General features: G+C 71.2%; 48 protein-coding genes and 1 pseudogene. 18 read left to right on the forward strand and 31 right to left on the reverse strand.

What is annotated here, in order from left to right; all coding sequences use genetic code 11:
* Positions 1 to 95 precede the first annotated feature (95 nt).
* Genes ABTY98_RS38360 through ABTY98_RS38375 form a run of 4 tightly spaced genes read right to left on the reverse strand, consistent with a single transcriptional unit; the run spans position 96 to position 4,136 of the window.
* On the reverse strand, positions 96 to 1,109 hold the full coding sequence (locus ABTY98_RS38360) for a sugar phosphate isomerase/epimerase family protein (protein WP_352225775.1): 1,014 nt from the start codon (positions 1,107 to 1,109) through the stop codon (positions 96 to 98).
* On the reverse strand, positions 1,106 to 2,209 hold the full coding sequence (locus ABTY98_RS38365; RefSeq protein WP_352225776.1) for a Gfo/Idh/MocA family protein: 1,104 nt from the start codon (positions 2,207 to 2,209) through the stop codon (positions 1,106 to 1,108). The genes ABTY98_RS38360 and ABTY98_RS38365 overlap by 4 nt, the downstream gene beginning before the upstream one ends.
* Entirely contained in the window at positions 2,206 to 3,324 is a 1,119-nt protein-coding gene (locus tag ABTY98_RS38370) for a Gfo/Idh/MocA family protein (RefSeq protein ID WP_352225777.1), read from the reverse strand. Before ABTY98_RS38370 ends, ABTY98_RS38365 begins: the two co-directional genes overlap by 4 nt.
* Entirely contained in the window at positions 3,324 to 4,136 is an 813-nt protein-coding gene (locus ABTY98_RS38375; RefSeq protein ID WP_352225778.1) for a sugar phosphate isomerase/epimerase family protein, read from the reverse strand. Before ABTY98_RS38375 ends, ABTY98_RS38370 begins: the two co-directional genes overlap by 1 nt.
* Positions 4,137 to 4,219: 83 nt before the next feature.
* On the opposite strand from ABTY98_RS38375, the gene ABTY98_RS38380 reads away from it, so the two are divergent.
* Both ABTY98_RS38380 and ABTY98_RS38385 read left to right on the forward strand, forming a co-directional pair.
* A complete protein-coding gene (locus ABTY98_RS38380) occupies positions 4,220 to 4,849 on the forward strand; it encodes a TetR/AcrR family transcriptional regulator (RefSeq protein ID WP_352225779.1) in 630 nt (209 codons plus the stop codon).
* Between the two features lie 65 nt (positions 4,850 to 4,914).
* Positions 4,915 to 5,205, forward strand: coding sequence for a hypothetical protein (locus ABTY98_RS38385; protein ID WP_352225821.1), 291 nt, complete (start codon positions 4,915 to 4,917; stop codon positions 5,203 to 5,205).
* Here the strand turns inward: ABTY98_RS38385 and ABTY98_RS38390 are convergent.
* The 3 genes and pseudogenes from ABTY98_RS38390 to ABTY98_RS38400 form a co-directional block, all read right to left on the reverse strand.
* Positions 5,170 to 5,286 (reverse strand): annotated as a pseudogene (locus ABTY98_RS38390) (alpha/beta fold hydrolase); the annotation flags it as partial. The gene ABTY98_RS38385 and the pseudogene ABTY98_RS38390 sit on opposite strands and share 36 nt — an antisense overlap.
* A gap of 37 nt (positions 5,287 to 5,323) precedes the next feature.
* Positions 5,324 to 6,250, reverse strand: coding sequence for an amidohydrolase family protein (locus tag ABTY98_RS38395; RefSeq protein WP_352225780.1), 927 nt, complete (start codon positions 6,248 to 6,250; stop codon positions 5,324 to 5,326).
* A gap of 183 nt (positions 6,251 to 6,433) precedes the next feature.
* Positions 6,434 to 6,697: a DUF2630 family protein gene (locus ABTY98_RS38400; protein ID WP_352225781.1), complete on the reverse strand. Its 264-nt coding sequence runs from the start codon at positions 6,695 to 6,697 to the stop codon at positions 6,434 to 6,436.
* 205 nt (positions 6,698 to 6,902) lie between these two features.
* Between ABTY98_RS38400 and ABTY98_RS38405 the strand changes: the two genes are divergently transcribed.
* Positions 6,903 to 8,675: an ABC transporter ATP-binding protein gene (locus ABTY98_RS38405; RefSeq protein WP_352225782.1), complete on the forward strand. Its 1,773-nt coding sequence runs from the start codon at positions 6,903 to 6,905 to the stop codon at positions 8,673 to 8,675.
* 145 nt (positions 8,676 to 8,820) lie between these two features.
* A complete protein-coding gene (locus ABTY98_RS38410) occupies positions 8,821 to 9,678 on the forward strand; it encodes a DMT family transporter (protein ID WP_352225783.1) in 858 nt (285 codons plus the stop codon).
* Positions 9,679 to 9,688: 10 nt separating this feature from the next.
* Here the strand turns inward: ABTY98_RS38410 and ABTY98_RS38415 are convergent, their stop codons facing one another.
* On the reverse strand, positions 9,689 to 10,270 hold the full coding sequence (locus ABTY98_RS38415; protein ID WP_352225784.1) for a TetR/AcrR family transcriptional regulator: 582 nt from the start codon (positions 10,268 to 10,270) through the stop codon (positions 9,689 to 9,691).
* Between the two features lie 115 nt (positions 10,271 to 10,385).
* Here ABTY98_RS38415 and ABTY98_RS38420 point away from each other — a divergent pair, with 115 nt between their 5' ends.
* Positions 10,386 to 11,585: an MFS transporter gene (locus tag ABTY98_RS38420; RefSeq protein ID WP_352225785.1), complete on the forward strand. Its 1,200-nt coding sequence runs from the start codon at positions 10,386 to 10,388 to the stop codon at positions 11,583 to 11,585.
* 401 nt (positions 11,586 to 11,986) lie between these two features.
* On the opposite strand, the gene ABTY98_RS38425 is transcribed toward ABTY98_RS38420, so the two are convergent.
* On the reverse strand, positions 11,987 to 13,075 hold the full coding sequence (locus ABTY98_RS38425) for a dipeptidase (RefSeq protein ID WP_352225786.1): 1,089 nt from the start codon (positions 13,073 to 13,075) through the stop codon (positions 11,987 to 11,989).
* A complete protein-coding gene (locus tag ABTY98_RS38430; protein ID WP_352225787.1) occupies positions 13,072 to 14,385 on the reverse strand; it encodes an amidohydrolase family protein in 1,314 nt (437 codons plus the stop codon). The genes ABTY98_RS38425 and ABTY98_RS38430 overlap by 4 nt, the downstream gene beginning before the upstream one ends.
* A 213-nt stretch (positions 14,386 to 14,598) precedes the next feature.
* Here ABTY98_RS38430 and ABTY98_RS38435 point away from each other — a divergent pair, with 213 nt between their 5' ends.
* From ABTY98_RS38435 to ABTY98_RS38450, 4 genes are all read left to right on the forward strand, one after another.
* Complete coding sequence (locus ABTY98_RS38435) at positions 14,599 to 15,360, forward strand: IclR family transcriptional regulator (protein WP_352225788.1); 762 nt, start codon at positions 14,599 to 14,601, stop codon at positions 15,358 to 15,360.
* Positions 15,357 to 16,313, forward strand: a complete 957-nt coding sequence (locus tag ABTY98_RS38440) for an ornithine cyclodeaminase family protein (protein ID WP_352225789.1) — start codon at positions 15,357 to 15,359, stop codon at positions 16,311 to 16,313. Before ABTY98_RS38435 ends, ABTY98_RS38440 begins: the two co-directional genes overlap by 4 nt.
* Positions 16,314 to 16,484: 171 nt before the next feature.
* Positions 16,485 to 16,889, forward strand: a complete 405-nt coding sequence (locus ABTY98_RS38445) for a MarR family winged helix-turn-helix transcriptional regulator (protein WP_352225817.1) — start codon at positions 16,485 to 16,487, stop codon at positions 16,887 to 16,889.
* Between the two features lie 57 nt (positions 16,890 to 16,946).
* Complete coding sequence (locus ABTY98_RS38450) at positions 16,947 to 18,668, forward strand: MFS transporter (RefSeq protein WP_352225790.1); 1,722 nt, start codon at positions 16,947 to 16,949, stop codon at positions 18,666 to 18,668.
* Positions 18,669 to 19,015: 347 nt separating this feature from the next.
* Here the strand turns inward: ABTY98_RS38450 and ABTY98_RS38455 are convergent, their stop codons facing one another.
* The 4 genes from ABTY98_RS38455 to ABTY98_RS38470 all read right to left on the reverse strand — a co-directional run bounded on the left by ABTY98_RS38455 (position 19,016) and on the right by ABTY98_RS38470 (position 22,897).
* Positions 19,016 to 20,290 carry an MFS transporter gene (locus tag ABTY98_RS38455; RefSeq protein ID WP_352225791.1) on the reverse strand — a complete coding sequence of 425 codons (1,275 nt, stop codon included), beginning with the start codon at positions 20,288 to 20,290 and terminating at the stop codon, positions 19,016 to 19,018.
* Positions 20,291 to 20,512: 222 nt separating this feature from the next.
* Complete coding sequence (locus tag ABTY98_RS38460) at positions 20,513 to 20,746, reverse strand: non-oxidative hydroxyarylic acid decarboxylases subunit D (protein WP_352225792.1); 234 nt, start codon at positions 20,744 to 20,746, stop codon at positions 20,513 to 20,515.
* Between the two features lie 78 nt (positions 20,747 to 20,824).
* Positions 20,825 to 22,255: a non-oxidative hydroxyarylic acid decarboxylases subunit C gene (locus tag ABTY98_RS38465; RefSeq protein ID WP_352225793.1), complete on the reverse strand. Its 1,431-nt coding sequence runs from the start codon at positions 22,253 to 22,255 to the stop codon at positions 20,825 to 20,827.
* A 51-nt stretch (positions 22,256 to 22,306) separates the two neighbouring features.
* On the reverse strand, positions 22,307 to 22,897 hold the full coding sequence (locus ABTY98_RS38470) for a non-oxidative hydroxyarylic acid decarboxylases subunit B (RefSeq protein WP_352225794.1): 591 nt from the start codon (positions 22,895 to 22,897) through the stop codon (positions 22,307 to 22,309).
* A 187-nt stretch (positions 22,898 to 23,084) separates the two neighbouring features.
* Here ABTY98_RS38470 and ABTY98_RS38475 point away from each other — a divergent pair, with 187 nt between their 5' ends.
* Positions 23,085 to 23,972 carry a helix-turn-helix transcriptional regulator gene (locus tag ABTY98_RS38475; protein ID WP_352225795.1) on the forward strand — a complete coding sequence of 296 codons (888 nt, stop codon included), beginning with the start codon at positions 23,085 to 23,087 and terminating at the stop codon, positions 23,970 to 23,972.
* A 21-nt stretch (positions 23,973 to 23,993) separates the two neighbouring features.
* Here ABTY98_RS38475 and ABTY98_RS38480 read toward each other — a convergent pair whose 3' ends face one another.
* The 3 genes from ABTY98_RS38480 to ABTY98_RS38490 all read right to left on the reverse strand — a co-directional run bounded on the left by ABTY98_RS38480 (position 23,994) and on the right by ABTY98_RS38490 (position 28,172).
* Positions 23,994 to 24,176, reverse strand: coding sequence for a hypothetical protein (locus ABTY98_RS38480; protein ID WP_352225796.1), 183 nt, complete (start codon positions 24,174 to 24,176; stop codon positions 23,994 to 23,996).
* A gap of 193 nt (positions 24,177 to 24,369) precedes the next feature.
* On the reverse strand, positions 24,370 to 26,277 hold the full coding sequence (locus ABTY98_RS38485; protein ID WP_352225797.1) for an FHA domain-containing protein: 1,908 nt from the start codon (positions 26,275 to 26,277) through the stop codon (positions 24,370 to 24,372).
* Positions 26,278 to 26,558: 281 nt separating this feature from the next.
* Positions 26,559 to 28,172, reverse strand: coding sequence for a purple acid phosphatase family protein (locus ABTY98_RS38490; RefSeq protein WP_352225798.1), 1,614 nt, complete (start codon positions 28,170 to 28,172; stop codon positions 26,559 to 26,561).
* Between the two features lie 287 nt (positions 28,173 to 28,459).
* On the opposite strand from ABTY98_RS38490, the gene ABTY98_RS38495 reads away from it, so the two are divergent.
* Positions 28,460 to 28,933 carry a carboxymuconolactone decarboxylase family protein gene (locus ABTY98_RS38495; RefSeq protein WP_352225799.1) on the forward strand — a complete coding sequence of 158 codons (474 nt, stop codon included), beginning with the start codon at positions 28,460 to 28,462 and terminating at the stop codon, positions 28,931 to 28,933.
* A gap of 70 nt (positions 28,934 to 29,003) precedes the next feature.
* On the opposite strand, the gene ABTY98_RS38500 is transcribed toward ABTY98_RS38495, so the two are convergent.
* A complete protein-coding gene (locus ABTY98_RS38500; RefSeq protein ID WP_502994457.1) occupies positions 29,004 to 29,450 on the reverse strand; it encodes a cupin domain-containing protein in 447 nt (148 codons plus the stop codon).
* A gap of 158 nt (positions 29,451 to 29,608) precedes the next feature.
* Here ABTY98_RS38500 and ABTY98_RS38505 point away from each other — a divergent pair, with 158 nt between their 5' ends.
* Positions 29,609 to 30,511, forward strand: a complete 903-nt coding sequence (locus ABTY98_RS38505; protein ID WP_352225800.1) for an RNA polymerase sigma-70 factor — start codon at positions 29,609 to 29,611, stop codon at positions 30,509 to 30,511.
* 139 nt (positions 30,512 to 30,650) lie between these two features.
* A complete protein-coding gene (locus ABTY98_RS38510; RefSeq protein ID WP_352225801.1) occupies positions 30,651 to 31,397 on the forward strand; it encodes an SDR family oxidoreductase in 747 nt (248 codons plus the stop codon).
* A gap of 74 nt (positions 31,398 to 31,471) precedes the next feature.
* On the opposite strand, the gene qcrB is transcribed toward ABTY98_RS38510, so the two are convergent.
* The 12 genes from qcrB to paaN form a co-directional block, all read right to left on the reverse strand.
* The gene (gene qcrB / locus ABTY98_RS38515; RefSeq protein ID WP_352225802.1) at positions 31,472 to 32,959 is read right to left on the reverse strand and encodes a cytochrome bc1 complex cytochrome b subunit; all 1,488 of its coding nucleotides are present in this window, start codon (positions 32,957 to 32,959) and stop codon (positions 31,472 to 31,474) included.
* Positions 32,960 to 33,092: 133 nt separating this feature from the next.
* The gene (locus ABTY98_RS38520; protein WP_352225803.1) at positions 33,093 to 33,434 is read right to left on the reverse strand and encodes a hypothetical protein; all 342 of its coding nucleotides are present in this window, start codon (positions 33,432 to 33,434) and stop codon (positions 33,093 to 33,095) included.
* A gap of 857 nt (positions 33,435 to 34,291) precedes the next feature.
* On the reverse strand, positions 34,292 to 34,996 hold the full coding sequence (locus ABTY98_RS38530) for a DinB family protein (protein WP_352225804.1): 705 nt from the start codon (positions 34,994 to 34,996) through the stop codon (positions 34,292 to 34,294).
* A gap of 110 nt (positions 34,997 to 35,106) precedes the next feature.
* On the reverse strand, positions 35,107 to 36,207 hold the full coding sequence (gene paaE / locus ABTY98_RS38535) for a 1,2-phenylacetyl-CoA epoxidase subunit PaaE (protein ID WP_352225819.1): 1,101 nt from the start codon (positions 36,205 to 36,207) through the stop codon (positions 35,107 to 35,109).
* An 11-nt stretch (positions 36,208 to 36,218) separates the two neighbouring features.
* Positions 36,219 to 36,734 (reverse strand): 1,2-phenylacetyl-CoA epoxidase subunit PaaD, encoded by a 516-nt coding sequence (gene paaD / locus ABTY98_RS38540; protein WP_352225805.1) that lies wholly within the window; start codon positions 36,732 to 36,734, stop codon positions 36,219 to 36,221.
* Positions 36,728 to 37,558, reverse strand: coding sequence for a 1,2-phenylacetyl-CoA epoxidase subunit PaaC (gene paaC / locus ABTY98_RS38545; RefSeq protein ID WP_352225806.1), 831 nt, complete (start codon positions 37,556 to 37,558; stop codon positions 36,728 to 36,730). The genes paaD and paaC overlap by 7 nt, the downstream gene beginning before the upstream one ends.
* A 264-nt stretch (positions 37,559 to 37,822) precedes the next feature.
* Entirely contained in the window at positions 37,823 to 38,113 is a 291-nt protein-coding gene (gene paaB / locus ABTY98_RS38550) for a 1,2-phenylacetyl-CoA epoxidase subunit PaaB (protein ID WP_351734775.1), read from the reverse strand.
* Entirely contained in the window at positions 38,110 to 39,081 is a 972-nt protein-coding gene (gene paaA / locus ABTY98_RS38555; RefSeq protein WP_352225807.1) for a 1,2-phenylacetyl-CoA epoxidase subunit PaaA, read from the reverse strand. Before paaA ends, paaB begins: the two co-directional genes overlap by 4 nt.
* A 139-nt stretch (positions 39,082 to 39,220) precedes the next feature.
* Positions 39,221 to 40,072 carry a 3-hydroxyacyl-CoA dehydrogenase family protein gene (locus ABTY98_RS38560; protein ID WP_352225808.1) on the reverse strand — a complete coding sequence of 284 codons (852 nt, stop codon included), beginning with the start codon at positions 40,070 to 40,072 and terminating at the stop codon, positions 39,221 to 39,223.
* Positions 40,069 to 40,821, reverse strand: a complete 753-nt coding sequence (locus tag ABTY98_RS38565) for an enoyl-CoA hydratase/isomerase family protein (RefSeq protein ID WP_352225809.1) — start codon at positions 40,819 to 40,821, stop codon at positions 40,069 to 40,071. The genes ABTY98_RS38560 and ABTY98_RS38565 overlap by 4 nt, the downstream gene beginning before the upstream one ends.
* Positions 40,818 to 42,038, reverse strand: a complete 1,221-nt coding sequence (locus ABTY98_RS38570) for a thiolase family protein (RefSeq protein WP_352225810.1) — start codon at positions 42,036 to 42,038, stop codon at positions 40,818 to 40,820. Before ABTY98_RS38570 ends, ABTY98_RS38565 begins: the two co-directional genes overlap by 4 nt.
* Entirely contained in the window at positions 42,038 to 43,750 is a 1,713-nt protein-coding gene (paaN, locus tag ABTY98_RS38575) for a phenylacetic acid degradation protein PaaN (protein WP_352225811.1), read from the reverse strand. Before paaN ends, ABTY98_RS38570 begins: the two co-directional genes overlap by 1 nt.
* Before the next feature lie 93 nt (positions 43,751 to 43,843).
* Here paaN and paaI point away from each other — a divergent pair, with 93 nt between their 5' ends.
* The 4 genes from paaI to ABTY98_RS38595 all read left to right on the forward strand — a co-directional run bounded on the left by paaI (position 43,844) and on the right by ABTY98_RS38595 (position 46,890).
* A complete protein-coding gene (paaI, locus tag ABTY98_RS38580) occupies positions 43,844 to 44,272 on the forward strand; it encodes a hydroxyphenylacetyl-CoA thioesterase PaaI (protein WP_352225812.1) in 429 nt (142 codons plus the stop codon).
* Entirely contained in the window at positions 44,272 to 45,618 is a 1,347-nt protein-coding gene (paaK, locus tag ABTY98_RS38585; protein ID WP_352225813.1) for a phenylacetate--CoA ligase PaaK, read from the forward strand. The genes paaI and paaK overlap by 1 nt, the downstream gene beginning before the upstream one ends.
* A gap of 41 nt (positions 45,619 to 45,659) precedes the next feature.
* The gene (locus ABTY98_RS38590) at positions 45,660 to 46,139 is read left to right on the forward strand and encodes a GNAT family N-acetyltransferase (protein ID WP_352225814.1); all 480 of its coding nucleotides are present in this window, start codon (positions 45,660 to 45,662) and stop codon (positions 46,137 to 46,139) included.
* Positions 46,140 to 46,212: 73 nt separating this feature from the next.
* Complete coding sequence (locus ABTY98_RS38595) at positions 46,213 to 46,890, forward strand: DUF5701 family protein (RefSeq protein ID WP_352225815.1); 678 nt, start codon at positions 46,213 to 46,215, stop codon at positions 46,888 to 46,890.
* Positions 46,891 to 46,944: 54 nt separating this feature from the next.
* On the opposite strand, the gene ABTY98_RS38600 is transcribed toward ABTY98_RS38595, so the two are convergent.
* Positions 46,945 to 48,003, reverse strand: a complete 1,059-nt coding sequence (locus ABTY98_RS38600) for a glycoside hydrolase family 5 protein (protein ID WP_352225816.1) — start codon at positions 48,001 to 48,003, stop codon at positions 46,945 to 46,947.
* Between the two features lie 256 nt (positions 48,004 to 48,259).
* Between ABTY98_RS38600 and ABTY98_RS38605 the strand changes: the two genes are divergently transcribed.
* Entirely contained in the window at positions 48,260 to 49,366 is a 1,107-nt protein-coding gene (locus tag ABTY98_RS38605) for a LacI family DNA-binding transcriptional regulator (RefSeq protein WP_502994458.1), read from the forward strand.
* The last annotated feature ends 204 nt before the right edge of the window (positions 49,367 to 49,570 follow it).

Raw genomic sequence — 49,570 nt, forward strand, 5'->3', positions numbered from 1 at the left:
CACCGAAGCGCAACTCGCGCTCTGGTGACACCGTCACGGACCTTCTGGGCGGAAACGTCCAGGATGCTGACATCTGACTAGACGATCAGCAACGGCTACTGGTTGCTGAACGCGGCGTCGAAAGAGGCTTTCGGCACCGGCCACAGCAGCGAGCGTACGAAGGTCACCGCCTCCGCGGCGCCGTGCAGGCGGTCCATGCCGGCGTCCTCCCATTCGATGGAGATGGGACCGTCGTAGCCGATGGACTCCAGGGCGCGGAAGGCGTCCTCCCAGGGGACGTCGCCGTGGCCGGTGGAGACGAAGTCCCAGCCCCGGCGCGGGTCGCCCCACGGTTGGTGCGAGCCGAGGACGCCGGCCCGGCCGTTGCGCGGGCGCAGCCGGGTGTCCTTGCAGTCGACGTGGTAGATGCGGTCCTTGAAGTCGGTGATGAACCCGACCGGGTCGATGTTCTGCCACATCATGTGACTGGGGTCCCAGTTGAAACCGAAGGCCTCGCGGTGGCCGATCGCCTGCAGTGCGCGGACGCTGGTCCAGTAGTCGTAGGCGATCTCGCCGGGGTGCACCTCGTGGGCGAAGCGCACTCCCTCCGCGTCGAACACGTCGAGGATCGGGTTCCAGCGGGTGGCGAAGTCCTCGTAGCCGGCGTCGATGACGGTGGCCGGCACCGGCGGGAACATGGCGACGTAGGGCCAGATGGACGAGCCCGTGAAGCCGACGACGGTGTTCACGCCCAGTTTGCGGGCCACCCGCGCGGCGCGCTTCATGTCCTCGGCGGCGCGCTGCCGTACTCCTTCCGCGTCGCCGTCGCCCCAGACGTACGGGCGCAGGATCGCCTGGTGGCGGAAATCGATGGGCGCGTCGCAGACGGCCTGGCCCGCGAGGTGGTTGGAGATGGCGTACACCTTGAGGCCGTGCCGGTCCAGGATCTCCAGGCGTGATGCCGCGTAGGTGTCGTCCTCGTCGGCGCGCTCCAGGTCGAGGTGGTCTCCCGAAGCGGCGATCTCCAGGCCGTCGTAGCCCCACTGCGCGGCGAGGCGGGCGACGTCCTCGAAGGGGAGGTCGGCCCACTGTCCGGTGAACAGGGTGACGGGGTGGGTGGATGCGGTCATGTGCGGTCCTCCGTCGCGGGTGCGGTCTCGATCCAGGCGCCCCGCTCGGCGGCGGAGGCCAGGACGGCCTCGGTGAGCCGTGCGGCACGCAGTCCGTCGGCGAACGTCGGCATCCCCTCAGGGTGCCCGCCCTGTACGGCGCTGTAGACATCGGTGACGAACGCCGTGAAGGCGTCCTGGTATCCGAGGGCGTGACCGGGAGGCAGCACTGACAGGCGGGCGGAGTCCGGGGCGGCGGTGCCGGGATCGCGCAGGAGCAGGTGCGACCCGTCACGCCTGCCGATCCACAGTTCCTCGGGGCGTTCCTGTTCGAAGCGCACGCTCTGCCGGGTGCCGTGGAGTTCCAGGGTGAGGCTGTTCTTGCGGCCGGGGGCGAGCTGGCTGACGAGCAGGGTGCCCAGCGCCCCGTTGCCGAGTTCGACGAGGAGAGCGGCCGTGTCCTCGTTGGTGACCTCGGTGTCGCCACGCTGGGCGAAGACGGTTCGGGTGCGGGCGGCGAGGCGGTGGATGCGCTGGCCGGAGACGAACTCGACGAGGTCGCACAGGTGGGAGCCGATGTCGGCGAAGGCTCGGGAGGCGCCGCCCGCCTCCGGGTCGGCGCGCCAGTTGGTGTCGTCGGGGTCGAGGAGCCAGTCCTGGAGGTAGCCGGCGTCCAGCGTGAGGACGGTGCCGAGCTGTCCGTCCGCCACGAGGGAGCGGGCCTGCCGTGCCATCGGGTGGTAGCGGTAGACGAAGGGGACCGCAGCCACCCGGCCGGCCTCCCGCGCGGCCCGGACCAGTTGTTCGGCGTCCGCCGCCGTGGTGGCCAGGGGCTTCTCGCAGATGACGTGTGCGCCCGCGGCCAGCGCCGCCAGGGTGTGTTCGGTGTGGAGTCGGTTGGGGCTGCACACGTGGATGACGTCGAGGTCGCCGGCCGCGGCGAGGCGGTGGGCGTCCGGTTCGTAGCGTTCGACGCCGAGGGTCTCGGCGGCCTGTTCACCGCGTTCGGGGGTCGAGCTCGCGAGGGCGGTCGGGTGTGCGCGTGCGGCCCGGCTCGCGCGGGTGTGCACGGCCGCCATGAAGCCGCCGCCGATGAATCCGGCGCGCAGGGGGCGGTTCACAGGGTGGCCCCGAAGGGGTCTCGGTCCTCTGGGACGAGCGGTATCTCGCCGGCGGTGCTGGCGATTTGGACCATCTCGCCGGAGGTGACGGACTCGTCGATGGAGATCATGGCGTCCAGGACGTGGTAGCCGAGGTCTCCGGAAGCGATGTGGGGGCGTCCGCCGCGGATGGCGCGAGCCATGTCCAGGACGCCCAGTCCGCGGCCGGCCTCGATGCCGACGGGCGTGACCGTCTCCCATGCGGGATCCTGGCCCGGTTGCTGGACCCGGGTGATCCGCACGTCTCCCGCGAAGGTGTTGGGGTCGGGCAGGACCAGGGTGCCCTCGGTGCCGGTGATCTCGACGAAGCCGGTGCGGGTGAGCGGGGAGTCGAAGCTGAACACGCTCTGGCCGACCCCGCCGTGCTCGAACTGCGTGAGCGCGGAGACATGGGTGGGTACGGCCACGGTGAACTCGGTGCCCGCCCGGTGGCCGTTCCTGACCGTGCGCACCGCCCGGGCGGTGGAGCCGACCGCGGCGACCCGGCTGACCGAGCCGAACAGGCAGACCAGGGCGGTGATGTAGTAGGGCCCCATGTCGAAGAGGGGGCCGGCGCCCTTGGCGAACAGGAACTCGGGGTCGGGGTGCCACAGGTCGGGCCCCGCGTTCTGCATGACGGTCTGCGCGGACAGCGGGGTGCCGATGTCCCCGCGGGCGATGGCCCGCAGGGCGGTCTGCAGTCCGGGGCCGAGCACCGTGTCGGGGGCGACTCCGACGCGCAGCCCGGCCGCGGCCGCCCGGTCGAGCAGGGCACGTGCGTCGGCCCGGTCGACGGCGATGGGCTTCTCGGACCAGACGTGCTTGCCCGCGGCGACGATCGCCGAGCTGACCTCGGCGTGGACGGCGGGGACGGTCAGGTTGACGACTATGTCGACGCCCGGGTGGGCGAGGACGTCCGCGGCGGTTCCCCACTCCTCGACGCCGTACTTGCGGGCCTGGGTCTCGGCGCGCCCGGTGTCGAGGTCGCCTACGACGGCCACGTGCAGGTCGGGGAACCGGGTGAGGTTGCTCAGGTACTGGTCGCTGATGTTGCCGGCGCCGACGAGGCCGATGCCGACCGGGTTGTGTGCCGCCATCAGGCGATGCCCTTCCCGTTGAGGTAGGCGACGCCGGCCGCGATGCCTTCGAAGATGTCACCGTCGTAGTGGTCGAACTCGATGACGGCGTACTCGGCGTCCGATGCCGCGGCCAGCGAGGCGTCGAGCGGTATCTCTCCCCGGCCCGCCGGAACCTGGCGGGTGTCGGCGGGGTCGAAGGGGGCGCCGGAGGTGAACGGGTCGTCGATGACGGGGCCGTCCTTCACATGCAGGGCGCGCACCCGTGAGCCCAGGCGGTCCAGCAGCGAGACGACGTCGTTGCCACCGGCCGAGGCCCAGAACAGGTCTATTTCCAGGGCGACTTCCGGGTCCAGCAGGTCGGCGAAGCGGTCGAAGGCGTTGATGCCGGCGACGGTGTGGACGAACTCCTGCGAATGGTTGTGGTATCCGACGCGCAGCCCGTGGTCGGCCGCACGTTCCGCGGCCTCGTTCAGGAGCGCGGCGGTGCGGGCGATCTCCTGCTCGTCGGCCCAGCGGGCGGCGGGAACGAACGGATCGAAGAGGATCTCCACACCCAGTCGCCGGGCGGCCTGGAACGTCTCGTCCAGGGTGGGTGCGGGTGCCTCCTCGGTCGTGTCGCGTTCCGGGGAGAGGAAGCCCGCGTGTCCGGTCGGCGCGGACAGGCCGTGCCGGGCGAGCGCTTCGGCCAGTTCGTCGGCGCGATGCACGAATCCGAAGGCCTCGACGTTGCTCAGTCCCAGGGCGGCGAGGCGGCCGAGGGCCGCGTCTTCGTCGGCCTCAAGGGCCTGGCGGACGGAGTAGAGCTGAACCGACATCCGTGGTGTCGACATGAAGGACTCCCTCTTGGGGCGGACGGCCGGGAACAGAATACCGACAGGGGTGATGGTTTCTAGAGGGCGTCTAGCATCTCCGTATGGCAAAGGCGACGGCGCGGCAGGGGACGGCCCCACGGAACTACCCCAAGGGGGAGCGCCGGCGTGCCCAGATCATCGAGGCCGCGTTCACCGCGTTCGGGCAGGTCGGCTACCGCAACGCGAGCACGGTCCAGCTCGCCGCGGCCTGCGGTGTCTCGCGTGCGGGACTGCTGCATCACTTCCCGACGAAGGAGTCGCTGCTCGAAGCGGTTCTGGAGGAACGGGAACGCCAGGACGACGCGCACTTCTTCGGGTCGGGTGCGGTCAACCACGACGGCCTGGAGTACTTCGCCAGCATGATCCGGCTCGTCGCGCACAACCAGGCCAACCCGCTGATCGTGAGCCTGTTCGCCGTACTGTCGAGCGAAGCGACCGCGGCGGACCACCCGGCGCGCCCCTACTTCGTCGCACGCTACGAACGCACGCGCCGACAGATGCAGTTGGCCGTCGACGACCTGGTACGACGCGATCTGCTCCGCCCGCACGTGGACGCACCGGGCCTGGCGGCCGACCTGATCGCGTTCATCGACGGCCTGCAGATCCAGTGGCTGCTCAGCCCCGACGACATCGACATGCCGGACCACCTGCGCAAGCTGCTGCGCGGCCTCATCAGCGTCGAACTGCCGTGAAGAGGGTTCTGTCCCGGTGAGGTTGTTTGGTCAGGGCGCCGTTTTCGAGGCGGGCGCCGTGGTCGATGGCCTGGGTGCGGTGGTCGGCGCCGGCCCACGCCCTGGCCGCCGCCCTCGCCCAAAGGCATTCGGCACCGCCGGCACCATCACCGAACAGCCGCTCCTTCGCCACCGTTCACCGCACGGCACAGGACTCCGCCCGGGCCCATCTGCACGAAGAGGCCGCGAGCGGAGGCATCGACGGCTCCGCCCTGGCCCACCTCGGCATGAAGGGGGACCGTCTGCCCGCGCCACCCGCCGGCCTCGCCCCGCGCAGCGCGGAACCGGAGTACGTCGGCCCGCATGAGTTCGAGTGAATAGTCCCCTGGCCAGTCGCTTCGGCCGTGACCGCGAAGGTCGAGGGCATACACCCTGCGATTCTGGGCGAGGACGGGCAACGACCGCTCCCACCGTCAACCCGGCGAACTTATGCGGTCACAGCCGGAACAGCCGGGCCGCGTTGTCGTGGCACACCGCCCGCAGCCACTCCTGTCCGAGGCCCAGACTTTCCAGGGCGTGGAGCTGGTGCACGTAGGGGTAAGGGATGTTGGGGAAGTCGGTTCCGAGCAGGATGCGGTCGCCGAGGGCGGCGACCCGAGGCAGGGCGCTGCGGGGGAACGGCATGAACTGCTCGGTGAAGTCGGTGAACGCCATCGTCGTGTCCAGCCGCACCTCCGCGAACCGCTCGGCGAGGCCGAGGAAGTCCTCGTACTCGGGCATCCCCATGTGAGCGATGATCAGGCGCAGTCTCGGATGCCGTGCCAGCACCCGCGCGATCGGCTCGGGGCCGGTGTACTTGCCGGGCGCGGGGCCGGAGCCGCAGTGGATCACCACGGGGATCCCGGCGTCGGCCAGCAGTCCCCATGTCCGCTGGAGGAGTTCGTCGGCCGGGTCGTACGCCCCCACCTGGACATGCGACTTGAACACCCGGGCGCCTGCTTCGACGGCCTCGCGAACGTACGTCTCCACGCCCGGTTCGGGGTACAGGGTCGCGGTGTGCAGACAGTCCGGGGTACGGCGGGCGAAGTCGGCGGCCCATGCGTTCAGCCATGCCGCCATGCCGGGCTTGTGCGGGTACAGCATCGAGGTGAAGGCCCGGACGCCGAACTCCCGGAGCAGTACGGTGCGTTCCGCCTCCTCCTTCCGGTAGGTGATCGGCCATTCCAGCCCTCCGAGCAGCGGTCCGTTCGTGTCGAAGTAGTTCCAGACCTTGTGCAGGACACGTTCGGGCATGAAGTGCGTGTGCACGTCGACCAGTCCGGGCAGACCGAGCCGCTCCCGGAAACGGCGAACCTCGGCGGCCTCCGCGTGGACGGGGGCGGGTTCGACGGGGCCGGTGTGTGCGGTGCGTTGATCGTTCATACCGCCACGATCGGTGCTGGTGAACGGTGAGTCCAGTCCCTCTCCGACGACGATCGGTACTGGTGAACGGTGAGTCCAGTCCCTCTCCGACGACGGTCGGTCCTCGGCGCGGCCGGGAGGGCGACACCTCGCGGTGCGGGGCCGCCGCCCTCCCGGGGCATCGGGCCAAGGCGTGTGCCGCCCTCAGGACAGGTAGCCCTCGACCTCGGACGCCGGGCGGACGTTCGCCTCCGCGGGATCCTGCCCCGCCGCGATCCTGGCCCGGCGCTGCCGGAGCAGGTCCCAGCACTGGTCGAGCTCGGTCTCCAGGTGTGCCAGGCGGGCCTGCTCGGTCGTCCCGTCGGTCTCCTCCTGCGCCAGGCGCTCACGCAGGTCCTTCTCCTGGCTGATCATTTCCGTGATGCGGCCGAGTATCCGCTTCTCGGCCTCGGCCTCTGGTCGTGTCATGGCTGCCTCATTCCGGACGGCGGAGTGGATCACAACTACGACGGGCGCTCCCCGTTTCGTCCGCCCCTCTCCCCCACCTTCTCCCACTCGGTCCCAAGCCGCATCGGTCAGTCGACCGCACCACTGTGGTCGTAGGGCGCCGGGTGTACGGTGACCGGCAGAAAGCGGTTGCCGCAAGCCGGGCGCGCAGGGAGGATCACCGTCGATGGCATCGACGTCGGAACGACCGCTCGACCACCGCTACCGGGGCGAACATCCCGTCCGCACCCTCCTCTACCTGTTGCGTGCCGACCGGCGCAGCCTGGCGGCGGCGGTCCTCGTCTTCACCGTCAAGCACAGTCCCGTCTGGCTCCTTCCGCTGATCACCGCCTCGGTCGTCGACACGGTGGTGCAGCACCGAGAGGTCTCCCGGCTGTGGACGGCCGTGGTGATCATCATGGTGATCCTGCTGGTCAACTACCCACTGCATGTGCTGTATGTACGACTCCTCTACGGCAGCGTCCGCCGTATGGGCACCACCCTGCGCTCCGCGCTGTGCACCCGCATGCAGCAACTGTCCATCGGCTACCACTCCCGGGTCAGCGCCGGCGTCCTCCAGGCCAAGGTCGTGCGGGACGTCGAGACCGTCGAGCAGATGGTCCAGCAGACCGCCGAGCAGGGTCTGGGTGCGCTGACCGTGCTGACCGGCGGACTGGTGATCATCGCCGTCCGCACGCCGGAGTTCCTGCCCGTGTTCCTGGTCGTGGTGCCGGGCGCGACGGTACTCGTGGCCCGGCTGCGGTCGCGGCTGCGGACCCACAACGAGGACTTCCGGCACGAGGTGGAGACCCTGTCCTCCCGGGTGACCGAGATGACGCGGCTCATCCCGGTCACCCGCGCCCACGGTCTGGAGGGCAAGGCGCTGCACCGCATGGACGGCACCCTGCGCCGGCTGCTCACCTCCGGGATGCGCCTGGACCTGGTCAACGGCCGCTTCGGTTCGCTGGCCTGGGTGATCCTCAACGTGATCGGCGTCGCCGTTCTCGCCGCCGCCGCGCTGGTGTCGTACTACGGCGTGTGGGGCGTCTCCCCCGGTGACGTCGTCATGCTGAGCGCCTTCCTGACCACGCTCACCAACTCCACGACCACGCTGACGAGCCTGGCCCCGGTCATCACCAAGGGGCTGGAGTCGGTGCGTTCGGTCGGGGAGGTGCTGCAGGCGCCCGAACTGGAGGACAACGAGGGCAGGGCGGAGGTCACCGCCGTCCGCGGTGCCGTCGCGTTCGACCGGGTCGGCTTCGCCTACGAGGACACCGACCGCGCGGCCGTTACGGACTTCACCCTCGACGTGGTGCCGGGCGAGACCGTCGCCCTGGTGGGCGCCTCGGGGGCCGGCAAGTCCACCGTGCTCAATCTCGTCATCGGGTTCATCCGGCCCACCACCGGCCGGCTGCTCCTGGACGGCACCGACATGAGCGGCCTCGATCTGCGCACCTACCGGCGGTTCGTCTCGGTCGTCCCGCAGGAGTCGATCCTCTTCGACGGCACGATCCGGGAGAACGTCGCCTACGGCATGGAGGACGAGGCCGACGAGGGGGCGGTGCGCGCGGCGCTGCGTGACGCCAACGCCCTGGAGTTCGTCGACGCGCTGCCCCAGGGCCTGGACACCGTGGTCGGCGAGCGCGGCGCCCGGCTCTCCGGCGGTCAGCGTCAACGCCTCGCCATCGCACGGGCGTTGATCCGTGATCCGCGGGTCCTGGTGCTCGACGAGGCCACCTCGGCGCTGGACACCCGTTCCGAGGCGCTCGTACAGCAGGCCCTGGCCCGCCTGCTGCGCGGCCGTACCACCTTCGTGGTGGCCCACCGGCTGTCCACGGTGCGCGGCGCCGACCGCATCGTGGTGATGGACGACGGCCGCATCCGCGAGATCGGCACCCACGAGGAGCTGCTGCGCCGAGGCGGTGTCTACACCGCGCTGCACGGTGGACAGGTGGCCTGACCGCAGAGGCCAACGGGCCTGAGGCGATCTCAGGCGTCTTGATCTCGGAATCGGCATACCGGTATGCGAGAGATGGAAGCGGCTGGGGGCACACTCGTAGCGCTGCCGGAGAGAGGGCGGGGCTCGGCCACGGCATGCTGGAAGCATGATGGTGCTCGCCGTGCTCTTCGCCGTCCTGGGTGCCGTCAGCAATGCGACGGGCACGGCCTTCCAGCGGAAGGCCGCGTCCACCCTGCCGGGCAGAGGCGGGGTGCGCCTGCTGCTCACCCTGGCACGGCGGCCCGCCTGGGCCATCGGGATCGCCGGTGTCGCGGGGGCCGCGGTGTTCCAGGCGCTGGCCCTGGTGAACGGCCCCATGGCCTTGGTCCAGCCCCTGTTCATGCTGGAGCTGCCGTTCGCCCTGCTGATCGCCATCCCGCTGCTGCACCGGCGGCCGAACCCGCAGGGGTGGCGGGCGATCGGGGTGGTGGTGGCCGGCCTGGCCCTCCTGCTGGCCTCGGCGGCCCCGTCCGGCGGACGGGAGCAGGCGTCCATGCAGCGCTGGATCCCGGCCCTGGCCCTCACCGTGGGGGCCATAGCCGGCACCGTGCTGCTCGAACGGTCCTCCTCGTCGCCGCTGTTCCGCGCGGCGGCCCTGGCATCGGGTGCCGCGATCGGCAACGCGCTGACCGCCGCGCTGATGAAATCGGCCACCGGCAGGCTCGCCGACGCGGGCCTGCCCGCCTTCCTCACCACCTGGCAGACCTACGGCTTCGCGCTCGCCGGGATCTCCGCGCTGATGCTCCTGGAGAACGCGCTGCAGGCCGGTCCGCTCGTCGCCTCCCAGCCCGCGCTGACGATCGGGGACGCGGCGGTGAGCCTGCTGCTGGGCGTCGCCCTGTTCGACGAGTCGGTGCGCACCGGCTGGTGGCTGCTGCCCGAGGCGCTCGGCGCCGGACTGATCCTGTGGGGCGTGGTCCGGCTGACCCGCGTCGTACCGAACCTCGTGGACGTCGTGCACTGAGGGGGCCGGTTCAGGGCCCGTCGGTGGTGAGTTTCGGGTCGGCGGTGACGATCGCGTGCACGGTCTCCGCGACGAGGCGCCGGTCCAGGGGGGCGTCGTCGAAGGCGCGGTGCATCGGCCACCCCTCGATGAGCGCGTCGAGCGCACGGGAGACCCCGGGGGTGAAGTGCAGGGCGAGGCTGTCCCTGCTGCGTTCGAGCCAGGTGCGGGTGGTCGCGGACACCGCCTCGTTGTGGTTCGCGTAGGCGTACATCTCGAAGATGAGGGTCATGTCGCGTTCCGTGGCGTAGGCCGGTCCGCAGATCAGCTCGACGACGGCCGCCTCGGCCTCGGCCGTGGAGGCGGCGGACTGCAGAGTCCGCCGGTAGAGCTGGGACATGGTGTCCGACAGGCGGGCGAAGGCCTGGGCGAGCAGGTCCGCCATGCCGTCGAAGTAGTACGTCAGTGAGCCCAGCGGGACCTGTGCCCGCGCCGCGATCTTCCGATGGGTGGTCGTGTGGACACCACCCTCGGCGATCACGTCGAGGGCGGCCTCCAGAATGCGCTCCTTGCGTCCGGGGTCGTTCGGAATCTCGCGTCGTGTGCCGGTCACGCGCTCAATCTGCCATGGGTTGACCGGCGAAGAGCGTGTACAGGCGTACAGCTGAGTGTGTACATTCGTACAGACTCATGCAGGAACACCTTTGGCACGTCTGGAGCCACCAGCCATGACCGCCGACCTCGCCCGGCGCCGTACCGCCGTCTTCGTCCTGTTCTTCGTCCCCGGCCTGACCATCTCCTCCTGGGTCACCCGCACGCCGGACGTGCGGGACATGCTCGGCGCCTCCACCGCGCAGATGGGTCTGGTCCTGTTCGGGCTCTCGGTCGGCTCGATGGCGGGCATCCTGTGCTCGGGCGCGCTGGTGGCCCGCTGGGGTGCCCGGCTCGTCATCCTGGCCGGAACGTCGGCGATCGCCGCCGGTGCCGCGCTGATCGGCATCGGGACCGCCGCCGGCGCGGACCTCGGCGTCGCCCTGGGCCTCGGTCTGTTCGGTCTCGGCATGGGCGGCGGCGAGGTGGCCCTCAACGTCGAGGGCGCGGAGGTGGAGCGGCTGCTGAGCCGCTCCACCATGCCCGCCATGCACGGCTTCTTCAGTCTCGGCACCGTCGTCGGCGCGGTCGCCGGCATGTGCCTGACGGCGGTCGGCTTCCCTGTCGTCGTCCATCTCGCCGCGGTCGCCGCGGTGGTCCTGGCCGCACTCGCCCTGGTGATCCGGCGTGTCCCCACGGAGGTGGGCCGACGGACCGCCGCCGTCGAGCGCCGCGAGCCGGGCACGGCGGGAGCCGCGGTGTGGAAGGACCCCACGCTGCTGCTCATCGGCTGCGTCATCCTCGCCCTCGCCATGGCCGAGGGCACCGCGAACGACTGGCTGCCGCTGGTCATGGTGGACGGTCACGGTTTCGACGCCGCGCTGGGCTCGGCCGTGTACGCGGTGTTCGCCGCGGCGATGACCGTCGGGCGCTTCGTCGGCGGGCGCTTCGTCGACCGGTTCGGGCGGGCGGCGGCGCTGTGCGGGAGCGCGCTCGTCGGGGCCGCGGGACTTGCCCTGGTGATCTTCGTCGACAACCAGGCCGTAGCGGCTGCCGCCGCCGTCCTGTGGGGTCTCGGGGCGTCGCTCGGGTTCCCCGTCGCGCTCTCCGCGGCGGGCGATTCCGGCGCCGATTCCGCCGCCCGGGTCTCGCTGGCCGCGACGGTCGGCTATGTCGCCTTCCTGGTGGGCCCGCCCTCCCTCGGTTACCTCGGTGAGCACTTCGGGCTCCGGAAGGCCCTGATCCTGGTGCTCGCACTGGTGGTGGCCGCCGTGTTCGCCACTCCTGCCGCCCGTTCGCCGCAGGCGATGAGGGACACCGAGCCGGTCCGCGGGTGACCTCTGCCGCCGGCGCGGAACCACCACCGTGGTCCAAGCCGCAGCCTGCCCTGTGGCGGCGTACGGCAGGCTACGCGGGCCGATGACCAGCGCGGGACGCCGAAACCAACCGGTAGCGCCGCCCCGCACTTGACGTCCACCTCGTAGGCGGTCTGCGTCGTCCCCGCCTCCGCGGCGTCGTCCTCGCCTCCGGTGTCGTCACAGGGCGGTTTGGTTGTGTGGCACGGCGGCTGACGCCACCATGGCCGCCGCCCGCAACAGGCCCTGGGATCGCCCGCCCCGAGTCATCGACTTCCTCCTCAGCAGATGTTGCGAAGGCCAGGACGCGCTCTGGCCTTCGTGTCAGAGGTGAACGAGGTCCGTGCGCGGTGAAGTTTTCGGGTCCCCTTACGCACCGGCGCTCAGGCCGTCCAGACGCGGTCCGCGTAGTCGAGGAAGTTGCGGCCGAGGATCTTTTCGATGCGTTCGGAGCGGTAGCCGCGTTTCTCCAGGAGGCGGATCAGGTCGTGGAACTGGTCCACACCGCGCAGGTCCACGACGAAGGGATAGGTGTCGGCGCGTTCGCCGGCCGCGCCGACGCCGGCCGCCCGGCGGGCGGCGACGTGTTCGGCGAGGGCCGCACGGTAGGCGTCGAGGTCGTCCACGGCGGTGACGGTGCCGTCGGTGCCGATGCCGACGTGGTCCTCGCCGCAGACGTCGACCGCGTGCACGATGTGGTCGACGACGTCGGCGGCGGTGGCGTGCCCGGTCGGGTTGAGGAAGGGCATGAAGTAGATGCCGACGAAGCCGTCCCGGTCCGCGACCAGGCGGAGCTCCTCGTCCGTCTTGTTGCGCGGCAGGTCGGCCAGGGCGCGACAGCCGGTGTGGTTGATGGAGACGGGCAGCCGGGAGTGCCGGGCCGCGTCCAGGCAGGTTTTCTCCCCGCTGTGCGAGAGGTCGACCATCAGGTGGTGGTCGCCGAGCGCCTCGACCACCCGGTGACCGAAGGGTGTCAGTCCCCGGTTGCCGGTGGCCATGGAGCCGTCGCCGAGGTGGTTGGCCTGGTTGTAGGTGAGCTGGACGACCCGTACGCCGGCCTCCGCGAAGCCGGCCACGCGGGTGTCGACGAGGGCGGGGTCCTCGCCGACGGCGACGGCGTTCTGGAAACCGTAGACGACGCCGATCCGCCGCTCCCGGTGGGCGCGCTCGATGTCGGCGGCCGTGCGGACCTTGAGCAGGTCGCCCGGGTGGGCGTCGATGATCCCGTCCCAGACCGCTATCTCGTCGAGTGTGTGCTCGTACGGCGGGAGGTCGCCCATGGTGTAGCCGAGGGTGATGTTGACGGCGGTCAGCCCGGAGGCGTGGGCGTCGGCGATCGCCCGGGCGTCAATGGCGAGTTGACCGCTGGAGGGGTTGAGCTGGGTGGCGGCGGCCCGGGCGGCGGGGGCGTTGGGGTTGTCGAGCTGCCCCAGCGCGTTGACGATCAGCGGGTGGGCGGCGGTGGCGGTCACTGGGCTTCCTTCTCGAAATCGGCACGGTCGAAGCGGCAGCCGCGTTTCACGGTGAGGGTGATGGTGCGCAGGTTGGCGATGTCCTCAAGGGGGTCCTCGTCCAGGACGGCGAAGTTCGCGAGCTTCCCGGTTTCGACGCTGCCCGTGTCCGCCTCGATGCCGGCGGCCCTGGCGCCGACGAGGGTCGCCGAGCGCAGGACGGCGGCGGCGGGGATGCCGCAGCGGTCGACGAGGAAGGCGAGTTCATCGTGGAGGGCGGGGAAAGGGTCTTCGGGGCCGGTCTCGTAATCCGTGCCGGTGCAGACGTCGACTCCGGAACGGTGTGCCTGGGCGGTGACGGCGGCGGCAAACTCGGCGTTGCGGCGGGCCTGTTCGGCGGACTCGGCGGTGTCTCCCCTGAGTTCGTCGCTGGTCCACATGGACGCGGTGGCGTCGAGGACGGTGCCGCGACGGCGCATCTCGGCGAAGAGAGCGGCCAGCCCCGGGTCGTCACCCGTGGCGAAACGGTCGTGGTCCACGCGGGGTTTGGTCTTGTAGCTGCTCAGCGGCTCGGTGGGGTTCTCGAAGGCGAGCAGGGTGACATGGGAGACGCTGTCCACGCCCGCGGCGACGACCTCGCCGGGTGAGGCCGGGAAGACGGTGGCGTGCGCCCAGACGGCGATGCCCTGGCGGTGCGCCTCGGCGGTGACGGCGGCGACGGTCGCGGCGTCCAGATCGGCGTAGACCTTGATCGCGGCGGCGTGGGTGCCACGGGCCAGGGCGACGGCGATCGGCAGGTCGGTGTCCGGGGTGACGGCCTGCATCCAGGGGACGGCGCCGGGTACGGCGCCCCGCGAGACCTCGTGGGTGCGCGGGTCGTCGAAGAAGGAGGGCCCGGCCATGAGCGCCGCGTAGCGGATGTCGGGGCCGGGGAACTCGCCGACCAGGGTGGCCCGGGACAGATCGCTGATCTGGCGCAGGTCATCGGCCATGTCACGGATGGTGGTGACACCGCTGTACACCAGGCGCCGGAGCACCGCCTCGGCGACGGGCCGGTCCGGCGGGGTGGCCAGGTGCTGGTGGGTGTCGATCAGGCCGGGGACGACGAACCGCCCGTCGAGGTCGACGCGGGGTGCGTCGGCCGCGAGCGGGGGCAGCGGGTCGCCGTCGCCGGTGACGGTGTGGATCCGGGCGCCGTCCGTGACGATCGTGGAGTTCGGGCGGGGCCGGTCGCCGGTGCCGTCGAAGAGGGTGGCGCCGCGGTAGACCGTGACGGTTCCGGCGGGCGGGGCGGCCCAGGGGGTCGGGGCACCGGGGGGCAGGTCGGTCATGGTCACCTTCGGTCCGGAAGACACTGTGTTGTTACGCTGTACGTAACAGCTGTATCGTGTGATGAAAACGCGGGTACTGTACTCCGCGGTCGGCGGATCAACGCAAGGGCGCGAACCGGACAGGACCCGAACCGGACCGAACACCGACCAGGCACCGGACCGGACACCTCGGTCCGTGGCCACCCCCGTGGACGAGAGGGAAGAGCCGCTGTCATGCCCGTCGCACCCCGTACCGCGGCGCCGCCCCGGTCTGCCGTGGACAAGGCGCTCGACCTGGTCGAGGCCGTCTCGCGCGCGCCGCATCCGGTGCGGCTGACCGATCTGGCCGCCGAGGTGGGCCTGCACCGTGCCACCGCCTACCGGATCCTGCTGGACCTGGTCCGGCGGGGCTGGGTACTGCGGGCCGGTGACCGCTATCTGCCCGGCGCCGCCGTGCTGCGGATGTCCGCCTCGGCCGCGGGCAACTCGCTGACCGCGCTGGCCCGCCCGGTGCTGGAACGACTGTCCGCCGCGACCTCGATGATGGTCAACCTCCAGGTACTGGAGGAGGGTGGCGCCCGGGTGATCGACGTGGTCAGGCCCGAACGGCTCGCCATGATCAGCCACTTGCGGGGCGAGCTGCTGCCGGTATGGCGGTTCGCCGGGCCGCTGGCCCTGGTCGCCGCGCTCGAACCGGAGGCGAGGAAGCGGTGGTTGGACGGACTGCCCAAGGACGCCGGGCATGTGGCGCGGGAGTTGGCCGAGGTGGAGCGGAGCGGAGTGGCCGTGGAGCGCGGCCGCAACGACAAGCTGGTCGCCTCCGTCAGCCGGGCGGTGATGCCCGGTCCGGGTGCGCCGGTGTGCGCGCTGACGGTCGTGGGTCCGGAGGCCGAGTTCGACGAGCCGAGACTGGCGTCCGTGGAGCGGGAGTTGCACGCGGCCGCGGACGAGCTGGTGACGGCCCTCACGGCCGACCCTGCCGAGGCCGGCCGGTGAGCGGCGTGCTGGTGCTGGACCGTCGGCAGACGGCCGCCGCACTGCGACCGGACGCCCTGCTCGACGCGGTGGCCCGGGCGCTCGTCGCCGTCGCCCGCGGCGAGGTCTCCGCCCCGCCCCGGATCGCCGCCCTGACACCGACCGGTCTGCTCGGCGCGATGCCCGGTTACGTGCCGGGGCTCGGGCTGGCCGCGAAGCTGGTGACCGTGACCGCCGATCCCCGGCACCCCGGTCGCGGTTTCCACCGTGGGCTGGTGGCCCTGTTCGACGAGCACGACGGGCGGGCGCTGGCGCTCGTGGACGGCGAGTCGCTGACCGAGGTGCGTACGGCGGCGTCCGCCACCCACAGCGCGCTGGCCCTGGCCGCCCGCCCCGGTCTCGGACGGGTGACAGTGGTGGGGACGGGCGCCCAGGCCCGCGCCCAGCTGGCGCTGCTCGCGGCGGTACGGCCACAGGCGGAGGTGACCGTGGCCGGCCGTGATCCGCAGCGGGCCGGTGCGGCGGCCGCGCTGTATCCCGGCGCGCGGGTCGCCGCCGGGATCGAGGACGCCGTACGCGAAGCCGATGTGGTGTTCTGCTGCACCGGCGCCACCGCTCCCGTCATCCGCCGCGCATGGCTTTCTCCCGGCGTCCATGTCTCCTCGGTCGGCGGCTCCCAGGGGCCCGAACTGGATCCCGGTACCGTCCGGGACGCGATCCTGTTCGCCGAGTGGACCGGCGCGGCCGGCGCACCGCCACCGGCGGGCGCCCATGAACTCCAGGACCTCTCCCCCGGCCGGCCGGTGACCCTCCTCGGATCCGTCCTGGCCGGCGACCATCCGGGCCGCGGCGGTGACACCGACGCCCTCACCCTCTTCAAGTCCACCGGTCACGCGGCTCTCGACGTGGCGGCGGTCCGGGTGGCCTATGACGTGGCGCTCGACCAGGAGTTGGGAGTACGCGTGGACCTGTGACGGGCGGGGCCGCTCGAACGGGCCGCCTCGACCCGGAGTTCGGAGGCGCGCCCCTTTGTTTCACAGCACAGCTAGATGCATAATGCCGTTATGGACAACCGGGTCGAAGATCGGGAGGTCCCCGCCGGGACGGCGAGCGCCGAGCACCCCGCGGGGTCGGCGGAGCAGTTGATGATCGCCGTGGAGCAGCTGGTGCGCCATGTGCGGCCCAGCGCCACCGCCGGCGGTCTGAGCACCACCGCCTCCTCCGCGCTCGCCCGGCTGGGCCGGGAGGGCCCGCTGCGGCTGACCGAACTGGCCCGTGCCGAGGGCGCCTCGCAGCCGGGGATGACCCAGCTCGTCGGCCGGCTGGAGCGCGCGGGGCTGGTGGCGCGCAACGCCGACAGCACCGACGGCCGGGGCGTTGTCGTGGAGATCACCGGGACCGGCCTCGAGGTCTTCCGGCAGCGGCGCGCCGAACGCGCCCACGCCCTCCAGGAACTGATCGAGGAGCTGACCGAGCCCGAACAGCGGGCCGTCCGGCTCGCCCTGCCCGCCCTGGCCCGTGCGATAGAGGGACGCCGGGCCCGCGACTGACCACTCAGGCCCTTCCCGCAGGGGCCGTTCCGTCCGCATCCGGAGAGAGGACCGTTGATGAGTGCTCCGCACCCGAGGACCGCGAGCCCGTTCAGGCAGCCGAAGGCCGTGTGGGCCGTGGCGTTCGCCTGTGTGATCTCGTTCATGGGCATCGGCCTCGTGGACCCGATCCTGCCCGCCCTGGCCACGAGCCTGCACGCCTCCCCCAGTCAGGTCTCGCTGCTGTTCAGCAGCTATCTCATCGTGACCGCGGTCGCGATGCTGATCGTCGGCTGGGTGTCCAGCAGGATCGGCGCCAAGCGCACCCTCGTCACCGGGCTCGCGATCATCGTGGTGTTCGCGGCACTCGCCGGCACTTCCGGCTCGATCAACGGAATCGTCGGCTTCCGTGCCGGGTGGGGACTGGGCAACGCCCTGTTCATCGCCACCTCGCTGGCCGTCATCGTCGCCTCGGCGAGCGGCGGTTTCGGCGGTGCGATCATCCTCTACGAGACCGCCCTGGGGCTCGGCATAGCCGTGGGCCCCCTGTTGGGCGGTGAGTTGGGCGCCATCAGCTGGCGGGGCCCCTTCTTCGGCGTCGCCGTCCTGATGGCGATCGCGCTCGTCGCGACACTGGCCTTCGTGCCGTCGCTGCCCAAGCCGGAACGCCGCACCTCACCGCTGGCGCCGATCACGGCGCTGCGCCACCGCGGTCTGCTGACCATGGGCATCATGGCCCTGCTGTACAACTGGGGCTTCTTCACAATGCTCGGCTACGCGCCCTATCCGATGGAGCTGGACGCCCATCAGCTGGGGCTCGTCTTCACCGGCTGGGGTCTGCTGGTGGCCGCGTTCAGTGTCTTCTTCGCGCCGCGTCTGCAGGCCCGGTTCGGCACCGCTCCCGTGCTGTACGCCAACCTCGTCGGCCTCGGCGCGGTGATGGCCGTCATCGCCGCCGGGGTCGACACGCCGACGGTCGTGATCGTCGCCGTCATCGTGAGCGGCATCTTCATCGGCATCAACAACACGTTGACCACGCAGGCGGTGATGGTGGTCTCGCCGGTGGAACGTCCCGTGGCCTCCTCCGCGTACGGCTTCCTGCGGTTCATCGGCGGCGGCCTGGCCCCGTACGTCGCCGGGAAGCTCGCCGACGCCACCGATCTGAGCGTGCCGTTCTACCTGGGCGCCGGCACCTTCCTGCTCGCGATTCCGGTCCTGGCCAGTGGGCACCGGCTGCTGCGCGAGGCGGAGGCCCGTCTCGGCGGCGGGGAGCCGGTCGTTCCGGCCCTCACTCCCGTCGGGCGGCGGGTGGCGGCCGGCACGGGCCCGGTCGTCGTGGCCGTCGGGAACCACGAGCGGGCCGCCGCCGTCGTCGACGCGGCCGCCCGGCTCGCCCGGGACACCGGCAGCCCGCTGGAGGTGGTGCACGTCCAGCGGACCGCCGTCGTCGAGGAGCAGGCGGCGGACACCGAGACCGCCGAGCAGGCCCGGGCCGCCGTGACCGCCCATCTGGACCGGCTCGCCGCCCAGGGGTTCGCCGCCACCGGCCAGATCCTGGACAGCGTCGGTGATCACGCGGCCGCGGGGCGGGTGCTGGCCCGGCACGCCGCCGAGGTCCACGCCCGTGCCGTCGCCGTCGGACGCTCGCCACGCGGTCCGCTCGCCCAGTTCGCCGACGGCAGTCTCACCACCGCGCTCGCCCACGCCGCGACCTGTACGGTCGTCCTCGTCGACCCGACCGACGCGCCCCTGCGGCTGACGGCGTCCACGCTCGTGGAACTACGGGACACCCCGGCCTGATCCGGCCGTTCGGCCAGGCCGCCGTGGCCGGCCCGCAGGCCAGGCACTGGTCGCCGCCGGCCCCACCACGCGAAGGCCCGGCGCCACACGGCCGACCCGGGTCGGGTCGCTTTCGCCGGGCTCGCCCACGGCCTGTGCCTGACCGCTCGGCCTACCCCACGACCTGCGCACCTGACCACCCGGGCCGGCAAGGACCTGCGCACCTGACCACCCGGGCCGGCAAGGACCTGCGCGCCTGACCGCCCGGGCCCGGCTACGGGCTCCGTCCGCCGGTCCGGCAGCACCGCACTCGGCGCGCACCGGCCGACAGCACGGCCCGGCCGGTGCGCGCCGGGCGCGCGGCTACCTCAGGTCGCGGGGCGCCGGTCCTCGACCGCGGGGTCACGAACGCCCTCGCCCGCGGCTGCGGAGGCGTCTGCGGCCACGGAGGCGTGGCCCGTCTCGCCGTTGCCCTGCGAGGTGACCACCTTCGAGGGACGGTTGCCGCGGTCCAGGATGCCGCCGGTGACGGCCAGACCCAGGCCGGCCATCGCGAGGGCCGCGCCGACCAGGTTGGGGGCGGCCCAGCCCCAGCCCGCCGAGATGACCAACCCGCCGAGCCAGGCGCCGGACGCGTTGGCCAGGTTGAAGGCGGAGTGGTTGGAGGCCGCCGCCATCGTCGGGGCGTCCTTGGCGTTGATCATCAGCAGCATCTGGACGGGCGTGGTGATGAGCGCGCCCATCGCGCCGATGATGGTGACCGTCACCAGGGCCGGCACCGTGCTGTGGACGGTGAAGTAGAACGTCACCAGCGCGGCCGCCAGCAGGGTGATCCCGGCGTACAGCGTCGGGCGCAGGGCCCGGTCGGTGAGGGGACCCGCGGCCAGGGTGCCGAGGGTCATGCCGACGCCGTACAGGGCGAGGACCCAGGTGGTTGAGGAGTCGGAGATGCCGGTCAGGTGCGTCAGCATGGGGACGAGGTAGCTGTAGACGGCGAAGAAGCCGCCGAACCCGACGACGGCGGTGCCGAGGCCGATGAAGACCTGCCGGTTGCCCATCGCCCGCAGTTCCCGCCGGATGCCCGCCTGCGGACCGCGCGGCTGGTGGGGTACGAGGAGGGCGAGCGCGGCGAGCGCCACCAGTCCGATGACGGCGACCGCGCAGTAGGCGTACCGCCAGCCCAGGTGCTGGCCGAGAGCGGTACCGGCGGGGACGCCGACGATGTTCGCGACCGTGAGCCCCAGGAACACGCTGGAGACAGCGCGTGCCGCGCGGTCCGGAGCCACCAGCCGGGAGGCGACGACGGCACCCACGCCGAACAGCGCGCCGTGCGGCAGTCCGGCCAGGAAGCGGGCGGCGAAGAGCAGGCCGAAGCTTGGGGCGAGCGCGGATGCCGTGTTCCCCACCACGAACAGCCCGGTCAGCAGGAGCAGCAGCCGCTTGTGGGACACTCGCGCGCCGATGCCCGTCAGCACGGGGGCGCCGACGACGACGCCGAGGGCGTAGGCCGATACGAGGTTGCCGGCGTGCGGCACCGACACACCCACCCCGTCCGCGATCTGGGGCAGCAGGCCCATGGTGGCGAACTCGGTGGTGCCGATTCCGAACGTGACGACGGCAAGGGCCAGCAGAGCCAAAGGCATGGTGGGTGAGCGAACCTTTCGGGGACGGCGGTCCGGGGACGGGGAGCGGGACGGGACCGGGAGGTGTCTTCAGCCTCCGGGGCCCGCCGCGCCGAGCGCCCTTGCCCAGCACACCCCAAGAACGTTGCAGCGAGATGGACCGGGTGTGCATTCCGCGATCGGTTCAAACAGCGGGGTGACGTGTGTCACCACGGCGGCGGCCGGTGCTCGCTGCCGGTGCCGCTACGTCCGTTCGCGCAGGGGCGGGACTGCGGGGACCTCCGGGGCGTTCGACATCGCTTCGGGGGTCAGACGGAAGACCTCGGGGTAGGCGTCGGCCCTCGTGCGGCGAACGGGCTCGGTGGTGCGCCAGGTGTAGAGGCAGCGGCGGCACTGCAGCACGTCCCAGACTCCGGGGTCGGGCGAGGTGTACAGGCTCTCGACGGTCTCGTGGGTGCAGCGGGGGCAGAGGTGCATGACGGGTTCTCCTTTTCGGTGGTGCGAGACCGGGCCGGTTCACGGTGGTGCGGGCCCGGAGCGCGCGGTCGGTGCCGGTCAGCCGCGGGCTTCGGACAGCAGCCGACGGATCCTGACCGCCCAGTCGGCGGCCTCGGGCAGGTCCCTCACCGGGGTGGAGAAGTTGCCGCGTTCGTCGGGGGCGACCGGAGTGGTGGCGTCGATGATCATCTTGCTGGTGATGCCGGCGGGCTGGGCGGCGGGCGCCAGCTCGACGACATGGAGGTTGGGAAGGATCACGACGTCCCCGGAGGGGTTGACCTTCGACGACATCGCCCACATGACCTGCGGCAGGTCGAAGGGGTCGACGTCCTCGTCGACGACGATGACCGTGGTGATGTAGCCGAGCCCGTGCGGGGTGGTCATGGCCCGCATCGCCACGGCCTTGGCGAAGCCGCCGTACCGCTTCTTGGTGGAGACGATGGCCAGCAGTCCGTGGGTGTACATGGCGTTGACGGCCTGGACCTCGGGGAACTCCGCGCGCAGCTGCTTGAGGAGGGGGACACAGGTGTTGGGGCCGACGAGGTAGTCGCACTCGGTCCAGGGCATGCCGAGGTAGAGGGACTCGAAGACGGGGTCGGTGCGGTACGAGATCCGGTCGATGCGGATGACCGGCATCCGGCGGCCGCCGGAGTAGTGGCCGGTGAACTCGCCGAAGGGGCCTTCCAGCCGGCGCTTGCGCCCCTCGATCACGCCCTCGATGACGACCTCTGAGCCCCAGGGCACGTCGAAGCCGGTCAGCGGCGCGGTCGCGATCGGGGCGGGGGCGCCGCGCAGGGCACCGGCCATCTCGTACTCGCTCTGGTCGTACGCCATCGGCATGCCGGCGACGATCGTGATCACGGGGTCGTTGCCGAGGGTGATGGCGATGGGCAGGTCCTCGTCCCGCTGCTCGGCCCTGTCCAGATGGAGGGCGATGTCGTGCACGGGGACCGGCTGGACCGCGAGCCGGTTCGGGGCGATGACCTGGAGGCGGTAGGTGCCGACGTTCTGCTTGCCGAAGTGGTCGGGATCGTCGGGGTCGCGGGAGACGACGGCGGCCTTGTCGAGGTAGAACCCGCCGTCCCCGTCGTTGAGGCGGAACAGGGGCAGCACCGAGAAGAGGTCGACGTCGTCGCCCTCCTGGGTGTTCTCCCGCCACGGGGCGTCCTCGCGGCGCTCCGGCGGCACCGGGAAGGCGTCCCAGCGCCGGGCGAACTCCTCCACCTGGTCCTTGACCGGGGTGGACTTGGGCAGGCCGAGGGCGAGGGCGTGGTTGGCCCAGGAGCCGTGCACGTTCATCGCGATGCGGGCGTCGGTGAAGCCCTTGACGTTGTCGAACCAGAGGGCCGGTGCGCCCTCACCGATCCGGCCGGCGGCGTTGGCCGCCGCGGCGAGGTCGGGTTCGGGGAGGACCGGCTCGGTGATACGGAGCAGTTGCCCCTCCGTGTCGAGGGCGTCGAGAAAGCTGCGCAGGTCGTCGTAGGCCATGAAGGTTCGTCCTTGATCGGTTCTTAGGTTCCGGGGGTGAGGTGCGCGCGGTCAGCCGGCGGGACGCAGTTCGCGGGCCGCGCGCATGCCCTCCCAGCGACGGGCGGCGGGGGCGGGGAGGTCGAACTGGTCGAGGACGCGGGACACGATGTGGTCCACGATGTCGTCCACCGACCGCGGATGGTTGTAGAAGGCGGGCATGGGAGGCACCAACCGCACTCCCATACGGGCGAGTTGGAGCATGTTCTCAAGGTGGATCTCGCTCAGGGGTGTCTCCCGTGGCACCAGCACGAGCCGGCGCCGTTCCTTGAGCACGACGTCCGCGGCGCGGCCGACCAGGCCTTCGGCGTATCCGGCACGGATGCCCGCGAGCGTCTTCATCGAGCACGGCACGATCACCATGCCGTCGGTGCGGAAGGAGCCGGAGGAGATGGCCGCGCCCTGGTCCTCGGGCCGGTGGGTGACGTCGGCGAGCGCGCTGACCTCGGCCACCGTGAGGCCGGTCTCCAGCTCGATCGTGGTGCGGGCCCAACGGCTGAGAACGAGGTGGGTCTCCACCTCGGGCAGTTCGGCCAGGTTCCGCAGCAGCCGGACGCCGAGTGCCGCGCCCGTCGCCCCGGTCATGCCCACGATGAGTCGCACGGTGATCAGCTCCTTGAGTGACGGTCGCCCCAGCGGGCGCACCAACGGGCGCGGACGGACTGTTTCGGTCGCCACGTCGCACAGAAGGGCACAGGACGGTCCAGAGACCGCGGCCCTTCGCGGCCGCCCTTCGCATTCCACGCTAGGTGCCGTACGGGCGCCGAGGGCCGTAGGCTGGCGACAGGCCATGAACAGAAACGGACATGTCGAGGTCACGGATCTCCATCTGCGGACCTCGGCGGGAGCGCCCCCGGGTGCCGAGGTGCTGACCCTCGGTGCGCTGCACGCCCGCGCGATCAGGAACCGCCGGGGTCTGTACGCGCCGGTGCGGCCGTCGTTCCATCATCTGATCGCGGTGCGTTCCGGGCGGCTGGCGTGTTCCGTCGACTTCGCCGAGCACACACTGGACGCGGGTGCCTGGTTGTGGGTGCGGCCCGGGCAGGTCCTCCAGTTCCGGTCGGGCCTCGACACCGCGGACGGCAGCGTGGTGCTCTTCCAGCCCGGTCTGCTCAACGCGGCCACCGCGAGGGCCGCCGGGGTCCACCGGCCCGCCGCGCGCACGGCACCGCTGCGTCCCGGGGACGACGACGCGCCGAGGCGCACCCTGGACCTGCTGGAGGACGAGTTCGGGCGGCTCGGGGACCTGCCCCTGGAGGCGCACATGGAGGTCGTACGGCATCTGCTGTCCGCGCTGCTGCTGCGGCTGACGCACGGGCGCGGCGGGGTCGGTGACGACGACCGGGGCAACGAGCCGTTCCAGCGCTTCCAGCAGGCGGTCGAGCGGGATTTCGCGCACTCCCGCCGGGTGGAGGACTACGCCGGGCAGCTGGGTTACAGCGTCCGCACCCTGACCCGCGCCACCCGTGACGCCGCCGGCTGCGGGGCCAAGCATTTCATCGACGAGCGGGTCCTGCTGGAGGCCAGACGGCTGCTGGTGCACACCGACTTCGCGACGTCCGCCGTCGGTGAACGCCTGGGATTCCCGGAGGCCACGGCGTTCACCCGATTCTTCCGCACCCGCACCGGAGAGACCCCGGCCGCCTTCCGCGCGCGCTACCGCAACGCGGATCGGTGACGCGCGCGGCGGCCGGAGTCCCTACCGCGCTCCTCCTGGGGAGGGCGCGACCGTGGTCGGTCGGGCCGGGGATCCCGGCACCGTGCCGGCCAGGATCCGACGGCGGCGCAGCACGGTCCACGCGACGAGGGGTGCGAGCACCACGTATTCCAGTTCCAGCGGCGGGGTGACCGCGGCGGCCGGGGCCACGGGCAGCGCGAACACCAGCAGGACGCGCGCCTGCGCCTCGCCGGTGAGCCCGATGCCCGGGACGAGGGACTGCGTCCGGTGCGCGCGGCGCAGGCGGGCGTCACCGGGCGGGTGCCCGTGCAGCCGCCGTCACACCCCGCCGTCTCGGTCCGCGGATCCCGGCGGCGGGGTGTCAGGTGGACGGGCCGTCCGTTCGGATGTGCCGGTCCTACGGATTGGCCGTCGGCTCCAGTGCGCCCACCGCCGCGGCGGCCGCGGACGAGTCCTCGCCGTAGAAGATGTCGATGTCGACCTCTTCGCCGCCCATCGTCAGTGTGTCCCACGCACCGCTTAGGACCAGCATGCGCAACGTGGCGGGTTGCAGGGTGCGCAGGCGCTCCAGGATCGCCTCGTCGTCCGGCATTCCCTGCAGGCGGAGAGCCAGCCGCGCACGGATGGCCTGCATCCGCTCCAGCAGCGTCTTGGTGTCCGCCTCACGGTCGGGTTCGTCGGGAATCCCGTCGATGCCGTGGCCGATGATGTCCTTGATGGCCCAGGTGACACCCCGGTCGTCGGTGGTGACCATCGCCTTCCAGGCCCGGCTCTTGTGCCGGTACTGGAGCATCGACATGGCCGCCTCGTGCCGCAGGAAGTCCGCGTCCCGGAACGGCCGCCCGTTCCACGCCCCGTTGAGGGACCGGGCCAGCGAGATCGCGGAGGCGAGACCGCTGTTGAGGCCGCGGCCCGGCCAGAAATGGATGGCGTTGGCGGCGTCACCGAGGATGAAGCCGTAAGTGCCTGGGGAGTTGGCGGTGGGGGGCAGCAACTCGGCCGAGAAACGCGGGCGTTGCACCATGTCGAGGCGGAAGCTGGTGACCGCCGTCAGGTCGTCTGACTCGACTCCGAACAGCAGCAGCCCCTCGCGCACCCGTCGCCACAGCGGCGAGCCCTTGACCAGCGCGGGCAGGAACAGCGTGCCGTGTGTCGCGCACTGGAAGTCGCCGTACTCGTCCCGGTCCATCAGGCACGGCCGGGAGGCGATGCACTCCTCGAAGACGCGGCGGACCGGGTCGAGGCCGATGACCTCCGCGGCCTCGGCGTCGGTCAGCCGCATGTTGAGGAAGCCCTCGCCGCGCAGCGAGTTGAGGAGGAAACGGTTCTGGGCGACCGTCAGCAGGACCGCCATGGGGTCGGTCAGGCCGGACTTCACGCGGAGGCCGAGGACGACGTCCCGCAGGTGGCGCCCGTCGAGGGAGTAGATCGACTCGTCGGCCTTGCCGAAGCGGGCGGCGAAGTGGTCCCGGGTGCGCGAGCGACCGCCGTCGCAGATCGCGAGCACATGCTGGGTGGCGAGCGCTTCCTGCTGTTGCTCCGCGTCGAAGCGGGCGGGTATGAGCCGTATCCGGTCCCGCTTCTCGTTCGCCAGCTCCAGCAGCCGGTCCTCGATATAGGCAATGCGCATGTTGCGCGGATGGTTGTCGCCGACCGAGTCCGGGCCGGAGGGCCACATCTCGGTGAAGTGCTCCGGCTCGAAGAGGCGCTCTTGGACCTCCTTCGGCCATGCGAGGTACTGGCGGCTCTGCACGGTCACCACCTGCAGGCGCCGTATGTTGCCCTCGTCCTGGCCCTTCCAGACGATGGTACGGCCCTGCTTTCGCCACCTGCCGTCGTAGACGGTGATCTGCGCCTGGGGTCCGAGGAAGTGCTCGAGCAGCAGGGCGAAGGAGAGGCCGACCGGGCCGCCGCCGGCCACGGTCACCCGCAGCACGGGCCCGCGTTCGCTCTCCTCCGGACCGTGCGTCACGGATCGGGGAAGGGAGAGCGCCATCAGCGTCTCCATGGCGTCCGCCACCTCGAAGCGGAACTCCTGGTCGCCCAGGGTGATCTCGTCACCGGGCTGCAGCAGCCGGGACTCCACCTCCTCGCCGTTGACCAGGGTGCCGTTGCTGCTCTCCAGGTCACACAGGACGTAACCCTTGTCCTCGTCGAAGACGATCTCCGCATGGAAGCGGGAGACACTCAGACTCGAGATGACGACGGTGTTCTCCGCGTTGCGCCCGAAGGTGACGCGGGTGTCCAGGACCGGGATGCGCTCCCCCGCCAGCAGACCTTCGAGTCCGACCAGCACCGGTGCCACGGCACTTCCTTCCACACGCTTGACATGTTGTTGAACCGCGACACCGATCATGCGCCACAGGGCGGCAGTTCCGAAGGCGGTATGCGGCTCTTTTCGCGAACCACCCCACGGGGGAGCATATACTTGCTTAGCCAAGTATTTCCAGTGTGTCCTTCGGTACAATTCCCTCTGTTCTGACGGGACTTCGTCTGTTTTCGGCCAGTGAGTCCCGCCCGCAGGGAAGCCCTGAAGCGGGCCGGGCAGCTGCCGCCCGGCCCGCGTTTCCATCGCTGGGCTCAGGATCAGTGGCCGTGGCCGTCCGAGCGCTTGCGGTGCAGGGTGAAGTTCTCGAAGACGGTCAGTTCGCCGTGCGGCTTGTTCACGTTGTAGTACGTGACGTGCATCCGGGTGGTGTCACCGGGGTGCCGGCCGGGGTCGACGGTGAAGGCGGCGAAGCCGTAGGGGTGTTCGACGTCGCGGACACCGGTCCACACCGCCTGCTCCTTCACATAGGCGGAGGTGCGCTTGCCGTTGGAGCCGGCGGTCGCAGACACGGCGGTGATCACCTTGGCCGTGCCGTCCTTGAAGAAGCTCTGGTTGGTGGTTCCCGAGACGCCTCCGCCACCGAGGATCATGTGCACGGTGCCGAGGCCGGCGTCGATGTCGTCGGTGGCCTGCGAGACCGGGTTGGGGGTGAGGGTCTCGCTGCCGGTCACGACACCGCGCACGGCCAGCGAACGCTCGTAGTTGTGCTCGTGGCCGCAGAGCACCAGGTCGACGCCGTACCGGTCGAACAGCGGGCCGTACTTCTCGCGCAGGCCCAGGTCCGCGCCGTTCGCGTCCGAGGAGCTGATCATGACCTGGTGCATGGCCACGACCACCCAGTCGATGTCGCTCGAGGAGCGTGCCGCCTTCAGTTCCTTCTCCAGGAAGGCGAGCTGGCGGCCGCCGGAGTAGCCGCTGATGTAGACGTCACCGCCGTCCTGCAGGCAGTTGTCGTCGTTCTGCAGCACGATCACCCGCACCGAGCCGGCCGTGAACGCGTACCACAGGCCCGCGAGTTCGGCGTCGGTCTCGGTGGACGGGAGGGAGAAGTAGGTCTGGTAGGCGCCGAGGCCGAGCGGGCCGTTGGCCTTCTCGATCTCGTGGTTGCCGGCCGCCGGCATCCAGGGGCGGAAGCGCGCCGAACGGGTGTTGTTGGTGAAGAAGTTGTTCCACGTCCGCACCCGGTCGACGTCCAGGTTGGCGTAGCAGAGGTCGCCGTTGAGGAGGTGGAACAGCGGGGCGACCTGCTCGATGCCGGTGACGATGTCCTTCGTCGCGGGCGTGGAGTTGGCGTCCAGGGCGACGGTGCCGTCGGCCGACCAGGTCACCTGCGGGGCGGACTGGTCGCCGAAGCTGGTGAAGGTGAGCGGCATCCGGCCGCGCGGGGCGGTACGGAACGTACCGCTGTCCGGGGTGGCGCCCTCATGGGTGGCCAGGTAGATGTAGTCGGTGCCCGGGGTGAGCCGGTTGAGCAGGGCGTGGTGGACGTAGACCGTGCGGTTCGAGGTGCCGTCGACATAGGTGACGGTCCGGGCGGCGGCGCTGGAACCGAAGCCGTGCTCCAGGGTGCCGTAGCGCACGACGGGCTTGGTCACCGGCCGGTCCGTGATCCACGACACCGTCATCTGGGTGCGCGGGTCCGCCCCGAACGTCAGGTGCAGGCCCTGGACGGGGGGCGCGCCGGAGGAGTCCGCGGTGAGGTGGAAGGCCGGGGCGGCGAACGGTGCGGCCTGTGCGGTACCCGCGCCGAGCAGCCCGGTGGCGGCCGCTCCCGCCCCCGCGGTCCCCAGCAGGCCCAGCGCGTGACGACGGCTGAAGCCCTCCGAACCTCCCGCCGATCTGTCCTCTGTTGAGTCTGCCTGTGTGGTCATGACGCCCTCCCGACGAACAGCTGAGCTGACAACGACCGCACCCTGGCCCAGTCCAACTTCCGCCACATGAACACCACATGGCGACACGGCCGGCACACGTCAGGCATCAGGCCGCCAAGACCGACACGTGGCCTCGCTTTTACCGGCAGCCGCCCCGGTCTTGACCAACCCGGCGCCCGCGACCCCGAGCCAATCGGGTGAGGCCCAAGTCACACATGGCTTCCTGTCACACATTGCCGACCGCTTCGGTCATTGGGGTGTATCCGCTACACGGCAAGGAGATCATTGTGGAATCGCGTCTCGACTACTTCGGCCACCCGCTCGCCGGGAAGGTGCTGAAGCACATCAACTCGGCCGGCAAGGCCGTTTCGGACTCGACGCTGCCGGCCGCGATCCAGGAGCTGGTGAAGATCCGCGCGAGCCAGATCAACGGCTGCGGTTTCTGCACCGACATGCACACCAAAGACGCCGCGCTGGCCGGGGAGACCGCGCAGCGCCTCAACCTGGTCGCGGCCTGGCGTGAGGCGAAGGTGTTCACCGAGGCGGAGCGCGCCGCCCTGGAGGTGACGGAGCAGGGCACCCGGATCGCGGACGCGGCCGGGGGCGTCTCCGACGAGGTGTGGGCCAATGCCGCCAAGCACTTCGACGAGGACCAGCTCGTCGCCCTGATCTCCCTGGTCGCCGTCATCAACGCCTACAACCGCATCAACGTCATCAACCAGCAGCCCGCCGGGGACTACCAGCCCGGCCAGTTCGGCTGACCGACACCCGCTGCCCGGCCGCGTCTTCTCCTCCCCGCGGAGGAGAAGACGCGGCCGGCCTGGCGTCTCGTCAGTCCGTGGTCGGGCCTGGGGCACGCAGATGGGCCCGCTCGGCCAGTTCACTCTCGTCGACCAGTTCCAGCATGGGCTTGCCCGGCGCGCACATCATGGTGACGACGAACCGGGTCCGCGCATCCGTGAGGGCGTTCCCGTCCTGGTAGTGGATCACATCGCCGCCCGGCTCCCAGAAAGTCCCGCCGGCCTCGACCAACCGCTCGGGCTCGCCCTCCAGCTCGAAACGGACGGCGCCCTCGATGACGTACCCGAACGCGGGTCCCGAGTGGCGTTGCGGCGGGGTACCCGGATCCCCGGGCTCCCACTCGACGTAGATGGTCATCGCCGAGGCACCCTCGGGGACGGGGATCGGTGCGGCGTCCTGCAACACCGTCACCGCCGTCTTCCACCCCTCCGGACGGGGCTGTCCTCCGGGCCCGCGCGCTGTGTTCCTGTCCGACATGGTCTGGCACCTCCACGGCTCGTCGTCCCTCGGCAACGGCCTTCCCACTGACCGGTACGCGGGTGGAGCTGTGACACGGTGCGGCCGGTACGTACCTCTCCGTGCCGTTCTGTGCGGCGCCGGCTTGTAGCATGATGATCCAACTCTGGAGGACATCGATGCGCGGCGGTGACAACGGGGACCCGGACTCCCTCGACCAGGCGACGAAGGAGTTCGTCGCGGCGCGTCCCCGGCTCTTCGGTATCGCCTACCGCGTGGCCGGCAGCGCGGCGGAAGCGGAGGACATCGTCCAGGAGACATGGGTGCGATGGCAGAACGCCGACCGTGCCGGCGTCCATGAGCCGGCCGCTTTCCTGGCCACGGTCACCACCCGGCTGGCGATCAACTTCACCCAGTCCGCCAGGGTGCGCCGGGAGTCGTACGTCGGCCCCTGGCTTCCCGAGCCCGTCAACACGAGCCTGGATCCGCAGCTGGGCGCGGAGCGCGCGGAGGCACTCGACCTGGCGGTGCTCCTCCTCCTGGAGAAGCTGAACCCCGTGGAGCGGGCCGCATACGTGCTGCGGGAAGCGTTCGACTACACGTACCGGCGGATCGCGGACATCGTGGAGACGAGCGAGGCCAACGCACGCCAGCTGGTGAGCCGTGCCCGCAGGCGCCTGGCGGCGGAGCGCCGGGAACCGGTGGACTCCGCCGAGCACCGGCGTTTGCTCGAGGTGTTTCTCGCAGCGGCGCAGCACGGCCATCTGTCGATCCTCGAAGAGGTCCTCACCGAGGACGTGGTCAGCTACACCGACGGCGGCGGAATGCGCGGCGCGTCCAGGATTCCGGTCGTCGGGCTCCCGCACGTCTCCCGGTACCTCGTCGCCTTCGCACCGCGTTTCTGGCCTCAGGCGGACATTCGCTGGGTCGAGGCCAACGGCAGGCCCGCCGTCCTGGTCTCGGCCGGCGGGAACGCGGTGGCGCTGCTGTCCGTCGATGTGTCGGAACGTGGTATCGAACGCATCATGTGGGTGATGAACCCGGCCAAGCTGGCCCCCTACGTGTCTTCGCTGGACGGGTGAGGCCCCTCCTCCAATAGGCCGCACTCCGGGGCGGCAACGGATGATTTTCCTCGAATTCCCGGACGGCCTGTCACAAGCGGAAGACCCGCCCGGTCTCTTCTGGTGCAGACACCAGAAAAACTCCGAGAGGAATTCCGTCATGAAGGTGGTCGTGATCGGTGGCACCGGGCTCATCGGCTCGAAGCTGGTCGGCAGGCTCGGCGAGCAAGGGCACGAGGCGGTCGCGGCCGCGCCCAGCACCGGCGTCAACACCCTCACCGGGGAGGGGCTGCCCGAGGTCCGCCAGGACGCCTCGGTCGTGGTCGACGTGTCCAATTCCCCCTCGTTCGAGGACCGTGCCGTCCTGGACTTCTTCCGCACCTCCACGGCCAACCTCCTGCAGGCGGAGGCCGACGCCGGCGTAGAGCACCATGTGGCGCTGTCCGTGGTGGGCACCGACCGGCTGCAGGAGAGCGGGTACTTCCGGGCCAAGAAGGCTCAGGAAGATCTGATCAGGGCGTCCGGCATGCCGTACACCATCGTCCATGCGACCCAGTTCTTCGAGTTCGCGAAGGGGCTGGCCGACGGGGTCACCGAGGGCGACACCGTGCGTCTGCCGGACGCCAGGATCCAGCCCCTCGTCTCCGACGACGTGGCCGCGGCCGTGGCCCGCGCCTCGGTCGGCGCGCCGGTCAACGGTGTGGTGGAGGTAGGCGGGCCGGATGCGTTCCAGCTCGAGGAGTTCATCCGTATGGCGCTGGCCGCGACGAACGATCCCCGTAAGGTCGTCACGGACCCGCAGGCGCGGTACTGGGGTGCCGAGCTGCGGGTTGACACGCTCCTGCCCGGTCCGGACGCGAGCCTGGGCGAGGTCAGGTTCACCGACTGGCTCGCGCGGCAGCAGTAGGCGTCGAAGTGTGGTGGCCCCCCGTCGGAGGAGCAGGGGGGCCGCTTGGCGACTGCCGAGCGCACTCTCCCGAATCACGAACTCCGGGCAGTGTGCTGACCGCCTGTTTCCTGGTATTCCTGCTCGTGCTGGGACAGCTGGTGGAGTTCCTGCCGGCTGAGCGGCTCGTGCACCTCGACGAACTCGCCGTGCGGCAGCCGTTTGACGATGCCGGTCTCGCGGCCGTGCAGCACCTGGTCGCGGTCCCTGCGCTGCAGGCCGAGGGCAACCCGTTTCGTCACCACGTAGGCCGTGCAGGGCACGACGAAGAGGCCGACACGGACCACCCAGGTCACGGATTCCACCGAGACGTGGAAGTGGGTGGCGATGATGTCGTTGGCGGCACCGGCCATCGCCACCAGATAGCAGGAGATCCAGGCGACGCCGAATGCCGTGCGCACGGGGCGGTTGCGCGGTCTGTCGAGAAGGTGCTGTTCACGGTCGTCACCGGTCACCCAGGACTCGACGAACGGGTACACGCCCAGGGCGAGGAACAGACCGACGCCCGCCGCCAGAGGAATCAGGTTGTCCAGGGCCAGCGTGTGGCCCCAGAAGGTGGCCTCCCAGCCGGGCATGACGCGCAGCAGGCCGTCCGCCACTCCCATGTACCAGTCGGGCTGGGATCCGGCCGAGACCTGGTCGGCGCGGTAGGGGCCGTACAGCCAGACGGGGTTGATCTGTGCGATCGCGGCGACGACGAAGACGGCACCGGAGACCAGGAAGAAGAGTCCCGCGGATTTCACGGCCCGCACCTTCGGCGGCAGGCCGACCACGTTCTGGTTACGGCGTCCGGGACCGGGATACTGCGTGTGCCGGTGCCGGAGCATCAGGATCAGGTGCGCCGTGAGCAGCGCCACCATCAACGCGGGGATGATCAGGACGTGGACCGTGTTGAAGCGCGCCACCGGATCGTCCCCGGGGAACTCGCCGCCGAAAAGGAACATGGAGACGTAGGTTCCGACGATCGGCACGGAGAGGATCGTTCCGTTGACGACCGCGAGCCCGGTTCCGGAGAGCAGGTCGTCCGGAAGGTCGTATCCCGTCAGTCCAGCGAACATTCCGAGGATCAGCAGCAGGAATCCCAGCACCCAGTTCAGTTCGCGCGGCCTGCCGAAGGCGCCGGTGAAGAACACGCGCATCATCTGGAGGAGCATGGCGCCGACGAAGACCAGCGCCGCCCAGTGATGGGTCTGCCGGATCAGCCGTCCGCCGCGGACGTCGAAGGAGATGTGCAGCGTCGAATCGAACGCCTCCGACACCGTCCGACCCTTCAGCGGCAGGTAACTGCCGTGGTACTGGACCTGGTTCATGGACGGGTGGAAGTACAGGGTCAGATAGACGCCGGTGACGATGAAGCTGTAGAGGCTGATCTCTCCCAGCAGGAACGACCAGTGGTCCGGGAAGGACCTGCGCGCTTTCGCTCTGACCACGCCGTACCCACCGAGGCGCCCGTCGAGCCAGTCGGCGACCTTCTCCCCCCGGGCGTCCTGCCGCACGTCCTTTTCCGGGCTCCGCTCCCCCATGCTCCTGCCACCCCATTCGTCGATCGCCTCAACGCGCGCCCATGTGACCGGGCACTCATACGACCGAGTAGGAGGCGCGAATGTGACATCGCCATGCCACTCGTTGGGGCTTGACGGGGAAGCAGGCGCGAGCTTACGACGCGCCGACCAGCACCACGGCGACGCACAGCGCCATCGCCACGGTGATCAGGATCATCGCGGTCAGCGTGCCGCGCAGCCAGTGTCCGAAGCGGGCGCGATGCCGCTGTTCCACCACGTCGAGGCTCGCGGCGATGTGTTCCGTCACCATGCGGGCCACATACGTCTGTTCCGCGAGATACCAGCGTTCGATGTCCGTCCGCTGGTCCTGCGTCAGCCCCGGCTCCTGCGCGGTGAAGTCCGCGACCCGCCGGCGTGCCGCTCGCAGATGAGCCTGCTGGTAGAGGAAGTCCTGGATGTCGGTCAGGCCGCGGGCGGCCTCCTCGTTCGTGTCCATGGTGTGCTCCCCAGGTGAGGCGGCGGCTGTCCGGCCGGTCACTGTGGTGTGGCGCGGTGTACGCGCGTCAGCGGCGGGGAGGAGAGCAGCGCGCACGAACGGTCGGGCCGGACTGATCGGGCCGGCGATCTCGCGAACGCCGCGCAGAGAGCTGGAGCCGGCAACGTGAACTACCAGCGTGACAACTTCCCGGTGAAGCCGCAAGGGCACCGACACCGCACCGTCCTGGACGCCTCCCCGCGTAGCCGACGCCGCGCAGCCGACGCCGCGTAGCCGAAGCCGCGCAGCCGACGCCGGTGTCGCCGCGAGCTCGCCACCGCACGCCGTGATCGTGAAGGCTTCGGCGGCGCTGGCCGCGGCAGCCGACGACGACGGGCGGTCGAGCTGTTCGAAGAGGCGCTGGCCGTGCCCACGGCTGGCCCTACTACGCCACCAGTCTCATCGTCACCCTCGTCCTGGGCCTGGCCGCCAACACCAGCTTCGGCGGGCTGCCGGTGCTGATGAGCCTGCTGGCCCGCGACCACCGGCCGCGACACCGGTCGCCGGCCGTTCGAACCGGCCCGGGTGCGGCTCGCCTACGGCGAAGGGCTCCGGAGGGCGAAGTCCGGAGCGGAGGCACGCGTCGAGCTCGGCGCCGCGCTGGACACCTTCGAGAGGGGCTCGGCGCCCGCCCCTGGGCGGCCCTCGCCGGCAATGGGCTGCGGGCCACCGGACTGTCCGTCGGCGCCGCGGGCACCACGGGTCGGCGTCCCTCACCCCGCAGCAACGTGAGATTGCCATGCTTGGCGGCGGGCACCAAGCCGACCGTCGAACGGCGCTTCCTCTCTCCCCGCACCGTCTCGGTGAACTGCGCCCGCCTACGATCCCCTGCCGAACCGGGCCTGCCACAGGTCGCGCAGGAGCGCGATCTCGGCCATGTGGTGGACGAGTTCGAGGTTGGTCTCCCACAGCACGTCGACGAACGGATCGTCGGGGTCGGAGCCGGACGGGTACTGCGAGAAGCCGACCGTGTCGAGTTGCTCGTCGGTGACGGTGGCGACGCTCGAGCGCCAGCGGTCCAGCGTCGCCCAGAACCGGTCGAGTGCCGTCGCGGCGTCCGGGGTGAAGTCGACCAGCAGCTTCGGGTGCTGCCGCCGGTCGCCGAAAGCCCACTCCCAGCGGCCGGCGAAACCCGAGTGCAGATGCCCGAGCCGCCAGGCAATGGTGGTGACCGGTGTCCGGTCGGGCTCCGGCGGGCCGGTGCGGCCGAGGATCTCCTCGACCCGCTCGACGCTGACGCTCCAGTCGCCGGCGATCTTGGCGACGGACATGCCCGCGGCGGCCTGCCGGGCGACCTCGGCGTACTCGCCGGCCGGGATGTCGTGGGCGCCTTTGTCGAGCACCCAGTCACCGGGGCCGTACGCCCCGGGTGTCGTCGCCTCCTCCCGGCGCCGGATCGACCAGCTACCGGGTACCGGCTCCCACAGGTACTCCTCGTCACCAAGTCCCGTAAGCCGTACCTGGGCCAACTCCCTGGCGCGGTCGAACTGGTCGAGCAGCAAGCCCGAACGGCCGGTCCCCATGCGTCGCTCCCTTTGCGGTCTCCTGCCCTGCCATGCTCGGGCGGAGACTAACGACCCGTCGGCATGGGGCGCGACGGATTTCCGCGGCCGTGGCCGCGGGGCAGAGGCGGTCAGCTGTCGTAGTCGACCGTCAGCTTCTCCGAGACGGGATACGTCTGGCAGGTCAGCACGTAGCCCGCTTCCACCTCGGCCGGTTCGAGGGCGTAGTTGCGGCGCATGTCCGCCTCGCCGTCCGTGATCCGCGCACGGCAGGTCCCGCAGACGCCTCCCTTGCAGGCGAAGGGAAGGTCCGGGCGGATGCGGGCGGCGGAGTCGAGGATCGCGGTCCCGCGCGGAAGCCGGGCGGTGGTGGAGCGGCCGTCCAGGGTGACGGTGACCTCGCTGGCCGGACCCGTCGCCGCGGCCTCCTCGTGGCGGACGGGCTCGATCGGCTCGTCGGCGAAGAAGAGTTCCTGGTGGATCCGCCCGCCGGGGACGCCAAGACCGGCCAGGACCTGCTGGGCGTCGAGGACCATGCCGTGCGGGCCGCACAGCCACCAGTGATCGGCGGAGGGAACGTCGATCAGCCCCTCGATGAGGGCGGTGAGGCGGTCGCCGTCGAGGCGGCCGGAGAGGAGCTCGGCTTCGCGGGGTTCTCTGGAGAGGACGTGGGCGAGGTGGAAGCGGGTGCGGTACTCGTCCTTCAGGTCGGCCAGTTCGTCGGCGAACATCACGGTGTCGGTGCGCCGGTTGCCGTAGAACAGCGTGACCGCGGAGCGGTCGTCGGCGGCCAGGACCGACTCGGCGATGGACATCATGGGGGTGATGCCGGAGCCTGCCGCGATCAGCACATGGTGGCCGGGCACCGTGAGGTCGGGGACGAAGGCTCCGGTCGGGGCCATCACCTGGACGGTGTCGCCGGGCCGCACCTCGTGGACCAGCCAGGAGGAGAAGAGTCCGCCGGGTACCTCGCGTACGCCGATGCGGAGCGGTGCGCCGGCGGGCGAGCAGATCGAGTAGGAGCGCCGCTCGTCACGCCCGTCGATCTCGCGGCGCAGGGTGAGTGACTGGCCGGGGCCGAAGGCGAACTCCTCGGCCAGGGCCGCGGGGATGTCGAAGGTGACCGCGACGGCGTCCTCGCACAGGCGCTGGACCGCTGCGACGCGCAGGGGATGGAAGGCTGGGCGGCGCCGGCGTGCTGTCGTCGCGGGGGCACCGGCGGCCGGTGCCATCAGCTCTGCCATCAGATCTCCTTGACGTATTCGAACGGCTCGCGGCAGGCCAGGCACCGCCACAGCGCCTTGCAGGAGGTGGCCGCGAAACGGGAGGTCTCCTCGGTGTCCACCGATCCGCACCGCGGGCAGGCGACCGTGCGCCGGGTCGGTGACAGGTCCAGCGGGACGGGACCGGTGGGGTGCCGCGGTGCCGTCGTGGGCGGTGCGATGCCGTGTTCGGCGAGCTTGCGGCGCCCTTCGGGGGTGATCCAGTCGGTCGTCCACGGGGGGTCGAGCACCGTACGGATCTCGACGCTGTCGAAGCCGGCGTCCCGCAGCCGGGCGGCGACCCCGGCCCGCATCTCGGCCATGGCGGGGCAGCCCGAATAGGTGGGCGTGAGGCCGGCGACCACCGTGCCGTCGGCCTCGATCGTCACGGCCCGCAGCACACCGAGGTCGGCCAGGGTGAGCATGGGGAGTTCGGGGTCGGGGACCTGTTCGGCGATGTGCCGGGCCCGCCGGACGTCGGACTGGACGGTCACCATGTCGCCTCCGGGTGGGCGCGGGCCACGCTCTGCAGCTCGGCCAGGAGCGGGGCGAGGTGTTCGGTGTGTCCGCCGTCCCGGCCGTGGCCGGGCAGGGCCGCGGTGTGCGGCATGGGGAGTCCGGCGGCGTCGAGGACCTGCTGGAGATCGGCCAGGACCGCGTCGCGTACATCCTGCGCGGCGAACAGTTCCTCCCAGTAGGGAGCCTGCGACTCCAGGGCCGTCAGCATGCGCGCGCGGGACTCCTCCGTGCCGTCGCCCAGGCGTACGACCCATTCGGCGGCGTACTGCCGGTGGTAGGTGAGCTCCTTCACGCCCTTGGCCGCGATCGCCGCGAGCACCGGGTCCGGTGTGGAGGCCAGTTCGGTGAAGTGGGCGAGGCGCCAGCTGGCGAACACCAGCAGCCGCAGGACGGAGGAGGCGAAGTCGCCGTTGGGGAGTTCGGCGAGGCGTACGTTGCGGAAGTCACCGGTGTCGCGGAAGTAGGCGTAGGCGTCCTCCGTGCGGCCGGTGCCGTCCGTCTGGCCGCAGCGGGAGTACAGCAGCCGTGCCTGGCCCAGCAGGTCGAGCCCGACGTTGGCCAGCGCCACCTCCTCCTCCAGCTCGGGGGCCCGGGTGACCCATTCGGCGAGCCGCTGGGCCAGGACCAGGGCGTCGTCGCCGAGCGCCAGGCAGTGGGCGGCCAGTGCGGCGGCATCGACGCCCTCGGGTACGGCGGTGTCGACGCCGTGCAGCGGGTCCTCGAAGCCGGTGCCGAAGGCCCAGCGGGCGTCGCCGTCGTCATGGCCCTCGGCCAGGGTCAGGTAGACGTGGTCGTCGCTCATCACCGGCTCCTAGGGGGTGTCGTCTGGATCAGGTCGGCAGTGAGGAACAGTGCCTCTTGACCGAGCCGAGCGGGGTGTGGTGCGTGCGGCTGCAAGGCGGAGGAGGCGTGGACATCAGCCGCTGCCGCGGGGGGCGACGCGGTGGGGGCACCCCCGGCCGAAGGCTGGGGGACGTCGGCGAGTGACGACAACGCGGCTGGGGTCCCCCCTCTGGGGGAGTGCGTGCCAGACCCCGCGACGCCGGCATGATCCATGCGAGACCCCCTAGATGTGTGGGACATCGTCGGGGATGTCGTAGAAGGTCGGGTGCCGGTAGACCTTGTCGGCGCTGGGGGCGAAGAAGGGGTCCTTCTCGTCCCGGGAGGAGGCGGCGATGTGGTCAGAGCGCACGGCCCAGATGCTGACGCCTTCGTTGCGCCGGGTGTACAGATCGCGGGCGTGGGTGAGGGCCATCTCGTCGTCCGCCGCGTGCAGGGAGCCGACGTGCACGTGGTTGAGGCCGCGCTTGCCGCGGATGAACACCTCGTACAGGGGCCAGTTCTCCGAGTCGCTCATGCGACTGCCTCCTTACGTGCCCGGGCGGCCTGCTTGGCGGCGTGCGCGCTGGCGGCCGCACGCACCCAGGCACCTTCCTCGTGGGCGTCGCGCCTGCGCCGCATCCGCTCTGCGTTGCAGGGGCCGTTGCCGTTGATGACTTCCTTGAGTTCGGAGAAGTCGGGGGTGCCGAAGTCGTGGCGGCCGCGCGCCTCGTTCCAGCGCAGCTCGGGGTCGGGCAGGGTCACGCCGAGCTTGGCCGCCTGCGGCACGGTCATGTCCACGAAGCGCTGGCGCAGTTCGTCGTTGCTGTGCCGCTTGATCTTCCAGGCCATCGACTGGGCGGAGTTGGGCGAGTCGTCGTCGGGCGGACCGAACATCATCAGGGACGGCCACCACCAGCGGTCCACCGCGTCCTGCACCATCTCCCGCTGGGCGTCGGTGCCGCGCATCATGGTCATCAGCAGTTCGTAGCCCTGGCGCTGGTGGAAGGACTCCTCCTTGCAGATCCGCACCATCGCGCGCGCGTACGGCCCGTACGAGCTGCGGCACAGGGGCACCTGGTTGCAGATGGCCGCGCCGTCGACGAACCAGCCGATGACCCCGACGTCCGCGAAGCTGGGCGTCGGGTAGTTGAAGATCGACGAGTACTTCTGGCGGCCTTCGAGGAGGCGCTGGGTGAGGTCCGCCCGGTCGGCGCCCAGGGTCTCGGCGGCCGAGTACAGGTACAGGCCGTGGCCGGCCTCGTCCTGGACCTTGGCGAACAGGATCGCCTTGCGGCGCAGCGAGGGCGCCCTGGTGATCCACTCGCCTTCCGGCTGCATGCCGATGATCTCCGAGTGCGCGTGCTGGGCGATCTGCCGGACCAGCGTCCTGCGGTAGCCCTCCGGCATCCAGTCGCGCGGTTCGATCCGCTGGTCGCGCGAGATCGTCGTCTCGAAAAGGGACTCCAGGTCGTGCTCCGCGTCCCTTTCGGCCGCTTCAGTCATCTCCACCCACTCCCTACCGACCATTCGTTCGGTTCATCATAAGGTATTCCCTCCCTGATCTGGCAAGGGCCGCACCGGATCAGTGCCTGCAGAAGACGGCCGCCGCGCCGGCGAGGACGGCTCTACGGGCCCGCTCCGGTCACCAGGTGTAGAAACCCTGGCCCGTCTTCTGTCCGAGTTCGCCGCGGGCCACCTTGTCGCGCAGCAGCCGCGGCGGGGCGAAGCGGTCGCCGAGGGTGGCGTGGAGGTGTTCGGCGATGGCGAGCCGGACGTCGAGCCCGACCAGGTCGGTCAGGCGCAGCGGCCCCATGGGGTGCTTGTAGCCGAGCCGCATCGCGTCGTCGATGGCCTCGGGCGCGGCGACGCCCTCCTCGACCATGCGGATCGCCTCCAGCCCCAGGGCCAGGCCGAGCCGGCTGCTGGCGAAGCCGGGCGAGTCCTTGACGACGACGTCCTGTTTGCCCAGCGCCCTGGTCCACTCCAGAGCGGCCCGGACGGTCTGCTCGGCGGTGTCGGGGGCGACGACGATCTCGACGAGCGCGGAGGCGGGCACCGGGTTGAAGAAGTGCATCCCGAGGAACCGGTCCGGTCGCCTGAGGACGGCGGCGAGGTCGGTGACCGACAGCGAGCTGGTGTTGGTGGCCAGGACGGCGGTGTGGCCGACGGCTTCCTCGGCGGCCTTAAGAAGGCGGGCCTTGAGCGCCGCGTCCTCGGGTACGGCCTCCACGACCAGTTCGGTCCCCGGTGACAGGGCGTCCACCGTGGGTACGACGGTCACCCGGCCGGCCACCCGCTGCGCGGGCTCGCCCAGGTGGCCGCGCTCCTCGGCCCGCCGCAGACTGCCGCCGATCCTCTCCAGCGCCGCGGCGGCGGCGTCTTCTCCGCTCTCCACCACGGTCACGGCGGAGCCGGCGGTGGCGAAGGACTGGGCGATGCCCGTGCCCATCCGGCCGCCGCCGATGACCGCGACGGTGTCGGGTGCCGAGGTCATGCGCGGCTCCTCTTCTCGAGAAATCGTGTCATGCGGTCCTTCTTTTCCTCGCTCTCGAACAGCACGGCCTGGGCCAGGTCGTCGGCGACCGGGTGGGCCCCGGGCGAGTCGACGACGAGCTTGGTCAGCCGCAGGGCCGTGGCCGAGGACCGTGCCATGCGGTCGAGCAGCGCATGGGCCGTCTCCAGCAGTTCCTCGGCGGGGACGACGTCCATGACCAGACCGGCGGCGAGCGCCGCCCGGGCGTCGAGATTGCGGCCGGCGAGCAGGATCTGCTTGGCGACCGACTCCCCGACCAGTTCGGGCAGCCGCCAGCAGGCGCCGGCCGCCGCGAGGATGCCGAGGCCCGGCTCGGGGTTGCCGAAGACGGCACCGGGGCCGGCGATCCGCAGATCGCAGGCGTAGGCCAGCTCGGCGCCGCCGCCCAGGGCCCAGCCCTCCACGGCGGCGAGGGTGGGCATCGGCAGCCGCCGGACGCGTTCGAACAGGCGGCTGGTGATGCCCTGCAGGGCCTCGTCCCGGCCGCGTTGCAGCAGTTCGGCGATGTCGGCGCCGCCCGCGAAGGCCCCGCCGTGGCCGGTCAGGAGCAGCAGCCTGGGCTCGCGCTCCAGTTGCTCGCACACTTGGTGGAGTTCGCCGATCATGCGGCCGCTGATGGCGTTGCGGGCCTCGGGGCGGTGGAGGGTGACCACCACCCGGTCGGCTCGCTCCTCCACGAGCAGCGTCTCGTACGACCGGGAAGTGGTCACACCCGCTCCACCAGCAGTGCGACGCCCTGGCCCACGCCCACGCAGAGCGTGGCCAGGCCGCGGCGGCCGTTCTCCCGTTCGAGGCGGCCGAGGAGGGTCAGCAGGATGCGGGCGCCGGAGCAGCCGAGCGGATGCCCGAGGGCGATGGCGCCGCCGTCGGCGTTGACCCTGTCCTCGTCGAGCTTGAGTCGGCGGATGACGGCCAGGGCCTGCACGGCGAAGGCCTCGTTGAGTTCCACGGCGTCCAGGTCGCCGGTCTGCCAGCCGGCCCGGGCCAGCGCCTTCTCGGTGGCGGGGACCGGGCCCAACCCCATGAGGTTGGGCTGCACACCGGCGGAGGCCGAGGCGACGATCCGGGCCCGGGGAGTGAGGCCGTGGCGCTCCACTGCCTCGGCACTGGCGACCATCAGGGCGGCGGCGCCGTCGGACAGCGGGGAGGAGGAGCCGGCGGTGACGATGCCGTCCTCGCGGAAGACGGTCCGCAGGGAGCCCAGTTTCTCCAGGGTGGTGGCGGGGCGGGGGCCCTCGTCGTGGGTCACCTCGCCGTCGCGCACGGGGACGGCGACGATCTCGCGGTCGAAGCGGCCCGCTTCCTGGGCGGCCACGGCCCGCTGGTGGCTGCGCAGGGCGAAGGCGTCGGACTCGGCGCGGGTGATGCCGTCCAGGGCGGCCACCTCCTCCGCGGTCTCGCCCATGGACAGCGTGACCTTGACCGTCTCCGGTCCGGCGTCCCCGGGGACGGCACGGTCGGCGGCGGTGAAGCGCGGGTTGGTGAACCGCCAGCCCAGGGCGGTGTCGTGGACCTGCCCCGGCTTGGCCCACGGGGTGCCGGGCTTCTCCATCACCCAGGGTGCCCGGGTCATGGACTCCACTCCCCCGGCGACCACCAGGTCCGCCTCTCCGGCGCGGATCGTCTGCGCCGCCGAGGCCACGGCCGTCAGACCCGATGCGCACAGGCGGTTGACGGTGTAGCCGGGAACGGTGTGCGGCAGCCCGGCGAGCAGCACCGCCATCCGGGCCACGTCCCGGTTGTCCTCGCCCGCCTGGTTGGCGGCTCCGAGGACGACCTCGTCCACGGCCTCGCCGGGCACACCGGCACGCCGGACGGCCTCGGCGACGACGAGGGCGGCGAGGTCGTCGGGGCGTACGGCGGCCAGGGTGCCGCCGTAGCGGCCCTGCGGGGTGCGGGCCCCGTCGACCAGGTAGACGTCCGGCATCAGGTGGCCTCCTCGGCTGCGGTGGGGACGGGGCGCCGCGACTGCAGGACGGCGAAGCGGCCGGCGACGAAGGCGGTGTCGGACAGGGTGGCGCTGGCGGCCGGGTTGGCGGCGCTGCCATGGAAGTCGCTGAAGGCGGCCGACTGGTTGACGAAGACTCCGCCGGTGAGGTTCTCCGACAGGTGCACCCCGGCGTCCAGGGCCGCCTCCTCGGCGGCGGTCAGGACGTCCTCGCCGGTGGAGTGGACGGCGGCGGTCAGCGCCCCGTACCGGCGTACGGTCTCGCGGAGGATCCGCAGGCTGTGCTCGGTGGAGTCGGTGCCGATGACGAAGGAGACGGGTCCGAACCACTCACGGGTGTAGACGTCCCGGTCGGTGTCCGCGTCCAGCCGGGCCACCAGCGGGGTGCGTACGTCGGCCTTCGGATACTCGGGGTGCTGGACCGCCGCCGAGGGGCGGACCGTACGGCCTGCGCCGGCCGCTTCCGCCAGCCGTCCGCGCACCCCGTTGTTGACAATCGCGCCGAGCGTGCCGGCCGCGCGGGCCGGGTCGGCCAGCAGCCGGTCCAGGGCGGCCGTGAGATCGGCGGCGAACTCGTCGGCGTCACGCGGGCCCTGGTCGGTGGTGATGCCGTCTCGGGGGATGAGCAGGTTCTGCGGTGTGGTGCACATCTGTCCGCTGTAGAGGGACAGGGAGAAGGCGAGGTTGCCCAGCAGGCCCTGGTAGTCGTCGGTGGAGTCCAGGACGACGGTGTTGAGGCCGGCCTTCTCGGTGTAGACCGTGGCCTGGCGGGCGTTGGCCTCCAGCCAGTCGCCGAACTCGGTGGAACCGGTGAAGTCCACGATCCGCACGTCGGGGTGGAGTGCGAGCGCCGCCGCGGTCCGCTCCCCCGGCTCCTCGGCGGCGAGGACCACGACGTCGGGGTGGTAGCCGGCCTCGGCCAGGACCTGGCGGGCGATGCGCACGGTGATGGCGAGCGGCAGGACGGCGCCGGGATGCGGCTTGATCACCACGGGGTTGCCGGTGACCAGGCTGGCGAACAGGCCGGGGTAGCCGTTCCAGGTCGGAAAGGTGTTGCAGGCGATCAGCAGGGACACCCCGCGCCCGACCGGGGTGAACTTCTTGTCCATCACCACGGGGTCGCCCTTGCGCTGCGGCTTGCTCCAGCGGGCCGCGGCCGGGTGGCGCTTCTGCTCGGCCCAGGCGTAGGCGACCGCTTCCAGGCCCCGGTCCTGGGCGTGCGGGCCGCCGGCCTGGAAGGCCATGACGAAGGCCTGCCCGGTGGTGTGCTGCACGGCGTGCGCGATCTCGAAGCTCGCGGCGTTCAGCCGGGCGAGGATCTCCGCCGCCACACCGGCCCGGGCGTCGGGGGTGGCCGCGCGCCAGGGGCCTGCCGCGGCCTTCGCGGCGGCGACCGCGGCCTCGGGGGTGATACGGGGATAGCTGATGCCGAGGGCGAAGCCGTAGGGGGACGTCTCGGAGGGCGAGGTCCAGGCCTCGCCGGGGTGGCCGGGCAGGTCGAACGGTTCGTTGAGGTGTCCCTGGAAGGCCGCCTCCCCGTCCTTCGCGGCGTACTCGCCATAGACGGACTTGCTCGGTGACTCCGGGTACGGGGACCAGTGATCGCGGCTGGTGACGGCGTCCGCCGCACGCTCGATCAGCGTGCGGTGACGCGCGAAGCAGTCGGGTCCCTCAGGGGCCTTGTGCGGCATGCGGTGCACCTCTTGACATGCGGAGGGCTTGCTGGATTACTTGACCACACCGCACGCTAACCGAATGTTCGGTCGGTCCACAAGGTGGTGGAAATGGCGACCCGGGTACCGGATACGACGCCTGGCCCCGTCGAGACGATGTTCGCCGCGGACGAGGCGTCACAAGGGCTCGGCATCGAGCTCCTTGAGTACGGCGAAGGGACCGCCGTACTCCGGATGACCGTGACGTCCGCCCAGGTCAACGGGCACCGGATCGCCCACGGCGGCTATCTCTTCCTCCTCGCCGACACGGCGTTCGCCTGTGCCTGCAACAGCCACGGCCCCGTGACCGTCGCCGCCGGCGCCGACATCGACTTCATCGCGCCCGCGTACGAAGGCGATGTGCTGGTGGCCACGGCGCAGGAGCGCGTTCGGTTCGGCCGCAGCGGTGTCTACGACGTGAGCGTTGCGCGCGGAGACGAAGTGATCGCGGAGTTCCGCGGCCGCAGTCGCACCCTCCGCGCGCGGATCGAGGAGCCGTGATGAGCAGTGAAGTGATCGCGCCCGAGCCCAGGGCCACCCGCCGGGGGGAGCCGCTTCCCGAGGCACTCCTGGACGACGCCGAGCGGATGCCCCGCGAGGAGTTGGCGGCACTCCAGCTCACCCGGCTGCGCGCGACACTGCGGCACGCGTACGACAACGTGGAGCTGTACCGCAAGAAGTTCGACGCGGCCGGGGTGCGGCCCGACGACTGCCAGACCCTCGCGGACCTCGCCCGTTTCCCCTTCACGACCAAGGCGGACCTGCGGGACACCTACCCCTTCGGCATGTTCGCCGTGCCGATGTCCGAGGTGCGTCGCGTGCACGCCTCCAGCGGCACCACGGGCCGCCCCACCGTGGTCGGCTACACCGACAACGACCTGTCCATGTGGGCGGACGTCGTCGCCCGCTCCATCCGCGCAGCCGGCGGCCGGCCCGGGCACAAGGTGCACATCTCCTACGGCTACGGCCTGTTCACCGGCGGCCTGGGGGCCCACTACGGCGCGGAACGCGCCGGCTGCACGGTGATCCCCGCCTCCGGCGGCATGACCGCGCGCCAGGTGCAGATCATCCAGGACTTCCGTCCCGAGATCATCATGGTCACGCCCTCCTACATGCTGACCCTGCTCGACGAGTTCGAACGTCAGGGCATCGACCCCCGCTCCACCTCCCTGGAGGTCGGCATCTTCGGCGCCGAACCCTGGACGGAGGAGATGCGCCGTGAGATCGAGGAGCGCCTGGACATCCACGCGGTCGACATCTACGGGCTCTCCGAGGTCATCGGCCCGGGTGTCGCCCAGGAGTGCGTGGAGACCAAGGACGGGCTGCACGTCTGGGAGGACCACTTCCTCCCCGAGGTCGTGGACCCGCTGACCGACGAGGTGCTGACCGAGGGCGAGAGCGGCGAGCTGGTCTTCACCTCGCTCACGAAGGAAGCCCTGCCGATCATCCGCTACCGCACCCGGGACCTGACGCGGCTGCTGCCCGGCACCGCGCGTCCCGGAATGCGCCGGATCGAGAAGATCACCGGCCGTTGCGACGACATGATCATCCTGCGTGGGGTCAATGTCTTCCCCAGCCAGGTGGAGGAGATCGTGCTGCGGACGTCCGGCGTGGCCCCGCACTTCCAGATCCAGATCAGCCGGCGTGGACGGATGGACCATATGACCGTCCGCGTGGAGGCACGGCCCGACGCCGGTCCCGCCGATCGCGAGGCCGCGGCCAGGACGATCGCCCAGGGCATCAAGGACGGCGTCGGGGTCACCGTGGAGGTCGCCGTCGTCGATCCGGAGACCCTGGAGCGCTCGCTCGGCAAGCTCCGCCGGGTCAAGGACCTGCGCAAGAATTAAAACGCTGGCGGGTGAACGCCGGGGTACCTACTGTCCTCCTCGTGCCCGAGCTGCAACTGCTCCGTCCCGACCACGCCCCGGCTCTCCTCGCCTTCGAGCAGGAGAACCGCGCCTATTTCGCGGCCTCCGTCCCCGATCGCGGCGACGACTACTTCGCCCGGTTCGAGGAGCGGCTCCACGCGCTGCTGGCCGAACAGGAGGCCGGGGCCTGCTACTTCCATGTTCTGGTCGGTGATGCGGGCGAAGCGCTTGGGCGCGTCAACCTGGTGGACGTGGCGGACGGGGGCGCCGATCTCGGCTACCGGGTGGCGCAGCGGGCCGCGGGGCGGGGACTGGCGACCTCGGCCGTGCGGGAGATCTGCGGCCTCGCCTCCACCAGGTACGGACTGACCACCCTGCGGGCCGCGGCCACCCTCGACAACGCGGCGTCCCGCACCGTACTGGCCCGCGCCGGCTTCACCGTCACCGGTGAGACACGGCTCTCCGGCCGCCCCGGTCTGACGTTTCTGCGCCGTCTGTAGGGATTCGCGGGAACATTCCGGTGTGCCGCTTCGTTGGGCCCAGGCCGATCCCGTCCGCGAGCCTGGGAGCATCGTGCCCGAATTCGCGTCCGTCCTGTCGACGTCGACCGCTCTTCCCGCCCTCCGCGCACTCCCGTCCCTCGGCACGCAGGCCGAGCGGCTCATCGAGTGGGGGGTGCATGAGATCGCCGGGCTGTCCGCAGCCGAGGTCCGCGCCTTCGCGGCGGCCCCTGCCGTCGACGGTGCCCTGCTCGCCGTACACCCGCAGCACGCCCCTGCCTCCGCGCTCGCGCCGCTGCTGAGGCACGACGGCAGGCCGGGGTTCGTCGTCACCGACATGACCGACGTCGACCTCTTCGCCCCGCTCGACACGATCGCGCTGCCCGACGCCCCGCTCTACGTCCTCACCGGTCTCGACCGGGGCGACCGGATGGCGAACTGGAGCCCGGACGAGGCGCTGCCCGCGCTCACCGCGGAGGACCGCACGCCGCTGCTGCTCAGCGAGGGCATCCACTGGGTGCTGCAACAGCCCGCCGTCCTGGAGCGCAACCGCTGCTTCATGACCGTCGGTTCGCGGCTACGCAAGGCCAATGGAGCCCTGGACTCCCGCACTCCGGCGATCTGGATCAGCAACGGCACCGGACGGGACGGCCGTGAGCGCCGTAACGCGCCGAAGGTGGGCTGGTGTTGGGCGGGCAACCGGCACACCTGGCTCGGGTTCGCCTCGGCGGCGGGCCGACGGGGCCGGTAGGACGCGCCGCCGGGCCGCGGCGCACGGGGTGCACCGCGGCCCTCCGGGAGCCGGTCAGCCACTCACCGGCCTGCCGCGGCCCCAGGCCCAGGCGAGGCGGTCGGCGCCGGACTGGTTGGTGGTGGCCAGCCAGGGGCGGGACGCGTCACCGATCAGCTTCTGGATCGAGTACGTGTCGTCGGTGCGCAGGCCGGGCCAGTACACCGAGCCCATGCCGAGCTTGCGGAACAGGTCCGTGTCGGCCTGGATGAAGTTGACGGAGTTGTCGTCGGGCGTCGGCACGTTGTAGTCGAGGCCCGTGGTCATCGGGGCGCCGAACTCGTCGGCGACGGTACGGCCCGCGCAGTCGCCGAGCCGTTCCTTCAGGTCGGCCGTCCACTGGTCGTAGGTGGCGTAGCTCTTCCAGAAGCCGTAGTGGTGCAGGGAGAGGTAGGTGCCCTTCAGGCGGGGGTCGGCGCAGACGGTGGTGACGTGGTCGTTGTAGCCGGCGCCGCTGACGAATACCCGGTTGTGCGGGACGGACGGGTAGGTCGCCAGCCACTTCGCGGCGAGGTCGGCCCATTCGGCGTCGGTGTAGCCGTGCGGCTCGTTCATCGGCTCGAAGTAGACGTGCGGGTCGTGCCGGTAGGCATTCACCACGGTGTTCCACATGGGCCAGTAGGTGGCCTCGTCGTCGATGAAGCCGTCCTTGTTGGCCCCGGTCCCCTCCCAGTAGGAGACGATCACCTTGAAGCCCTGCGCCGAGGCCGCGTCGATGACCCCGCGGTACGACTTCCAGTAGGAGCCGTTCACCGTGTACGGGTTGATGGGCAGCCGTACGGTGTTGGCCCCGAGGTTGGCGCGGAACGCGGCGATCACCCGGGTCGCCTTGGCGTAGGTCCGGGCGTAGCTGTCGGAGAGCGACAGGCCGGACAGGACGACGGGGTCGTCGGCGTAGTTGTCGCGCGGGTCGGCCCAGTTGACGCCCTTGAACTGGCTGGTGCCGTGCCCGGGTACGGCGGCGGAGGCGGGGCCGCCGGTGAGGGTCGTGGCGCCGACCGCGGCGATCGCGACCGCCGCCAGGGCGGCGCGGGTTCGGGGGGTGATACGGGTTCCGGCGGGGGTCTTGCGCATCAACGTGCCCTTTCAGGAGACGGCGGCTCGGCGCAGCGGCTTGGGGCCCGGTCGCATGTTCACGTAAACATCGACAGAGCGTGTTTACGTGAACATCCCCCGCACGACAAGGCGACGGGATCTCCGTCCGGGCTGGTCACACGGCGATGTTTACGTAAACTCCAAAGCGTCGGAATCGTGGCATCCGCCCCTGCGGCCGTCAAGGTTTCCCGCGCCGTAACATCCGGTAGGTGAAGGAGACTTGAGGGGTGAGGCGATGGAGCTGAACGGGAAGGGGCGAGGGGTGCCGCAGACCGCGGGCGGTGCGCAGCGGGGCGGTTCCGGGGTGCCGGGCGGGCGCCGTAAGCAGCGGGTCTCCATGGCGGACGTCGCCAAGCTCGCCGGCGTCTCCTCCCAGACGGTCTCCCGGGTCTCCAACGGCCATTCCGGGGTGATCAGTTCCACCCGGGAGCAGGTGCTGGCCGCGATGCGGGAGCTCGGCTACCGGCCCAACAGCGCGGCCCGTGCCCTCCGTTACGGCCAGTTCAACACCATCGGCGTGATCCTGTTCAGCCTCTCCTCGACCGGCAGCAGCCGCACCGTGGAGGCGATCGCCACGCACGCCGCGGCCGAGGGGTACGCGATCACCCTCATCCCCATCGACGTGGCCACGCAGGACAACGTGCTGGGGGCCTTCACGCGGATGGGCGAGCTGGCCGTGGACGCCGTCATCGTCATCATGGAGATCCACCTGCTCGACACCAGCACGGTCCAGCTGCCGCCCGGCGTCCATGTCGTGGTCGTGGACTCGGACGCCGGGGACCGTTACAGCGTGGTCGACACCGACCAGGCCGACGGCGCGCGGAAGGCCGTACGGCATCTGCTGGAGCTGGGCCATCGGACCGTCTGGCATGTGACCGGCCCCGGGACGTCGTACGCGGGCCAGCGCCGCACCAAGGCCTGGCGGGCCGAACTGGAGGAGGCCGGACGCCCGGTTCCGGCGCCGCTGTACGGCGACTGGTCGGCCGAGTCCGGTTACGCGGCCGGACTCGCGCTCGCCCAGGAGCCCGACTGCACCGCCGTGTTCGCGTCCAACGACCAGATGGCCCTGGGGCTGCTGCGCGCCTTCCACGAACAGGGACTGTCCGTGCCCGCCGACGTGAGTGTCGTCGGGTTCGACGACACGCCCGACGCGGCCTTCTTCATCCCGCCCCTCACCACCGTCCACCAGGACTTCGCCGAGGTCGGCCGCCGCTGTGTCCAGGGCGTCCTGAGCCAAATCCGCACCCGGGACGACTCCCGTCCCGGCACCGATCTCGTCCCGGCCCGTCTGGTGGTCAGGGACAGTACCGCTCCGCCGCGCAGTTCACCGGGCTGCGGATAGCCCGCCGTCGCGCCGGCTCCCCGGTCGGCGGAGCGGTGGTGGCCTCCGGCCGCGGCCGCCGCCACGGCGGGCGCGGCCGGCCCGGCCGCGGCGGCCGCGGCGGCCCCCCCGCGCCGCCGGCGTCCGCCGCCGCCGGCGGGCGGGTAGGCGACGCCGGACTCGCGGGGGGCGCGGGTGGGCTCCCACGCGGAGCCGGACCAGATG

It is taken from the genome of Streptomyces sp. NPDC096040, assembly GCF_040303265.1.
In the GTDB taxonomy this organism is placed as follows: domain Bacteria; phylum Actinomycetota; class Actinomycetes; order Streptomycetales; family Streptomycetaceae; genus Streptomyces.

Coding starts and splice junctions, on each gene's coding strand:
- ABTY98_RS38360 (WP_352225775.1), bottom strand. CDS start 1,109: ATGACCGCATCCACCCACCCCGTCACCCTGTTCACCGGACAGTGGGCC.
- ABTY98_RS38370 (WP_352225777.1), bottom strand. CDS start 3,324: ATGGCGGCACACAACCCGGTCGGCATCGGCCTCGTCGGCGCCGGCAAC.
- ABTY98_RS38375 (WP_352225778.1), bottom strand. CDS start 4,136: ATGTCGACACCACGGATGTCGGTTCAGCTCTACTCCGTCCGCCAGGCC.
- ABTY98_RS38380 (WP_352225779.1), top strand. CDS start 4,220: ATGGCAAAGGCGACGGCGCGGCAGGGGACGGCCCCACGGAACTACCCC.
- ABTY98_RS38385 (WP_352225821.1), top strand. CDS start 4,915: ATGGCCTGGGTGCGGTGGTCGGCGCCGGCCCACGCCCTGGCCGCCGCC.
- ABTY98_RS38395 (WP_352225780.1), bottom strand. CDS start 6,250: ATGAACGATCAACGCACCGCACACACCGGCCCCGTCGAACCCGCCCCC.
- ABTY98_RS38400 (WP_352225781.1), bottom strand. CDS start 6,697: ATGACACGACCAGAGGCCGAGGCCGAGAAGCGGATACTCGGCCGCATC.
- ABTY98_RS38405 (WP_352225782.1), top strand. CDS start 6,903: ATGGCATCGACGTCGGAACGACCGCTCGACCACCGCTACCGGGGCGAA.
- ABTY98_RS38410 (WP_352225783.1), top strand. CDS start 8,821: ATGATGGTGCTCGCCGTGCTCTTCGCCGTCCTGGGTGCCGTCAGCAAT.
- ABTY98_RS38420 (WP_352225785.1), top strand. CDS start 10,386: ATGACCGCCGACCTCGCCCGGCGCCGTACCGCCGTCTTCGTCCTGTTC.
- ABTY98_RS38430 (WP_352225787.1), bottom strand. CDS start 14,385: ATGACCGACCTGCCCCCCGGTGCCCCGACCCCCTGGGCCGCCCCGCCC.
- ABTY98_RS38435 (WP_352225788.1), top strand. CDS start 14,599: ATGCCCGTCGCACCCCGTACCGCGGCGCCGCCCCGGTCTGCCGTGGAC.
- ABTY98_RS38445 (WP_352225817.1), top strand. CDS start 16,485: ATGATCGCCGTGGAGCAGCTGGTGCGCCATGTGCGGCCCAGCGCCACC.
- ABTY98_RS38450 (WP_352225790.1), top strand. CDS start 16,947: ATGAGTGCTCCGCACCCGAGGACCGCGAGCCCGTTCAGGCAGCCGAAG.
- ABTY98_RS38455 (WP_352225791.1), bottom strand. CDS start 20,290: ATGCCTTTGGCTCTGCTGGCCCTTGCCGTCGTCACGTTCGGAATCGGC.
- ABTY98_RS38460 (WP_352225792.1), bottom strand. CDS start 20,746: ATGCACCTCTGCCCCCGCTGCACCCACGAGACCGTCGAGAGCCTGTAC.
- ABTY98_RS38465 (WP_352225793.1), bottom strand. CDS start 22,255: ATGGCCTACGACGACCTGCGCAGCTTTCTCGACGCCCTCGACACGGAG.
- ABTY98_RS38475 (WP_352225795.1), top strand. CDS start 23,085: ATGAACAGAAACGGACATGTCGAGGTCACGGATCTCCATCTGCGGACC.
- ABTY98_RS38490 (WP_352225798.1), bottom strand. CDS start 28,172: ATGACCACACAGGCAGACTCAACAGAGGACAGATCGGCGGGAGGTTCG.
- ABTY98_RS38500 (WP_502994457.1), bottom strand. CDS start 29,450: ATGTCGGACAGGAACACAGCGCGCGGGCCCGGAGGACAGCCCCGTCCG.
- ABTY98_RS38505 (WP_352225800.1), top strand. CDS start 29,609: ATGCGCGGCGGTGACAACGGGGACCCGGACTCCCTCGACCAGGCGACG.
- ABTY98_RS38510 (WP_352225801.1), top strand. CDS start 30,651: ATGAAGGTGGTCGTGATCGGTGGCACCGGGCTCATCGGCTCGAAGCTG.
- qcrB (WP_352225802.1), bottom strand. CDS start 32,959: ATGGGGGAGCGGAGCCCGGAAAAGGACGTGCGGCAGGACGCCCGGGGG.
- ABTY98_RS38520 (WP_352225803.1), bottom strand. CDS start 33,434: ATGGACACGAACGAGGAGGCCGCCCGCGGCCTGACCGACATCCAGGAC.
- ABTY98_RS38530 (WP_352225804.1), bottom strand. CDS start 34,996: ATGGGGACCGGCCGTTCGGGCTTGCTGCTCGACCAGTTCGACCGCGCC.
- paaE (WP_352225819.1), bottom strand. CDS start 36,207: ATGGCACCGGCCGCCGGTGCCCCCGCGACGACAGCACGCCGGCGCCGC.
- paaD (WP_352225805.1), bottom strand. CDS start 36,734: ATGGTGACCGTCCAGTCCGACGTCCGGCGGGCCCGGCACATCGCCGAA.
- paaC (WP_352225806.1), bottom strand. CDS start 37,558: ATGAGCGACGACCACGTCTACCTGACCCTGGCCGAGGGCCATGACGAC.
- paaB (WP_351734775.1), bottom strand. CDS start 38,113: ATGAGCGACTCGGAGAACTGGCCCCTGTACGAGGTGTTCATCCGCGGC.
- paaA (WP_352225807.1), bottom strand. CDS start 39,081: ATGACTGAAGCGGCCGAAAGGGACGCGGAGCACGACCTGGAGTCCCTT.
- ABTY98_RS38560 (WP_352225808.1), bottom strand. CDS start 40,072: ATGACCTCGGCACCCGACACCGTCGCGGTCATCGGCGGCGGCCGGATG.
- ABTY98_RS38570 (WP_352225810.1), bottom strand. CDS start 42,038: ATGCCGGACGTCTACCTGGTCGACGGGGCCCGCACCCCGCAGGGCCGC.
- paaN (WP_352225811.1), bottom strand. CDS start 43,750: ATGCCGCACAAGGCCCCTGAGGGACCCGACTGCTTCGCGCGTCACCGC.
- paaI (WP_352225812.1), top strand. CDS start 43,844: ATGGCGACCCGGGTACCGGATACGACGCCTGGCCCCGTCGAGACGATG.
- paaK (WP_352225813.1), top strand. CDS start 44,272: ATGAGCAGTGAAGTGATCGCGCCCGAGCCCAGGGCCACCCGCCGGGGG.
- ABTY98_RS38600 (WP_352225816.1), bottom strand. CDS start 48,003: ATGCGCAAGACCCCCGCCGGAACCCGTATCACCCCCCGAACCCGCGCC.
- ABTY98_RS38605 (WP_502994458.1), top strand. CDS start 48,260: ATGGAGCTGAACGGGAAGGGGCGAGGGGTGCCGCAGACCGCGGGCGGT.